The sequence below is a fragment of the Gemella cuniculi DSM 15828 genome (assembly GCF_000425665.1).
In the GTDB taxonomy this organism is placed as follows: Bacteria; Bacillota; Bacilli; order Staphylococcales; family Gemellaceae; genus Gemella; species Gemella cuniculi.
The window spans coordinates 11,864-69,534 of the sequence record NZ_KE384434.1; the positions used below are offsets into that span (position 1 = coordinate 11,864).

Annotated in this window: 53 protein-coding genes, 2 tRNA genes and 2 pseudogenes (1 of these 57 cut by a window edge); 3 read left to right on the top strand and 54 right to left on the bottom strand. The window is 31.4% G+C overall.

The window, feature by feature from the left end; translation table 11 throughout:
• Positions 1 to 1,755, bottom strand: a 1,755-nt coding sequence (locus tag H612_RS0108020) for a Cna B-type domain-containing protein (RefSeq protein ID WP_027130971.1), incomplete at its 3' end; no start/stop codon positions are given.
• A 1,484-nt stretch (positions 1,756 to 3,239) separates the two neighbouring features.
• Here H612_RS0108020 and H612_RS09805 point away from each other — a divergent pair.
• Positions 3,240 to 3,594: pseudogene (locus H612_RS09805) on the top strand (relaxase/mobilization nuclease domain-containing protein); the annotation flags it as partial.
• 13 nt (positions 3,595 to 3,607) lie between these two features.
• On the opposite strand, the gene H612_RS0108030 reads toward H612_RS09805, so the two are convergent.
• The 21 genes from H612_RS0108030 to H612_RS0108145 all read right to left on the bottom strand — a co-directional run bounded on the left by H612_RS0108030 (position 3,608) and on the right by H612_RS0108145 (position 22,180).
• Entirely contained in the window at positions 3,608 to 4,432 is an 825-nt protein-coding gene (locus H612_RS0108030) for a hypothetical protein (RefSeq protein ID WP_027130972.1), read from the bottom strand.
• A 5-nt stretch (positions 4,433 to 4,437) separates the two neighbouring features.
• Positions 4,438 to 5,901, bottom strand: coding sequence for a nucleotidyltransferase (locus tag H612_RS0108035; RefSeq protein ID WP_027130973.1), 1,464 nt, complete (start codon positions 5,899 to 5,901; stop codon positions 4,438 to 4,440).
• Between the two features lie 17 nt (positions 5,902 to 5,918).
• A complete protein-coding gene (locus tag H612_RS0108040) occupies positions 5,919 to 6,626 on the bottom strand; it encodes an SMODS-associated NUDIX domain-containing protein (protein ID WP_027130974.1) in 708 nt (235 codons plus the stop codon).
• Positions 6,627 to 6,654: 28 nt separating this feature from the next.
• Entirely contained in the window at positions 6,655 to 8,889 is a 2,235-nt protein-coding gene (locus H612_RS0108045) for a S8 family peptidase (protein WP_027130975.1), read from the bottom strand.
• Positions 8,882 to 9,949: an ATP-binding protein gene (locus tag H612_RS0108050; protein WP_027130976.1), complete on the bottom strand. Its 1,068-nt coding sequence runs from the start codon at positions 9,947 to 9,949 to the stop codon at positions 8,882 to 8,884. Before H612_RS0108050 ends, H612_RS0108045 begins: the two co-directional genes overlap by 8 nt.
• 589 nt (positions 9,950 to 10,538) lie before the next feature.
• Positions 10,539 to 10,685: a hypothetical protein gene (locus tag H612_RS10540; RefSeq protein WP_425402106.1), complete on the bottom strand. Its 147-nt coding sequence runs from the start codon at positions 10,683 to 10,685 to the stop codon at positions 10,539 to 10,541.
• Positions 10,686 to 10,768: 83 nt separating this feature from the next.
• Positions 10,769 to 12,460, bottom strand: coding sequence for a recombinase family protein (locus tag H612_RS0108070; RefSeq protein WP_027130977.1), 1,692 nt, complete (start codon positions 12,458 to 12,460; stop codon positions 10,769 to 10,771).
• A gap of 89 nt (positions 12,461 to 12,549) precedes the next feature.
• Positions 12,550 to 12,714, bottom strand: a complete 165-nt coding sequence (locus tag H612_RS10120; RefSeq protein ID WP_027130978.1) for a hypothetical protein — start codon at positions 12,712 to 12,714, stop codon at positions 12,550 to 12,552.
• A 745-nt stretch (positions 12,715 to 13,459) separates the two neighbouring features.
• Complete coding sequence (locus H612_RS0108080; RefSeq protein WP_156882808.1) at positions 13,460 to 13,888, bottom strand: hypothetical protein; 429 nt, start codon at positions 13,886 to 13,888, stop codon at positions 13,460 to 13,462.
• A 35-nt stretch (positions 13,889 to 13,923) separates the two neighbouring features.
• The gene (locus tag H612_RS0108085; RefSeq protein ID WP_027130980.1) at positions 13,924 to 14,820 is read right to left on the bottom strand and encodes an ABC-2 transporter permease; all 897 of its coding nucleotides are present in this window, start codon (positions 14,818 to 14,820) and stop codon (positions 13,924 to 13,926) included.
• Positions 14,814 to 15,506: an ABC transporter ATP-binding protein gene (locus H612_RS09385; protein ID WP_051210201.1), complete on the bottom strand. Its 693-nt coding sequence runs from the start codon at positions 15,504 to 15,506 to the stop codon at positions 14,814 to 14,816. Before H612_RS09385 ends, H612_RS0108085 begins: the two co-directional genes overlap by 7 nt.
• 17 nt (positions 15,507 to 15,523) lie before the next feature.
• Positions 15,524 to 15,676 (bottom strand): hypothetical protein, encoded by a 153-nt coding sequence (locus H612_RS10005; protein WP_156882809.1) that lies wholly within the window; start codon positions 15,674 to 15,676, stop codon positions 15,524 to 15,526.
• A gap of 40 nt (positions 15,677 to 15,716) precedes the next feature.
• Complete coding sequence (locus H612_RS0108100) at positions 15,717 to 16,367, bottom strand: ATP-binding cassette domain-containing protein (RefSeq protein WP_027130981.1); 651 nt, start codon at positions 16,365 to 16,367, stop codon at positions 15,717 to 15,719.
• Positions 16,364 to 16,867, bottom strand: coding sequence for a stage II sporulation protein M (locus H612_RS0108105; protein WP_027130982.1), 504 nt, complete (start codon positions 16,865 to 16,867; stop codon positions 16,364 to 16,366). The genes H612_RS0108100 and H612_RS0108105 overlap by 4 nt, the downstream gene beginning before the upstream one ends.
• Positions 16,868 to 16,900: 33 nt before the next feature.
• Entirely contained in the window at positions 16,901 to 17,935 is a 1,035-nt protein-coding gene (locus H612_RS0108110; RefSeq protein ID WP_169515560.1) for a hypothetical protein, read from the bottom strand.
• 287 nt (positions 17,936 to 18,222) lie between these two features.
• Positions 18,223 to 18,696: a hypothetical protein gene (locus H612_RS0108115; RefSeq protein ID WP_027130984.1), complete on the bottom strand. Its 474-nt coding sequence runs from the start codon at positions 18,694 to 18,696 to the stop codon at positions 18,223 to 18,225.
• An 86-nt stretch (positions 18,697 to 18,782) separates the two neighbouring features.
• Complete coding sequence (locus H612_RS0108120) at positions 18,783 to 19,067, bottom strand: hypothetical protein (RefSeq protein ID WP_027130985.1); 285 nt, start codon at positions 19,065 to 19,067, stop codon at positions 18,783 to 18,785.
• A gap of 760 nt (positions 19,068 to 19,827) precedes the next feature.
• Positions 19,828 to 20,088, bottom strand: a complete 261-nt coding sequence (locus tag H612_RS10200) for a transposase (protein WP_211223607.1) — start codon at positions 20,086 to 20,088, stop codon at positions 19,828 to 19,830.
• A gap of 535 nt (positions 20,089 to 20,623) precedes the next feature.
• Positions 20,624 to 20,893, bottom strand: coding sequence for an IS110 family transposase (locus H612_RS10205; protein ID WP_211223608.1), 270 nt, complete (start codon positions 20,891 to 20,893; stop codon positions 20,624 to 20,626).
• 330 nt (positions 20,894 to 21,223) lie between these two features.
• Positions 21,224 to 21,637 (bottom strand): sigma-70 family RNA polymerase sigma factor, encoded by a 414-nt coding sequence (locus tag H612_RS0108135; RefSeq protein ID WP_035500529.1) that lies wholly within the window; start codon positions 21,635 to 21,637, stop codon positions 21,224 to 21,226.
• Between the two features lie 261 nt (positions 21,638 to 21,898).
• Positions 21,899 to 22,180, bottom strand: a complete 282-nt coding sequence (locus tag H612_RS0108145) for an ArsR/SmtB family transcription factor (RefSeq protein ID WP_027130988.1) — start codon at positions 22,178 to 22,180, stop codon at positions 21,899 to 21,901.
• A 336-nt stretch (positions 22,181 to 22,516) separates the two neighbouring features.
• Here H612_RS0108145 and H612_RS0108150 point away from each other — a divergent pair, with 336 nt between their 5' ends.
• On the top strand, positions 22,517 to 22,867 hold the full coding sequence (locus H612_RS0108150) for a plasmid mobilization protein (RefSeq protein ID WP_027130989.1): 351 nt from the start codon (positions 22,517 to 22,519) through the stop codon (positions 22,865 to 22,867).
• A gap of 5 nt (positions 22,868 to 22,872) precedes the next feature.
• Positions 22,873 to 24,204 carry a relaxase/mobilization nuclease domain-containing protein gene (locus H612_RS0108155; protein WP_027130990.1) on the top strand — a complete coding sequence of 444 codons (1,332 nt, stop codon included), beginning with the start codon at positions 22,873 to 22,875 and terminating at the stop codon, positions 24,202 to 24,204.
• 17 nt (positions 24,205 to 24,221) lie between these two features.
• On the opposite strand, the gene H612_RS10015 is transcribed toward H612_RS0108155, so the two are convergent.
• The 32 genes and pseudogenes from H612_RS10015 to H612_RS0108310 form a co-directional block, all read right to left on the bottom strand.
• A complete protein-coding gene (locus H612_RS10015) occupies positions 24,222 to 24,398 on the bottom strand; it encodes a hypothetical protein (RefSeq protein ID WP_211223609.1) in 177 nt (58 codons plus the stop codon).
• 26 nt (positions 24,399 to 24,424) lie between these two features.
• Entirely contained in the window at positions 24,425 to 25,039 is a 615-nt protein-coding gene (locus H612_RS10545) for a hypothetical protein (protein ID WP_027130991.1), read from the bottom strand.
• 392 nt (positions 25,040 to 25,431) lie between these two features.
• Complete coding sequence (locus H612_RS10550; RefSeq protein WP_027130992.1) at positions 25,432 to 26,952, bottom strand: hypothetical protein; 1,521 nt, start codon at positions 26,950 to 26,952, stop codon at positions 25,432 to 25,434.
• Positions 26,953 to 27,033: 81 nt separating this feature from the next.
• Positions 27,034 to 28,065 carry a PDDEXK nuclease domain-containing protein gene (locus H612_RS0108175; protein ID WP_027130993.1) on the bottom strand — a complete coding sequence of 344 codons (1,032 nt, stop codon included), beginning with the start codon at positions 28,063 to 28,065 and terminating at the stop codon, positions 27,034 to 27,036.
• 33 nt (positions 28,066 to 28,098) lie between these two features.
• Positions 28,099 to 28,284, bottom strand: coding sequence for an AbrB/MazE/SpoVT family DNA-binding domain-containing protein (locus H612_RS0108180; RefSeq protein WP_027130994.1), 186 nt, complete (start codon positions 28,282 to 28,284; stop codon positions 28,099 to 28,101).
• 83 nt (positions 28,285 to 28,367) lie between these two features.
• Complete coding sequence (locus tag H612_RS0108185; RefSeq protein ID WP_027130995.1) at positions 28,368 to 30,080, bottom strand: DNA topoisomerase 3; 1,713 nt, start codon at positions 30,078 to 30,080, stop codon at positions 28,368 to 28,370.
• 95 nt (positions 30,081 to 30,175) lie between these two features.
• Positions 30,176 to 31,732 (bottom strand): CD1107 family mobile element protein, encoded by a 1,557-nt coding sequence (locus H612_RS0108190; RefSeq protein ID WP_027130996.1) that lies wholly within the window; start codon positions 31,730 to 31,732, stop codon positions 30,176 to 30,178.
• On the bottom strand, positions 31,707 to 31,946 hold the full coding sequence (locus H612_RS0108195) for a conjugal transfer protein (RefSeq protein ID WP_027130997.1): 240 nt from the start codon (positions 31,944 to 31,946) through the stop codon (positions 31,707 to 31,709). Before H612_RS0108195 ends, H612_RS0108190 begins: the two co-directional genes overlap by 26 nt.
• Positions 31,947 to 31,958: 12 nt before the next feature.
• Positions 31,959 to 34,082 (bottom strand): CHAP domain-containing protein, encoded by a 2,124-nt coding sequence (locus H612_RS0108200; protein ID WP_027130998.1) that lies wholly within the window; start codon positions 34,080 to 34,082, stop codon positions 31,959 to 31,961.
• A 3-nt stretch (positions 34,083 to 34,085) separates the two neighbouring features.
• Complete coding sequence (locus H612_RS10555) at positions 34,086 to 34,337, bottom strand: hypothetical protein (RefSeq protein ID WP_004820010.1); 252 nt, start codon at positions 34,335 to 34,337, stop codon at positions 34,086 to 34,088.
• A 101-nt stretch (positions 34,338 to 34,438) separates the two neighbouring features.
• Entirely contained in the window at positions 34,439 to 36,514 is a 2,076-nt protein-coding gene (locus H612_RS09400) for a VirB4-like conjugal transfer ATPase, CD1110 family (protein ID WP_425402107.1), read from the bottom strand.
• The gene (locus H612_RS0108210; protein ID WP_027130999.1) at positions 36,426 to 36,815 is read right to left on the bottom strand and encodes a PrgI family protein; all 390 of its coding nucleotides are present in this window, start codon (positions 36,813 to 36,815) and stop codon (positions 36,426 to 36,428) included. The genes H612_RS09400 and H612_RS0108210 overlap by 89 nt, the downstream gene beginning before the upstream one ends.
• 3 nt (positions 36,816 to 36,818) lie before the next feature.
• The gene (locus H612_RS0108215; protein ID WP_027131000.1) at positions 36,819 to 37,082 is read right to left on the bottom strand and encodes a hypothetical protein; all 264 of its coding nucleotides are present in this window, start codon (positions 37,080 to 37,082) and stop codon (positions 36,819 to 36,821) included.
• Positions 37,083 to 37,099: 17 nt separating this feature from the next.
• Entirely contained in the window at positions 37,100 to 37,963 is an 864-nt protein-coding gene (locus H612_RS0108220; RefSeq protein WP_027131001.1) for a VirB6/TrbL-like conjugal transfer protein, CD1112 family, read from the bottom strand.
• A gap of 19 nt (positions 37,964 to 37,982) precedes the next feature.
• Positions 37,983 to 38,198 (bottom strand): Maff2 family mobile element protein, encoded by a 216-nt coding sequence (locus H612_RS0108225; protein WP_027131002.1) that lies wholly within the window; start codon positions 38,196 to 38,198, stop codon positions 37,983 to 37,985.
• A gap of 3 nt (positions 38,199 to 38,201) precedes the next feature.
• Positions 38,202 to 38,513: a single-stranded DNA-binding protein gene (locus H612_RS0108230; RefSeq protein ID WP_027131003.1), complete on the bottom strand. Its 312-nt coding sequence runs from the start codon at positions 38,511 to 38,513 to the stop codon at positions 38,202 to 38,204.
• Positions 38,514 to 38,688: 175 nt separating this feature from the next.
• A complete protein-coding gene (locus H612_RS0108235; protein ID WP_027131004.1) occupies positions 38,689 to 40,473 on the bottom strand; it encodes a VirD4-like conjugal transfer protein, CD1115 family in 1,785 nt (594 codons plus the stop codon).
• Positions 40,463 to 41,194: a BRO family protein gene (locus tag H612_RS0108240; RefSeq protein WP_027131005.1), complete on the bottom strand. Its 732-nt coding sequence runs from the start codon at positions 41,192 to 41,194 to the stop codon at positions 40,463 to 40,465. The genes H612_RS0108235 and H612_RS0108240 overlap by 11 nt, the downstream gene beginning before the upstream one ends.
• Positions 41,191 to 41,675: pseudogene (locus H612_RS09405) on the bottom strand (PcfB family protein). Before H612_RS09405 ends, H612_RS0108240 begins: the two are co-directional and overlap by 4 nt.
• The gene (locus H612_RS0108250) at positions 41,675 to 42,694 is read right to left on the bottom strand and encodes a DUF6017 domain-containing protein (protein ID WP_425402108.1); all 1,020 of its coding nucleotides are present in this window, start codon (positions 42,692 to 42,694) and stop codon (positions 41,675 to 41,677) included. Before H612_RS0108250 ends, H612_RS09405 begins: the two are co-directional and overlap by 1 nt.
• Positions 42,695 to 42,778: 84 nt before the next feature.
• Positions 42,779 to 43,060: a CD1845 family protein gene (locus H612_RS0108255; protein ID WP_027131007.1), complete on the bottom strand. Its 282-nt coding sequence runs from the start codon at positions 43,058 to 43,060 to the stop codon at positions 42,779 to 42,781.
• A gap of 19 nt (positions 43,061 to 43,079) precedes the next feature.
• Positions 43,080 to 44,693, bottom strand: a complete 1,614-nt coding sequence (gene rlmD / locus H612_RS0108260) for a 23S rRNA (uracil(1939)-C(5))-methyltransferase RlmD (RefSeq protein ID WP_027131008.1) — start codon at positions 44,691 to 44,693, stop codon at positions 43,080 to 43,082.
• A gap of 122 nt (positions 44,694 to 44,815) precedes the next feature.
• A complete protein-coding gene (locus tag H612_RS0108265) occupies positions 44,816 to 45,262 on the bottom strand; it encodes an ACT domain-containing protein (protein WP_035500532.1) in 447 nt (148 codons plus the stop codon).
• A 10-nt stretch (positions 45,263 to 45,272) separates the two neighbouring features.
• Positions 45,273 to 46,577 carry a GTPase ObgE gene (gene obgE / locus H612_RS0108270; protein ID WP_027131010.1) on the bottom strand — a complete coding sequence of 435 codons (1,305 nt, stop codon included), beginning with the start codon at positions 46,575 to 46,577 and terminating at the stop codon, positions 45,273 to 45,275.
• A gap of 355 nt (positions 46,578 to 46,932) precedes the next feature.
• A tRNA-Asn gene (locus H612_RS0108275) sits at positions 46,933 to 47,005 on the bottom strand.
• 24 nt (positions 47,006 to 47,029) lie between these two features.
• Positions 47,030 to 47,103: transfer RNA gene (locus tag H612_RS0108280), tRNA-Gly, on the bottom strand.
• 394 nt (positions 47,104 to 47,497) lie between these two features.
• The gene (locus H612_RS0108285) at positions 47,498 to 53,569 is read right to left on the bottom strand and encodes a ZmpA/ZmpB/ZmpC family metallo-endopeptidase (protein WP_027131011.1); all 6,072 of its coding nucleotides are present in this window, start codon (positions 53,567 to 53,569) and stop codon (positions 47,498 to 47,500) included.
• 186 nt (positions 53,570 to 53,755) lie between these two features.
• Positions 53,756 to 54,202 carry a threonine/serine exporter family protein gene (locus tag H612_RS0108290; RefSeq protein ID WP_027131012.1) on the bottom strand — a complete coding sequence of 149 codons (447 nt, stop codon included), beginning with the start codon at positions 54,200 to 54,202 and terminating at the stop codon, positions 53,756 to 53,758.
• 135 nt (positions 54,203 to 54,337) lie between these two features.
• The gene (locus tag H612_RS0108295; protein ID WP_027131013.1) at positions 54,338 to 55,108 is read right to left on the bottom strand and encodes a threonine/serine exporter family protein; all 771 of its coding nucleotides are present in this window, start codon (positions 55,106 to 55,108) and stop codon (positions 54,338 to 54,340) included.
• Between the two features lie 96 nt (positions 55,109 to 55,204).
• Positions 55,205 to 55,888 carry a tRNA (adenine(22)-N(1))-methyltransferase gene (locus H612_RS0108300; RefSeq protein WP_027131014.1) on the bottom strand — a complete coding sequence of 228 codons (684 nt, stop codon included), beginning with the start codon at positions 55,886 to 55,888 and terminating at the stop codon, positions 55,205 to 55,207.
• A 170-nt stretch (positions 55,889 to 56,058) separates the two neighbouring features.
• Entirely contained in the window at positions 56,059 to 57,270 is a 1,212-nt protein-coding gene (locus H612_RS0108305; RefSeq protein ID WP_027131015.1) for a DNA polymerase IV, read from the bottom strand.
• Positions 57,271 to 57,381: 111 nt separating this feature from the next.
• Positions 57,382 to 57,671, bottom strand: partial view of a ribonuclease J gene (locus H612_RS0108310; protein ID WP_211223610.1) — the 3' portion only. 1,546 nt of this gene lie beyond the right edge of the window; only the last 290 of its 1,836 coding nucleotides appear in the window; its start codon lies beyond the right edge, outside the window — the gene reads right to left on this strand; its stop codon occupies positions 57,382 to 57,384.

Here is a 57,671-nt window from a genome sequence, read left to right on the forward strand (position 1 = left end):
ATCTCTTGTTGGTGGTATCATTGGTGTCCACGGTGTCTTTTCTTTATTTGTTATTGTAAAGCCATCTTTCATGTTCCCATCATAACTTACTTCATACGACCTCTGATTAATTTTAATACTACCACTTTGATTAACAGCACTCTTGTTTGAATCTAATTCTTTTACTTCATAATTATATAGTTTTCCACTATCATCCGAAATATCCAAGTTTTTCCATATGTGTTTCGTCTTATTAGAAGATAACTCAACTTCTGGTCCAACCTTTTCTCCATCTCTATACAGTTGAACTTTAATATTTTCTGGAGATGTTATTATTTGTCCATTAGCATCTTTCCAGATTTTTTCCACTTCAATATTTATAGTTTTCTTATTGTTTTCAATTGTTAATTCTGTTCCTTCTGAATCACTTTCTTTTACTTCAAAGGTTTTTGTTATTGGTTGATTTACGTCGAATGCAATCCATTCTGGAGCTTTGCTTTCTTTTAAAACATATTTAACAGCTCTTAACCCCTTAATATTTGCAATTCCTTCATCATTTGTAGTTAAAACAATTGATTTCCCTTTATTTACATATCCACTTTCTTCTCTTACTTCTATATCTTGTTTATCTTCTCTTTCCAAAATAAATTCAACACCTTTTATTGGTATATCTTTATTTTGAAGTTTTTTTATAATTTTTAATTCTCCAGGTTTAGTTCCTGTTGCCCAACCACCAGAACGCATGATTTCAACAGAATCTTTTGTTTCTTTTGGGTCAATTTCCCAATCAACTCCAGTTACATTAGTTTTAGACTCATTGCTCACATACTTGATGGATTTATTGTTCATAGTTTCTTCTGTTACTTTTGCAGTAAGTCTTATCGTTAATTCTTTTCCATCTAAAGGTCTTACCCACTGATTATCTAAAAATATATATGAAGGTACATTGATTTTTAATTTCTTGCCGTTAAATTCAATACCTATTTTCATTTGTTTAGCTTGCTCTAAGTTAACCCATTTACCATAGACTTCAACTCTATACTGATTTTTATTATTTTCATCTGTATCCCATTCCATGGTATTGTCTAAAGTATCTTCAACTGAAAATGTAGTATCAGTTTCTGTTCTTTTATGTGCTGCATTGAATGTAAAGACCCAATCAAGTCTATTACCATCTTGATGATATCGACTCCACACTCCTTTTTTACTGTAAATATTATCAGTTGCAGTTCCAGATTCCTTATTTATAAATTTAACCCTTTTAGTCCCACCACTGTAACTTATGTCTATACTTCCTTCACCTGGTGTATTTAGATCTTTTGCCCAATATCCAGTAACGTAAAAATCAAAACCACCTTCAATATCATCTAAACTGGCAGCTAATTTGTTAAATTTCATTATTGCTTTATTATCAGAAAATGTAACCTCTCCAAGAATATTTCCAGAACTATTTCTTAATTCTATCGGTGTCCTTGGTAAATCTATTTTTGTATTCCCTAGAGCAAAGTTAATTTCTTCTGTCTGTCCTTCTACTACCTTTGTCCCAGAACCACCAAATTTTACACTTACTGTAAAACTTTGCCCCTGCATGATTTCAGTTTTATTAACCGTAAGTTCTCTAATAATATTACTCTGTGCATAAACTTTATTAGGAAATGCTCCTAACACAGAAGTAAGAAACATCAATAGAGCCAACACTATTGATGAAAATTTCTTTATATCATATTTTTTTATTCCAAAATATTTATGCTTTCTAATATAACTTGTTTGTTCCAAAACTTGTTTTCCTCTCTTTTTTCTATAAAATTTCCTTACATAATTTTTAGAAAAGTATAAAAAATATGTAATTTAGTTTTAGTATTTCCCTAGTTTCTACAATATTAATTTTTATCAATGTGTAATTAATAAAAATTTTCATATCTTTTATCATATACACTCCCATTAATCACCTCCTCTTCTAAAATTTTGTACCATACCCTCCAACTAAATTTATTACATTACAGCTATTATAAATATAAATATTAATATGAATCATATTAAACACAATAAAAATTAAACTGGCACACAAAAATATCTTTTCATAATGTTAACTTTAGATTTTGTATAAATTTAAAATAATAATTACTATCTATAAAATATTACTTCTATAAGCATTACCTTAATAGTTCAATCTTTTCTTCATAATACAATAGCAATAAATTTTTATTTTTGGAAGGTTCACCCTCTTTTAATAAAAGTTACAAAAATAATTAATACATAATTGTATTCACTATTTTCTGTTATAATTCTTTGTATTAATCCCACCCGACTAGAAAACTTTATCATCCCAATATGAAACAACTTTGAAATAATTATTGTTTTATAAAATAAAAAAACTAACCTAAAATATTATAATGTAAAACAAATTATATAGTTTATTATATCTTTTACGTCTAATAAACATTAGAATTACTTATATTCCTAAAATTACTAATTCCCTTATACATTCATCTGAATTTATTAATCCTGTTTTTGTTAATTTATTTTTAGGTTGTTTGAGTTTAGCATTATCTATTTTCCTCCCATGTAGGACTACTCGATATTTTCTTACTTTTCTTATCCTTATGGAACCAAGAAAGGATTATTACCTCATGATCTTTATATGTCTTTCCGGTACTTTTAAGATATGTTGATAACCTCTCAATGCAGTTATCAAGCTCTCCTGGAATTTTTATTTGTAATTCTCCTATATCTTTTTGTCCTTTAAAAAGACATTTTGAAATGTTCCAAGTTTATTTCCCTTACTTCTGAGGTCAAGATCTTTTACTTCTGAAATTAAATTTTTTGACTTTTAGAGACATTTTCTTTTAACTTATAAATACTCTCAATTCCTACTAAATCACTTTAAAGTATCTTAAAGCATCCATGACAGCTTCTTATTTTTTAAGTATACACTATGGAATAACTTGCTTATTTTTTTAGATTTATTATAAATACTCTCCTAATTTTATTCCATATTTTCTTTTTATCTAGGCTGTATATAGCGTTGAAACTTTCAAGTCAAATTTATTTAGTTAGCAGACTCTTTGATTTGTTCATAAATTTCCTTACTCTCAGCACATGTAATATCAATCTCATCAATCGGAAACTTTACACTTATATGCCCTTTGAATCAAGTTTACAAAGCAACACGATTGCCTCAACATGGCTTCCCGCAGCAAGAACAACCCCTTATCCATAACAATAATTTGGTCTGCTTCTCTAATCGTGTTTAGATATGGCAAAATTTACAGGATAAAATCAAGACTATTGACAAAGAAATACAAGAGCTTTCTACAACTATGAAGCAAATTCATACCGTTAAAAAATACCAAGGAATATAAGGCTAATCCGTCTGACAAGGCATTCTACTCCGAGTATAAATCATAAATTACGCTATATAAAACTGCCCTTTCAGAGCTTAAAAAATTCTATTCCAAGCTCCCAAATTCAAAGGATATTTTATCTGAGCTTGATAAATTACAAGAAAAAAAGAATACCCTAATGCAAGAGTATTCTTCCTCAAAATCTACTATGGACGAACTTTATAAGATACAAAATTATGAAATTTATATGGATGAGGAGATGGAGAGATAATTTTCTAAAGTTTTTACTGTCTCAATAAAAATTCAATAACAGCATCTAATGTCAATAAATATGACAAAATCGAAAACAATATTACTGAAAATACAAGGAAATAAACCGATTCAAATTGTTTCGTTTTAGCAATAAATTTGCGAATCGATTGTACTGCCTTTTTGTTTTTTCTATCAATATAAACACTTACTACACGCAATAATAATATATAAGATAGCATTTGTTGAATTACTCCTATAGATACACCTAAAATTTTATATACTGATATAAAAAATTTTATTGCATCCGCTATTGACGGACTCATTGTTACCGACATTTCCTTAATATTAAATCCATAATATAATGTTAGTGTGGAAACAATTGTTGAAACAATAATAAATTTAACAGTAACTTTTTGAACCTCCTTGCTAAAAGATATGATAAATAGAAATGTAATCGATAATATTAAAGGTATAAGCCCAAACCACTTTAAGAACAAAGATATATACTCGACATATTCTTTAAAAAAATTAACAATTATAGAAGCAATAACTGTTCCTATAATAATTATCTCCCAAATATCATTATTACTCGAATTGCTATCCCCTGCAAATTTCTTTTTTATTTTTGCAATATAAGGATAATCAGGGGATTCTATAAAAGAAGTTTTAGTAGATATTTCTATATTTGTAGTAAATATCTTTACTATGATATTTCTAACTTTAGAGTTTAAAAATTTAACTTTGTCAACAAGCATTCTTAGAATTAAAATTACAAACCCTAATATCAGTGTTTTAATAATATCCTCTGGTATTGCCTTAAGTAAACCTATTAACCATTGTATAATTTTATCAGCCATAATCATCACTTTCCTAATTGCTTGGCATTGAAAATACCATCAATTATATTAACTTCAAAAGGTTTACTTTTCCCATAACAAATATCATTTTTTACTAAATACGCCTCAACATAATGTCTCCCTGTATAGCAAGTTTCCTCTGTTCTTATTCTTTTTCCTTGTTCAAGCTCAGAATTATAAAAGTCTCCTCTTAAGCAATTTGCATTTATTGCTTCATAACCAGTATTGGTTATTTGCCAGTATATATCATATCCTTTTATATTGAGTGCCTTAACTTCAAATCTAAGTTTTCCTTTTTTATTCAAAGCTTCACCGCTTTTTATTCGCTTAAATCTGAAACTACGCCAACTATAATATGCTTTTATCTCTACATCAGTCTTAGCAATACTCGACAATTTCCATTTAGGTTTTTGATGATGACTTAAAGAATTTAATGAAATTCCAATTTCGTTACTATTTTTGTGCAAACTTCTTTGTATATAAAACAAACTCTCATTTAAAGGCAATGCTTCATTATCCACGCTAAAATCAACCTTAAGTTGATCATACCATTTCAAAAAATTTTCAAAATATTGTCTATTTCTATCCCATTTCAAAGATAATTTTTCTTTTCTATTAACCGGATTATAGATACAGGGATTTTCATTTTCATATTCAACTCCATTTAAAAGCTTTCTAATCACATTCAATAGTAATGTTTCAAAATCATTACTAACAGTTGTATATTCAGGATAAATTTTTGCAGCCAAGGTTGTGATTATAATAGAAGACGGTTTATATTCCATATCATCCGCAAACATAACTTCTGCATGTCTCTTTAACAATTGTACAATTCTTTGTAATGGAGTTTTTATTTTATAATCTGGAATTTCTTCTATCTTTGCATGAAATTGTTCTGCATATGATTCTTTTATTGTTTTAAAATCACTTTGTTTTTTAAACCACTTAGAGTATCCTTTAGGGTTACTAACTTCCCAGTCAAATGTTATATCATCATAGTTATCACTTCTTTTATCTGAAATTGCAACATTTCCATCTTCCATATCATTCCAAGGAACTGCAGGTAAGATATCTATATGAAAATTTGATTCATCTAAATAATTTAATGTCCAACACCTATTACTTTCTTTTGGAACCTTTTCCATGCTATGTTTTATTGAATAATTTTTTACTACTTTCCCAAGTTCATCTTTTAATTCTCTTTGTGTCTGGTGATTCCTTCTTTTTTTAGTCATATTACAAACAATATCTATATCATACGCTCCATCTTCAGTAAGAGGTTTAATTGCTGTTCCCAGCTTAATAGATCCTTGTAGATAAATATCCGGACTATATTTTGCTAAATCAGTCTCTTTTATATAAGTTGCAATTGCTTTATATCTGTTTGATGCTTTTTCGTAATTTGACTCAGAAATATCAATTTCATCAATAAGCTCTTTTATCTCTTTAGACATATAAAACGCTCTCATTCTATCTCCTACCTTTCTTAAATAATATATTGGGAATGTTCTCCTATTTTAAATGATTTTCCACTTATATCAACACATTCCTTTTCAATATCTTCTCTATCCACAAGTTTAATTAAATCATTTTCTTTTTTTATATATTTACATAATATCTCTCTGTATTTATCCGCTAAATGAATCTCATAAATATCAAATAACAATATCTCATTCTTTTTAAAGTGCTTAGAATAAGTCATTTTAGGCTTTATTTGTTTTAAAAATTCTATACTCATATCACTTAGTACTTTGATAGGTAATATATTATTCTTTACAATTTCTTCATAAAATTCTCTATATACAGCTACTTCTCTATTTTCTCTACTTTTAAACCACTTTAATACTTTATTAATATTTTTCCCTTTAGTACAAAATCTTAAATCACCGTCCTCATAAAAACCTCTTTCATTTTCAAAGTTAATATTCAGTTTTCTTTCAATTACATTAAAAGAGCTATAAACTTTATACACTCCCCCTACAGGTTGCAACTGTTCTATTTTATTTCCTTTGATTAAAAGATATTTATTGTCTATTTTTATTTTATATAGATACGCAATGCTAAACCTAATATCTTTATTCCAATATATCAGCGATTTCACAAACAACCCTATTCTTCTATAATTAGCTACAAATATACCAATCAAAAAACAAATTCCACTACTAATCAAATTAATTCCTATATTTTCTATCATTCATTTCCCTGCACTTTCACTATTAGTCCTATTCAAACTCAATCTCTTCATTCACTTTTTGATGAATATCTACTCTATTAACAACATCAACTACATTTACTAACCAACCATTTAATGTACAACTTCTGATAAATTCATCAATTCTATTAACCCCATTCATTTCTTTGAGTGTTACAACAACACCAAACCTAACTCCTACGCCATCTTGAGGAGCTAATCGGTTATTTGTCTTCACTTCCATACCCCAATTCTTATTTCGATAAGAGCCTTTTGGTATCATTCTTTTTGTAGCACTCTCTGCTATATACTTTACATTATCCCATTTTCTAAACTGCTTTCTGGCTTCACCTTCCAGAAGATAATTTCTTTCTCCATCTAATGTGTCTTCTGTATTCTGTTTATCACCCTTAATATCCTTGATTTTTTTATCATCTCCTATTCGACCAAAATGCAAATTTAATTCCGTATTTGTATAGTCCACACCTTGCAATCTATCACACAATGGAAAATAACACATCGTAGCCTTTGCAATATAGGGATACTTATTATCCTTCAAAGGAACGGGAAAATGATAATTATAAGTATTCCACTTTTCACTTACATCTGATACTACAAATTTTATTTCATCATCTTTTGTTTGAATAATATCATTTATATGAATGGGTACAACTCCATGACCATATAAAGCAACTTCCTCAGGAGTTGGTTTTTCATCCCAACCTCTTGCAGCATCAATAATCATGGCTTTTGCAACTTCTCTATTGAACCCTAAAATATCAATTAAATAAGCTAATTTTCTTGCAATCCAAGGTGCAGCATATGAAGTTCCAGCAACACTTGCAGCACCTAAAGGTTCACAGACTGTAATGTATTCTTCTTCACTACCGCCGTAATAACTTACATCAGGTTTTGCAAAAAAAGATAATACTAATCCTTTACGAGCATATTTAGTGGATAGACCATTCTTACTAACTGAATTTACAACTATGCTATTAACGGAATCTGCAGGAGATCCTATTTTAACTATATCTGCACTCGGCTTATTTGTTCCAGCCACAACAAATATCACATTATTTTCAAACTGTATTTTATCTAATGTTGCAGCTTCAGCAGAAATAAAGTTATCATTAATTTCTTGGTTACTGCCAAGTGAAATATTCCATACTTTTATATCTGAATTATTTGCTACAATGCTCTTTATTCTTTTTATTATTGAAAAAGAAGAAAATTCAGCACCTACAGCAACTCCAAAATGTCTAACTTTAAACCTTCCACAACCATCATCTAACCAAGGATTTAATTTTGCACCATCAACAATAATTGAAGATACCGCTGTTCCATGATTATAATCCTTCGGACTTTTTGGTATATCTTTTGATACCATATCATGATATTCAACCCAGTCACTAAAATAAACACTTTCATCAAATAAAGTATCTATCACCCCAATTGTCGGTTCAATAGTTGGAGATGGTATAGTTACCATTTTTGTCTGATACTCATTGATAAAGTCATCCGGTGATAAACTTGATAAATCAACAGTTGCCATTGAAACAAGATAAGGTGCTTTTTCAAAAAGTACTTCTACCTGATTTTCATCTAAGTAAACCGTTTGATTATCTAAAATTCTGCTACTTAAAATATCTATCCCTAATCTTTCAAATAATAATTTTGTATCTTTTCTTACGTCATACAGAGTTATAATACTCTGCTTTACATCCATTGTAGGTAACTCTACCTCAAAAGAATCAATATACGATACATCTGCAATCACCTGTTTGAATGTAGACATACTTACAGAAAGGTCTTTAAAAACTGCTGGATTAACAATATTTTTATCTTCAAATATGTTCTTATTAATCTTCCCTGCAAATTTTTGAGATAATATATTTGAAGTATCTGTAATCAACTCTATGCTTTTAGTTAACTCATATTCATCAAGAAAATATGTGATGATGTGTTTATTTTTATCTCTATTAAATTTTGCCCCAACAATTGCATCATTAGAATCCGCCCCTTTAAAAAGACCAGAAATTCTATTGCTTTTTGCAACAATTTTATTGTAATAAACACTAACTAAAATCCCTTCGAATGGCTTTGTTTCTTTATCCCAAAATTCTTTAATCTGGATTAGCTGAGATTTTAATCTTAATAAATGCTCTGTACTAACTTCTATTTTCCCGTTCATAGCTATACCACCACGCATACCACTTTTACTGGCTTGCACAAAGCGTTTCCCTTTTAATTCTAGGACATTATTCACTATCTACTTCCTCCTTCTTTAACTTTCTTGATACAGCACTTTTAGACTCCCCTTTTAATTTTTCTATTTCTCTTACAGTGAAGCCTTCATCATGAAGCTGGTTTATATCCTTTTGATCCAGATTCCCTATCAAGCTATTGTATAATCTTTTCAAATAATCATACTCAGAACCAACATCACTAAATGCAAGTGATGTTTTTATAATGTTTTTCAATTCTCCAGGATAAGGTATTTTTTTTGCTGTTTTCAATATCTTTTTAAATAATCTTGTGTCCTTTGATATTCCTTTAAAATTCTTGATAAACGAAGAAAAATAATATTCAGCAACTTCTATTAAATCCTCATCACTATACCTATTGAAATTAATAACAGCATCAAATCTCCTAATTAGTGCTTTATCAAAATTAGAATATAAGTTAGTAGTTGCAATAAGCACTATTTCTTTATTAAGATCTGTTAATCTATCTAATTCTCTTAAAATTGTAGATGTTACTCTCCCCATCTCTCTAATATCATTAGAATTAATTCTATCCAGAGCGATAACATCAATTTCATCAAATAAAACTACTATCTTATTCGCATTTGGAATCATATTTATTTCTTTAAAGACTTTTATAATGTTTTTATTGGTCTGCCCCAACTTGCTATCTATCAAATTTTCGAAGTCAACTCTAAAAAGAGATCTATCTAACAATCTTGCAACATTTTTGGCTGCTTCTGTTTTTCCACTTCCTGGTAATCCTTCGAACAAAAATTTATTAATCCCAACATTATGGTTTACGGCATTAATAATACCTTTTATATCTTCTGTTATTTCAAGTGGTAAATTTAACGCCTCTAAATTTCTTGTTTCTACTTGTTTTAAAAATTCACTTTCAAAATCGCTACTCTGTGGGGAGTATAAATTTGATTCAGATATTAAACCCATAATATATTCAGATAATTGGTAATCACCAATGCTATCAAAATATCTTGCTATTCCTATCGCCTCATTTCTAAAAGAATTTTCATTTCTTTCCACATGGTATTTTATTAAATTCAAAACATTTTGTTTTTTCATATTACCATACCTCCTATTTTCTTTATTATTATATCATGGTTTGGGACATATTTCTATACTTTTGGGACAAAAATTAAAATTTTAATTTCTGTATCAAAGGTTATATTAGTGTTCCTTCATGAATTAAAAAGAAGCCAGTGCAGCCCTAAAACCACACCGACTATACATTTATCTCTCAGCTTCTTTTCTTGCTTCTTTCTTTTCTTTAGGCTTTTCCTTATCTTCTTTTTGAAAGTCCTTAATTTGCCCTAAAATGGACTTTTTATCTTTGTCTTGATCTTTCATTTGCTCCTTTGCCTTAACAGTTTTGAAGAAAGTATCCTGATGTTAGTACGTTCCTTGTCGTTATCATCAACGAAAGTTCTAATCTGTCCTAAGAGCTTAACAAAATATTCCTGCTTAAAGTCTTTGGAAATATCACTTTTTTCTCCTTATGATATAACTTATTCCCATCATCATCTTTAGATACAACAGAGAAATTTGTCACATCCATTTTATTTTCTCTTTCAACTACATCGACCTTTCCTACGATATTTCCGACAATATTTACAAGATTATCTTTTTCTGCCTGAACATCTTTTATCTGTCCCTATTCTCTTAAATCTTCCAAGTCGACACAGACCAAATCACCAAAGAAAGATAGCTCAATCTCATTTTTCATATTTCTTAGAGCTTCATTTTCTCCCTTGTTTTCATAATCAAAACTCTCCGTTTTAATTGGTATATCTTCAATCATGTCTTATCCTCTAAGTTAAGCTCATATTGGATGCTGTGTCTTTCGTCAGGTGTATATCAATCTCATCAATCAAAACTTTACACTTATATGCCCTTTGAATCAAGTTTGGAAAGCAACACAATTGCCTCAACTTGCTCATCATTGTCCAAACCTATATTTAAATCTTCATCAATGATAGGAAGCTTAAAAACAATGGATTTTAGCCATTGTCCATTCGGTTGCTTTTCTTCGTAAATTTGAATTTCAGAAATCAAGGCTGTAATTAACTGTCTACGCTCTACATCATTCATTACCTTGTAGAGTTTATCAAAATAAATCAGAACCTTATATATATTATCTCCTGTAAGCTTTTCGGCTTCAATAGTTTGTTTCTTTGCTTTCGCATCAATTAACAATGATTCTAATTCTTCAATTTTGTCATACATACGATAAAGCCTATCATCTAAATCTTGTTTTCTTCGTCTATAATGCTTATCATCAACATCTAAATTATCTATTTCTTCAATAAGCTTAAATTTTGTGGAATGGCTTTTTCGCAATTCTTTTTGATAATTATCTATTTCCTTTTCTATTTCAGATGTATCCACCTTCATGTTGATCTTTTCTTGCATCATAGAGGCAAACTTAGGATTGCTTACTATCTTTATAATTACCTCAGCAACTGCATCATCTAACAATTCTTCTCTGATTTGTTTATTGTAAGTGCATTTATGACCTCTATTCATCAATCTATGTTTACAACCATAATAGTAAAAGTCTTTGTATTTGCTTCCATCTTTTTTATATTTAACACACTTGTTGCCAAACATTCCTGCACCACAAACAGGACATTTTACTATTCCTGTAAGTAAATGTGTTCGAACATCTTTTCCTTTATTGGTATGTTCGTATTTTTTTGCTTGTGATTTTAATTTAACTTGAGCTGCTTGCCATAATTCATCTGAAACAATAGGAGCATGTATTCCTTCTGCCACTAAATAATCGTCTTGTTCCACCTGACGATATTCATTTCTCGTTCCATGTACTTTTTCTAAAGTTCTTCTTCCAAAGGCAATTTTTCCATTATATACAGGATTTTTAAGAATCTTCCTTATCAATCCCGCGTCAAATAATGGATTTTTCCCATTTTGCCTTGGAATTTTTCTTATTCCATGATTTTCTAGATATTTTGACAACCCATTTGCACCAATAGTTGTATTCACATATTGATCAAAAATAGTCCTTATTGCGACTGCTTCTTCCTCATTGATTAGCAACTTACCATCGACAAGTTTATATCCATACGGAGCAAAACCTCCATTCCATTTTCCTTCTCTTGCCTTTTGAATGCGACCTTCCATTGTTTGAACACGAATGTTTTCTCGTTCAATTTCAGCAACAGCAGACAAAACAGAAATCATCAATTTACCTGCCTCTTTAGACGAATCAATTCCATCTTCAACACAAATAAGATTTACACCAAAATCTTGCATTATTTGCAAAGTCGAAAGTACATCAGCAGCATTTCTTGCAAATCTCGATAATTTAAATACAAGAACGAAAGATACCCCATCCTTTCCAGATTTTATATCTTCCATCATACGAGTAAACTGGACTCTACCTTCTATAGATTTTCCGGATTTACCTGCATCTTCATATTCACCAACAATCTCATAATCATTATAGAGAGCAAACGCCTTCATTCTTGATTTTTGTGCCTCTAAAGAATAACCGTCTATCTGTATTGATGTAGATACTCTTGTATAGAGATATACTTTTATTTTTTCTTTTGACATAGCATTAACCTCAATATCCTTTTCTATATCTTTATATTTTTACCAATTATGGTTTGGACATATATTTCAAGTATATTATAGCACTTTTATTACTTTTTCTCAATCTGTATTTTTGCCATGCCAAAACTATTTTTATTTTCCATATTATTCTTTACTGGTATTGGATCAGGCAGATCATCTAATTCTAAAACACCAGCATACTTTGTAATCAGATTTGCAATCAAATCAGCCAATCCATTCCAGTCACTATCCACAGACATCACTCCTTTCCTAACAAATTATTCATAACCAATATATACTTTCTTCCATTACTAAGTTTTATGACATTGGTAGGTGTCTTGGCTGACAACATAGGAATCTCACCTCCGCCCCTTATTAAGACGAGCCGGCTTAAACTGTTGAAGTATCATTATCACTGCTTATTTCAACGAACAGATTGCCACCTCTGTTTTTTATGTATTCTTATTTACCGCTCACTTTCTTGTGTCCTTGGCTAATCCAGTATTCATAAAACCGAAATTACTTTCAGCAGAAAGGTCATGGCGTAAGTCATAATTCTCCATAAGCAGATAAAGTCCTACCTTGGTCTATTCAGCTGTCAAAGAACAATTAGCTTTACGCTATATAGGATGTGTATTAACTGTAAAATAGATTTTTCTTTTGCCTCAAAAAGCAAAAAGGATAAATCCCCCCTACACTTTTAGAGTGAAAATTTATCCTTGTTGGTAACCAGATTTATTAATTTTTTGAAAAAATCCTAGCATATACTATTTTTATGCCTGTTTTTTCTTTTTATTTTTTCTAACTGATTTCTTCACATTATCTATTCCTTCACTTTGATATTTTTATTTTCATAAAAAAGTTAAGCTCATTTTTGGAACTTAAACTTTCTTTAATTTCTACTTAATCCTTACTCTCTTTTTGTAAGTCAATCTAATACTCTACGTAATTCTTTAATTTACTTCTAGATCTTTATAGATTTTTATTTGATACCACAACTTAAAATTCTTTAAATAATTTAATATATTCCATTATGTCTGGAAATTTTTCATTTTCTATATAATCTTCAATGACATATTCATGAGCATAAGCACCTTTGATTATTTTAAAGCGTACTACATCTGTTAATTTATCTAAAATGTTTCCTGTAAATTTAAAATACTCTTTAGGAATACTGCTATGTTCTAATTCATTGCTATTCTTAATAAATATTCCTTCATTTGTGATTGATATTATAAATCGACATGATAAGTTTGGATTAAATGTAATCAACTCAGAATCATAACCATTTGCAATAAATCCACCTATGCTTTCTTTTTTATATTCCATAATTTTTCTGCCTTTCCATAGTATTCTTTGCACAGTATCATTATACTGTAAATAATCTTTTTTGTACAATTTTTTATTTATTGAAAATATATCTCTCAATTTAACTATATTTTAATATTTATATACCACATCATCTACACTATCTTGTAACGTCTATTCAAAAACACAAACATCCCACCTGTCAATATAATAATACTATATGATAACATTATTATACTGTAAATTAATTTATTACTTTGTATTATATCAAGTCTTTTTGAAATATAGTAAAACGGCAACAGTCTATTAAAATTAGGTATTATTTTCTCTAAAAGTATATTTATCAATCCAGCAAAAAATAGGATACTTATTACAGAAAATATTGCAACTTTTTTGCCATCAAACAAGATAATCAAAAAATTAGTCATACTCATATAAAATAATCCAACTAAATACAAGGTTAACACCCTTTCTATTACCATATCTAACTGAGATATTATTTGTGTATTTTCTTCTTTAAAAGCAACTATATTATTTGGTTGAGTTAATCCAAATTCAAACAGCCCAAATATAAAAGTAATACAAAATAATACTAATATTGATATGGTAATTTCTATAATACAGTAAATATACTTGCTTAATATAATTTGTTTTATATCTTTGGAACTCATTAACAAATTTTTCCATGTTGCGTATTCATATTCTATGTAAAAAACTCTACTAGCTATAATAATTAGAATCAATATAATGATGTTAAAGTAATTATCTATGTAGGATAAGTAGGACCAAATATTACCAACATTGTATGGTATGTTATTTTCCAAACTATAATCTATGGCTCTTATTTCCTTTTCATAAATCTCATTATTTCCATATTTATTAATCATGTCTAAATATATATCTTTAGTGGAAATTGCTTCTTTTCTCCATTCTGTATTGTCATTACTTTTAAAATTTAAATTTAATGAAACAAAATTAATTAAGATAAATGATAGTATACAAATAGTCCACCTTTTCAAACTAAAAACTTTAATAAACTCGCTTCTTAACATTTTTTCACTCCAAAAATTTTAATATACTCTTTTTCAATATCCTTGCTATACTTATTTTTACTAATATCAATCTTTTGAACTATCTCTCCATCCTTGATAAAAACCAACTCATCACAAATTTTAATCATTTCATCCAGTAGGTGACTCGATAAAATAACTGTATTTTCCGAATTACCAACAAATTGATTAACGATATTTCTAAATTCTATCATTCCATTGTAATCCAATCCATTAGTTGGTTCATCTAAAATTAATAAATTAGGATTACTAAGCAATGCAAAAGCTAATCCCAGTCTTTGTTTCATACCAAACGAATATGACGAAACTTTCTTATTTTTTACATGTTTTAAACCAACGTCATCAAGCAATAGTGATATTCTTTCACCATCTGCCACGTCATTCATATTGGCTAAAATTAACATGTTTTTATACCCACTGAGATGTTCATACGAACAAGTCCTATCTATCATTACACCTTTTTTTATATCGTTTTTTATATCAACAACGCCTGAATCTGGTATAACTAATCCACATATTATCTTAAGAAGAGTTGTCTTCCCCGCACCATTTGGTCCAACAAGTCCAATAACTTTTCCACACTCTACATTAAAATTTACCTTTTTTAAAATTATTTTTTTACCAATTTTTTTATCAATATCAACTAAATGCATACTATTTTTATTCATAAATTAATCTCCTATCTTCAAAGAGATTCTGTAATAATTACTGCTAAAAATATAAATACTGTCGAAATAATTACACTCATCATCAATGACATTTTTATATAATTCTGTAGAAAAAACATCAAAGCTACCCCTCCAACTACTATAAGTCTACTTATTGCCTTTTTTTTCATATATACCCCTTTTATCCATCTTCTATATCTATAATTTATATTAAGTATTATCCATAACATTTAATAGTGTAGTTCTTAGATTACAACTTGCATCATTACATAACTCATATAACCCATCCTTTTTTAGATACAAAATACTATCACTTAAATTCTCTGCTATATCTGGTATGTGCGTCGTTAATACTATTAGCCTATCCTTTTTGAAATCCTCAAATATATCTTTAATTTGTTCAATAGTAGAAATGTCAACGTCAACAAAAGGTTCATCCATTAATAAAATTGTCGGTTTTATTGCCAATACAAGTATAATAATTAATTTAAATTTCATACCCTTACTGTAATCAATAATTATTTTATCTTTTGCATCTTCAATCCGAAAGGCTCTAAATAGCTTATCTATTTCATTTCTATCAATTTTAAGTTTTTTCATTTTAATACTATATTCTATAAATTCTACCCCTGTCATGTACTGAAAAGGTATAATTGAATCAGAAATAAAAACCATTTCTTTACTACTCAAAATTACCTCACCATTATCATACGGAATTTGTTTAGCAATAATTTTAAGTAATGTGGTTTTCCCTATGCCATTTTCCCCAAAAATACTGTAGACCTTCCCTTTTTCAAAATCATAACTCACATTTTGAAATATTATGTCTTCGTACCTCTTTGACAAATTCTTAATCTTCATATAATACCTCCAAAAGCTTGACTAATAAATACTTCAACAAATGCTGCAAAAATTATTAATATCCCAGAAAATATAGCGATACAATAAATTTGTCTATTTTTATAATTTGACTTTATTCTTATCCCTATTGATGTGAAAAGTAATAATCCATACACTTCAAAAAACGAATGTGGTAACAAAGTTAATAACGTAAATATTTTTCCGTTTTGTTGTAAACTGATAAGAAATATAATCGAAAAAGATAATGAATTATAACTATACAATAATAATGGTAAATACCGTGATAGCGTCCCAGAAAAAACAATAAGCAAACACACCCATAAATTATTAAATGCTATTTTTAAGAAACTATATATTTTATCTGACTCTGAAATAATTGTCTTATCATTCAAACTATTTTTACTCATGAATGAAAATAGAAACATTACAAATGGAAATACCCAAAATAAGAGATATAACCTTATTTGTTCTTTCTTGTTATCTCTAAAAAATTGAATCATGCCAGCCTTTGATACCTCACTTCAAATTATAATTTATTTCAATAGAACGTTTACCACTATCAACAATTCAATAATATAAAATATTCCATTAATCAATTCAACATTGCTTAATTTCTTTTCGTCTTCATTTATGATTTTAAATCCATATGAATATATTATAGTTCCTACAAACACATTAAAAAATAGAAACAAAACGTTAATAAATTCATATGTTAATATTTTTTTAATATCAAAGCAATTCAATATGATCGTTGATATAATTGTAATACTTAAAGGGAAAACTAAAATAATTTTACATATATATATGAATAATTTGTCGTTAGCTACTAAATAATAATAGTTCAAAAAGTCAGAGTTCAACATAAATCTATTGTTATATATAGAAAACATAAAGCAAATAATAATAGTTATTAACAAATTTTTCCCAATTTCACTACCATCAATAAAATTAATTATACATAATATCCAAATAAAAATTGACAACTTATTCTTTACTTCTCTTTCATAAAATTCTTTAACAATATCTTTAAAAATTCTTTTTTTATCTATTCTTTGACTCTCTTTATTAGAATGATTATAAATTAAAATATGACTTATAATAAATAAAAAAATCAAACTGATAAAAATATACCATTCTAATTTTATCCATTGATTTATTATTTTCAATAAATAATCAATGCTGATATTAGAAAAGTCAATTTTTAAAATTTTAAGAAGCAAAGTACACAGCAATCCCATAAATAAAGAGAGTTTCACATTTCCATTATTCTTTTTATCAATACTTTTTCGTATCCGTCGTCTGTATCCTGTTATTAAGCTAAAGCAATATATAAACCAAGCGCCAAAAGTAACATACACATAATATAATATATTTTCTTGTATAAAAAATATATTTAATAAATTATAATAAACTATTGATACGATATATATTCCTGTATTTATTCCTAAGATTATTACAATTAAATCTCTGTTATTCTGAGCCCTTTCTTCAACATTAAACAATCCGCAATTTAAAAATTTAATTAACTCATATTTTTGTTCAAAAATCTCAATATATGCCTCAGACATAAATGCAGATAAACACAAAAAAACAGAAAAAATCAAAAACACATATCCTATTTTTAAATGACCATTTATAATCAAATTTGTACTTAAAACAAAAACTATAAGTAAGATACTGTATATCAAAAATTTTTTTATATAAAATATAAAAAAATTATAAAATGGAAATATTTGACTATACTTCAATTTTTTCTTTCTATATTCCAGTAAATCGATAACCTTTAAATTAAGAAACACACTTCTTTCACTAATCATAAACTCACCAAGCCTACATATTAACTATTAATTTCTCATTATAATATATATAATATAGTTGATTGTAAAATAAACATAATACCTGTGAATATATATAGTTTTCTTTTATTATACATATATGTCCTGTAATAATGCATAAACATGAAAACATCTACTATTATTACTCCCAAAATCGAAGATATTTTTGTATCAATTAATCTAAAAAAATTCCTATTTGCGATACTAACTACAGTATTTATAATATTCGCAAACACAAGAAAAAAATACATTTCTGATAAATTATCATATTTAGTATCCACGATAAACCTAAATACAAAAACGAAAAAATATACTGAAATAAATAACACTATCATTACAGAAAGTGTATGTATTACAAACATAATTCCATATTGTGTTCCAATATCTAGCTTATCATCAATTTTAGTATTATTTAATATTGCTACAAAACTCAGAGCTATATATATAACACCCATCAATATCATGATTGTTTTATTAAAATTTATTTTTTTCATCTTGCTCCCTGCTTAAACATCTCTTTTTTTGCGACAAAATAGCCTGATATAACTAAAATACCTGGGGCAACCCCAGGTATTTTAATCTATGCAGCAGCTGCCCATGATGAACCCAAAGCTTTTCCAAGTCCAATTCCTAAAAGAAAGTCCACTGCCAACCACAGAAGTGCACCTGGTCCTGTAAACGCTGCAATCGCTGCTTTTATTGACCTTCCTGCCTTATATGCCTTGTATGCTGCAGCTATAATTCTTGCTGCAGTGCTTGCACTTACTCCTAATATAGATCCCAACATAACTGATCCAGAAACAGTAATCAAAGTTGCAAATACTACTAACCTACCAGCAAATCCTAACATTCTTTTTTTATCCATAATATCCACTCCTTTATTCACTTAATTAAATAATTAAAGCTAATTTTCGCTTTAATAAAAACAACTTTTATCTTACGTGACAACTTAAAAATCAATTCATAAGCATATAAAATACTATTTATCAAATAATCATTTTAGGATGAATAAGTTGTCCTATGACCGATCTCCGTTTTTATGACGGCTCATATTTGAGTAATAATTCATTTCCATTCAACTCCTCATATATTTTAATTAGGCTCCACCCTAATTAATTTATAGAAACACTCAATAAAAACATTACTTTTTGTATTGCAAAAATAGTTTTCTATAAAAAATATGTATCTACGATTCTTAAATTTACATTATGTTACCACATCACGTCTTGAAACTATCTTCAGTTATATAATCGTTTTCTCTTCTTAACAGAATTGTAATGAATTTTCAAAAAAAATACAAGAGACATATGTCATATTTAGTCATTTTTATATGTTTTAGGTCATAAATTATATTTTTCACAATATGTTTTAATTTATCATACATTTAATGGTTAATATTATCGCTTATTACTATATTAAAATAAACTTATATCAGAGATCTTCTACACCATAAAATATGATTTGGATGTCAAAAGTAATAAATAAGGTATTAATAGTATTCTTAACATCAATGATATCTTTTCAATAAAAGTCTACTAATAAAAAGTCAAGTACTTTTTAGGAAGATGTAAATATAGTGGAGTTTACCTTCTGCTTTCTTCTTCATTATGAAAAGATAAACACAGTCATCTAAAGGAGCTTTTTGCATCAAGGTCTGCATGGATTTGAAAAAGAGTTTTTCTAAGTCTTAGAGCACCTCGTTTTGAAGAACGATTACTGTCAATCTTCATCTTACATGACTGATTAACACCCGGATCAAACCCTGCAAAAGCGGTCAAAGCGGAGCGATAATCAAAACGAGAAATATCTCCGATCTCAGCGATAAGTTTAGGATCGAATGTATGCCCTACACCATACATTTTCATAACGATTTCGTACTCCGGCAAAGTAGAAGCTAATTCGTCCATTTTAAGATGCATAGTTTCAATCTGTGTGGAAACAAGATTTACTTGTTGAATGCCAGCGAGAATCATTTCTTTTTAAATATTGTCTTTAGGAGCAACAGTAATGAGCTCTTTAGAAGCTTCAAAGAGAATCTCGGGCTTATCAGATTGAAAAATATAGCCATGCCTTTTGCAGAAATTTTTGTAACACTCAGTGAAAGCTTTAAGCCCGATTGACCTTACGCAGTCTGCATGCCAAAAGGAATAGGCATAATCAAAGCCGTCTTTGTGGACAAGACCATCAAGAAGAGCATTTTCACTGGGATAAGTTAAATCAAGCAGTGAAATGAGGTTGTTCTTAAGAGAAATCTCCTACCACATTAGAAACTGAAATTGCGTATTTAGCGTTTTCAGTTGTGTGCGAGTATTGCCCATAGCTGAATATTGACGTAGAAGATGCCATTTGTCAAGAGCATAACCTACAATCTTCTTTGCATCGGCAGGGTCGGACTTGACTTTTCTGAGCGAATTATTGCCATCATAATCCTTTGATTAAGTGTGGTTTTACGTTATAAACAAAGAGGCCTGCATTAGAAAGCACTTTAAGAATTGACTCACGGTAATGTCCGGCACACTCCCTAACAATGCGAGTATCCCCATCAAGTTTCTCAATATATGAAGATAGAGAAGAGAGCTCTTTTAGAGTATGTTTCACATCAAAGGGTTTGCGTACAATCTCGCCCACAGGGCGAAAAACCGCAACAGTACTCTTACCCTTACTAACATCAATACCTACTGAGGTTAACATATTTGTACCTCCTTAGGAACAAATTTGCAATGGTACCAATCTTTCTCGTTGCTTATTTAATCTCCCGGGTATCAAACAAACACGCAAGTAGAAAGCGATTCAACCTTCAACCTACATAAATCAAACAGCTGTAAATGAGTGACCGGTTGACAGGCTTTCATACGAACATAAAAGTCCAAGGAGCAAACTGCCTAGACCATGCCACTACATTTTAACAGCTTTAGCAATGAGATGAGCAGTTTCCAACCGGAGGTTGGGGTACTAGCCACTACATTTTATACATTAGGAGAAGAAAACAAATTTTAAATCGCTTACTCCTTTGCTCAATATTTATATAAATTCTTTTAAAAGTTCCTTTAGCTTTTCTAATATCTTGTTTCTTCTCTTGATAAGAGCTGGATGTGAGATACTTTTGGCTTTTGCTACTGAACGAAGAGTCTCTTCATTGTAATACAACCTATCAATGATTTCTCTTTCTTCATCATTCAATTTTGAAAGAGCATTTCTTACTGCGTCAATCATCATTTGAGTTTGGATTATTTTTTCTACATCCACATTTTCATCAATAATGTTATTTTCAAAATGTCCATCGCGATCAAATGACGAAAATAAAAGCAGATGTTTTTTTCTATCCACCTGCTTCAAATAGTTCTCATGATTTTTCTCTTGCCAGTAGACTTTATAAACCTCTTTACTCACTTTGACCTTTTTACCATTTACGAACAAGAAATATTCTTTTTGCATTTTATTTTTCCTCCATTTATTTTTTATTTTCTTGTGTAAAAAGAAAAAGGAGGACTTCGGCATCTAAACATACCGAGTCCTCCATAACGGAAAAAATTAATTACTTTATAACAAATATTAAGTTGTAAATAAAAAATTAAGCATAAAGAAGCTTTAAATGTCCATGCAAAAAATAATATGCATCTTTATCAAAAAGAAATATTAATTGTTCTGTCCTCCTCATACATAATTCCTCCCAACATCATAAATCCCTTACTATTTTTAAATTGTTTCTTCTTGAACTATATTATTAAAACTGGTTAACCATTTAGCTATTTCTAAAAAAGTCTCCCCTTTAACACTATAAAAAATATAGTTTTTGTACTTTCTCTCTTTTATGAGATTAGTTTTTTTTAATACCATCAGATGATATGAAACTTTTGAATTGGATAAACCAAGTTTGTCTACTATTTCCCCTGCTGATATTTCCTTTTTTTGAAGTAAAAATAATATCTCTATCCTTTTTTCATCCGACAACGCTTTAAATTCTTTATAATAATTCATAATTATAATCCTCTTCTAACCTATTTCAATTATTTTCAAAATAATTATACCATTTGAAATGGCATATCATCAATAGCTATTTCAATTTATTTTGAAATTCTTTCCTAGGACTGCTGACATTACATATTTTATTTGATATAATAAAATCATAAATTAACAAATATGCTTAATGCTTGCTATTTAAACCATTCTTTTGTAGCAAGCACAGTAAGTGTACGGACACTTACGGAAAAATTGATGAAGCAACCCTTCGGGAACTGCTTCTTTTTTTATCAATTTTTAGCTTGTTAGGGAGAACCCTAAGACCCCGAAAATCATACAAAGGAGGAAATATCTATGGTAAACAGAATACGAAATGAACGACTTGAAATTAAATTGACCAAAGAAGAAAAGACTCTTTTTGAGGAAAAAAGGAAACTTGCAAAGTGCAGAAATATGAGCCACTTTATCCGCAAATGCGTTTTAGAAAAGGAGATTTATCAGGTGGATTTAGAGCCTTTCCGAGATTTACAAGGATTGCTTTCCAGTGCAACAAATAACATCAATCAGATTGCAAAGCGAGTAAATTCGACAGGTGTAATCTACAAAGAGGACATCGGTGATATAAAAAATGAGATTGAACATTTTTCAAAAGAGCTATGGCAAATACATTCATTGCTACTTAACAGGACTTCCGGAGGTGATTAGTTTTTATGGCTATTACAAAAATACATCCAATAAAATCTACTCTTAATCTTGCTATCGACTACATTGTAAATGGAGATAAAACAGACAAGCAGCTTTTAATCAGTACTCATAAATGCCACGAATCAACTGCCCACACGCAATTTTTAAGGACACGAAATGACGCAGAAACAAAAGGAACCGTTCTTGCAAGACATCTCATTCAATCCTTTTTACCGGGAGAAACAAGTCCTGAAATGGCTCACCAAATCGGTATGGAGCTGTGTAAAAAGATACTCAAAGACGAATACGAATTTGTCTTGTCTACCCACATAGATAAGGGGCATATCCACAATCACATTATCTTTAATAATGTAAATATGGTAACAGGCAGGTGTTACCAGTCTAACAAGAAAAACTACCTCCAAATCCGTTATCAGAGTGATAAATTGTGCAAAGAAAATAACCTATCTGTCATTGACGAATTTTACGAAAGCTATAAGAAAAAATATAAGACTAACGGTAAATCTTGGTATGAAAACGAACAGGCAAAACATGGCACTTCTTGGAAAAACAGGCTTCAATTTGACATTGACAGAATGATAAAACAGTCAAAGGACTGGGACGAATTTTTAAAGAAAATGGCGGATCTCGGCTACCAAATCAAGTATGGCAAACACATTGCTTTTAAGCCAAAAGATAAGGCGAGATTTACAAGGGCTAAAACAATCGGAGAAGATTATACCGAAGAAAGATTAAAAGAACGAATTGCAGAAAGAGAGTTTATCAAGATTCATACCGTCAAAAAACACATCGGCAATGTTATTGACATGAATACCAATGTGAAAGTAAAAGAAAGTAAAGGTTATGAATATTGGGCAACCAAACATAACCTTAATATAATGGCTGAGTCTGTTATTTACATCAGAGAACACGGTATTAAATCCGTCAGGCAGCTTGATGAGTACATCCAAAAAGTAGCCGATGAAAGGCAAAATTTACAGGATAAAATCAAGGTTATTGATAAGGAAATGCTGTTGCTTTCTGCCACTATGGAACAAGTTCATACCGTTAAAAAATACAGGGCATACTACAAGGAATATAAGGCAAATCCGTCTGATAAGTCATTTTTTGAAGAGTACAAAGCTCAGATTACCCTATATGAAAATGCCCTTTCAGAACTCAAAAAATCCTATTCCAAGCTCCCAGATTCAAAGGATATTTTATCTAAACTTGATAAATTACAAGAAAAAAAGAATACCCTCATGCAAGAGTATTCTTCGTCAAAATCTACTATGGACGAACTTTACAAGATACGAAAAAATTATGGAATTTACATGGGTAAGGAGATGGAGCGATAGCCATCTCCTTATTGTTTTTAATGTCTTTCTAGTGCAGCTCCATTTAGCCAGCTCTTTAGAGAAGCATATCTACTACTATCGCCTTGATCTATAACCCAAAACTCATAAGTACTCTTTCCACTTATTTTTTCATATTCTATGTATGGATAAAGACCTAAATATTCAAGACCTTTAAAAGTACTAGATTCTTCCATTACTGGCAGTATACATGATTTTCCATTTAACGTTCCTCAAGGTTAAAATATCCCCATTCAGGCTCAAATCCTAACACAAGTCCAAAGGCATCACCGCTTTCCCTGTCATACTCCGTCATATACCAAGTCCAATTTGAACGGAAAGGTATGAAGTATGCTGCATGAACCTGCTTGTCCGCTAAAACTACATCTTCCTGTGCATAAAGCTCAGGAACTCTTTCAAGCATTTCATCGGTCATTAAATTCTCAGGATCATCTTTAGAATAATATTGTAGCTCTTTTGTTTCTTCTATCTCTGCCTTACTTTCTATTTCTTCAAGATATAGATTTTTAGAAAGTAGCTCATCAACATGCTTTGCAACACTTGACCAAGTAAGAAATACATCTCTGCAATCTCTCTTCTGTAATTTAAGTCCCTTTGCATCGTGCCATTCATCACTTCCCATTGCACCTGACACAGCATGAGAGTGTCCTCCAATTCCATATTCATCTTTTAGGAAATTGGCTTTTTCCTGCAAAGTATGGTTTTCTTTGAAATATTTTGTAATTCGCTCTTTTCCTCTATCAACTCCGCTTCCTCTTGAAATGCTTTCAAGGACTTCATCTTCTGTGATAAAGGACTTTACTTTTGGAAGCTCCATAAGATTGGTGCTATATTCCTTTCTTGGTAGTTCAAGTTCCTGTAATCTCTGATAAAGGCTATCTACCTTGTGATAATGAAACCTTAATACATTTCTGTTTTCTTTGTATCCTTCTAAAAACCTGCTGTATTCTTTGATTGTTTCTTTCAGATATTCAGGATTTTTTAATGCTTCAGATAATCTTTTCGTTTCTTCCGGAAAGCCTCCGCCTCTTTCAAAAGAGCTGAAATATCCTTGCTCTGTTCCTTCTTCGCTTAAATCATGCGTTAGATACCATAAGGATTCTGAAATTCTATCTCTTTCATAGTCCTGTGCTTCTAAAAGCTCTACATTTGTAGCAAACTCACCACTGTCAAGAAGTTCATTTATCCTACTTGCTGCATCACTCCAACTTAAAATTTGCTATCCTCTCTTGCCGATGTTCCATAAGCTAAATGAATACCTTTATCCGAATACCAGGAAGATACTTCTCTTTCATCAATGTAAAAGCCGTTTCCGCCTCTAAAGGTATCTTTGAGGTATTCTCCCAATTCTCCATTACTTTTTCCTTTAGAAAACTCTGCAATAACAGGAAGTCTACTTCCATCGTGATTTCCTCCGTTAATAAGGACGGTATCTATATCATTCTCAGTTAACGGAATAGTAAGACTTATCTGTCCATAAGAATTTTCAGGCAAAGAAAAAGAAGCCTTATCAGCTTCTCTTGTCTCTTTATCCGTATTGTCTTTTAAATCTCCACTACTTCCTTGATAGTCATTTCTTTGAGAGCTGAAATCATTGCCCCATACTGCGGATTGTTCTCGTCCTCTATCTTCCAAGCTGCCATCAGCTTCGGTTTCTCTGCTCTCATAAACTCTATTGCCTGTTTCTGAATATCCATCAGGTGTTTTGTCAACTTCTTCTCCTTGTATAGATCTAAAAGCATCTCGAAGTGGCTCTGCTCCTCGCTCTGTGAAAGGTAATTCAGCCTCATCACTGCGTAGGTCGGATTCGGATATTCCCTTATAAAGTCTGTCTGTTTCTCCAAGTTGTTTAGCGTATTCTCCCTGATTTTCTCTATTATCTCGTCCGTACTCTCCATTTCGGAGAACTCTCCCGCTTTCATTTCTTTCCTGATTATCTCGTCGAAATACATTTTCTTCTACCTCCTCTAGTTCTTCTTTAATCTTATTATATCCCGCTTCTTTTTCTCTTAAAACTTCTTTTTGAAGCTCAAGCTCTTTGCTTTTTTGAATGGTTTCATCAATAATCTTTCCACTAATATCCGATACGGTTTCACCTAAGCTCATAATGGAAATGCTATCAAGCATTGCAAAGTTTTCCTTTAGAAGCTCATTATCCATAGGATAATCTAACTTAAATCTTGAAGCTACCGCATAGCTCACTGAATCCCTCACAAACTTAGTAAAGGATATTCTATCATCATCAGCTATTCTAAGCTCATTCATAAGACTATCTATCTTTTCATCACCGTAAAGCCTGCTTAAAGAAAATATATTTTCTAAGGTGCTTTCACTTTCTTCATAGCCTTCACTTTTTATCATTTCCTCTAAGACATCTTGATGGGCTTCTTTATCAAATCTCCAAAGATTTACCTCGTTGACATCCCTGTTTTTTGAAACCGTCTGACCTATATCAAAGATATAGTCAACCTTCTTGTATGTGCCGTAGTCCTCTAAAATTGGAATCCCTTTCTGACCTCGCATAACCGTTCGGTTAAAGCGTTCCCTCCAGTAGCCGAACTTGGCACAAGCTGTCGCTTTAGGATTTTTATCATAGATACTTAACTGACTTCTAAAGTCGTATCTTTGATTGTTTCCGACAACTTTTAGGAGCTTCAGATATTCTGCTTCGTTATGCAAAACATCTTGTTTTATTAGCTCCAAAATGTTATGAAAATCATTGATTCGCATATTTCCTCCTTCTTTTTTTCAAATAAAAAAGGCAGTTAGATTTTACTCTAATCACCTTTTACACATTATATTTATTAAATTTTATTCGTTTGTTTCTTCCACAATATCTATATATTCTTTTAATTTTCGTTGCAACAAATTCTTATCTATCAATTTTAATCTATATTCAGACACCATTGTAGGTGAAAGGCTCCTACTTAACGCAAATTCTACTACCTCATCATCTTTTGAAGCACAAAGGATTACTCCTACACTTGGATTTTCAGTTTGTTTCTTCACTTCTCTGTCCAACGCTTCCAAATACAGGTTCATTTTACCAACATATTCTGGCTTAAACTCTCCAATTTTGAGTTCAAAAGCAACCAAACAAGATAATCCTCTATGATAGAATAACAAATCTATATAGTAATCATGATTTCCAACCTGCACCCTGTACTCATTCCCTATAAAGGAAAAATCTTTCCCAATTTCTAAAATAAAATTCTTCAGATTCTCAAGAATTGACTTCTGAAAGTCTCTTTCATTCCCTATTTTCGGAGCATCAAGAAATTCCAATACATAGCTATCCATAAATAGATTATGTGTTTCTTGTTTTGCTCTTTGTATAGCAGGTGAGTTTCCCTCATTTGAGAGCATATAGCGTTCATAGTAGCCACTATCCATCTGTCTTTCCAATTCACGCTTTGAATATCTTTCTTTTACTGCCAATTCAATATAAAATCTTCTCTCTTCTTGACTTTTAGAAGCTGACATTATTTTCAAGTGATTAGTCCAGCTCAATTGTGTCACCAGTGGTGACACTTTTTCATCATCTTTGTATAGCTCATAGAATTGCTTCATTCTGTAAAGACCTCTGCGATTAAATCCCTTTAATTCAGGATAGTTAGTCGCAAAAAATTCTGCTACATTATCAACAAATCCGGAGCCATAAGCTGCCTCTTTAGTTTTGTAGCTAATATATTTCCCCACCTCTTGATACATTAAGATCAGCTCTTCATTAACTTTTCTATATGCACGCTCTTTTGCGTTTTCTACAATCATAACAATCTCTTCAAATGGATTGTTGTTTTTCTCTGTGTTTATATTTTGCAAAGAAGTATTTTCCTTATCCATAAGTTCCTCCTATCGATATCTGACATCTATAATTTATTTCCTGCCCTGTATAGTATTCTCTATAAAAGTCTTTGAATTTACAATTTGTATTTTCCCTTCAGCTACAACAAAAGTAACATAGTCCCCATTTTCTAAATTCAAAAGTTCTCTAATCCTCTTTGGAACGGTAACCTGCCCCTTGGACATAACTTTTGCAGTATCCATAAATATATCTTTCATACTTGATTCCTTTCGCCCTACTTTTCCTACAAGAAATTATAACACTTTTAGAGGATTTTTTCCACTCTGACATTAGTGCATGCTTATTTGCGATATGCCAAAACCGCTTCTTTTATCTCATTTTCAATCGCATCTAAAAATTCTTTCTTAGAAGATTTACCCTGAGCAATATCCGATAATTCCATTTCCCACTTTGCTGTCGTTTCTGCCGACTTAAAGGTATCTGATACAATCGTTACAAGGCTAATTCCTTTATGTGTTGCTACAAGATTTTTCTTATCTCTTTCTACAAATCCCTTAAAGATTAGATTTTCAATAATTCCTGCCCTTGTTGCCGGAGTTCCAAGACCTTTTCTTTCCACGCATGCACCTTTTTCTAAGGCATCATTTCCTGCAATCTCCATAGACTTAAGAAGAGTATCTTCAGTAAAGTGTTTCGGAGGCTTAGTAAATTTCTCTTTAATCTTTTTATTTTCAATTCTTAAAACATCGCCAACGCTTACATCAGGAAGCTCCATGTCCTCATCTTTTTTCGCCTTGTATTCTTTAAGGTATTTTGTAAAGCCTTCGTCTACAATAACCTTTCCTGAGCTTGCAAATTCAAATCCATCAAATGAAGATACAATTTTCGTTGTGTTTTCCACTAAAGGATAGCCCACACTTGCGTGGAATTGATTGGATATAAGGAAATAGACTTTTTCTTCGCTTAGAGGAAGCTTAGAAACATCTTCTTTTAAGGAACTGATTGTCGGAATAATCGCATGATGATCCGTAACCTTTTTAGAGTTAAATACCTTCTTTATACGCCCTGTATCAAAGTCATTTTTTCCTAAAATATTATTGATGCTACTTGTAATCATATCTTCGGTAAGGCATCTGCTGTCTGTTCTCGGATAAGTAATCAGTTTCTTTTCGTAAAGACTTTGAGCATAATCAAGTGTCTGCTTGACTGAGTATCCGAAATACTTATTGCACTCTCTTTGAAGTGTTGTCAGGTCAAACGGCAAGTCAGGTTTTGTAATCTTTTCTTTTTGAATGACATCAGTTATTTCAATCGTTTCTCCGATTAAATTAAGTAGTTGTTCAGCAGCAACTTCATCGTCAATTCTGTCTGTTGAAAGTGTAAATCCATTTGTAGATAGCTCTACTGTATAATATTTTTCTTTCTTGAAGTTTGTTATTTCATCATCTCTTTTTACAATCATGGCAAGAATAGGTGTTTGAACTCTGCCAACTGAATAATTTTGCTTATACAGGCAAGAATAGAGCCTGCTGATATTCATTCCGACAAGCCAATCAGCGATTGCTCTTGCCTGTGCCGATTCAAAGAGATTATCGTAATCTTTTCCGTCTTTTAGGTTGTCGAAACCCTCTTTAATGGCACTATCTTCCATAGATGAAATCCATAGACGCTGCATTTTCTTTTTACATTTAGCTTCGTTATATACCAGTCTAAAAATGCTTTCTCCTTCTCTTCCTGCATCGCAAGCATTGATAACCGTATCAATCTCTTTATCGTTCATCAGCTTTTTAAGGATAGCAAACTGTTTCTTTGTTGATTTTGCCACTTCATACTTATATTCTTCCGGAATAATCGGTAAATCACCCATATTCCACTTTGTATATTTTTCATCATAAGCGTCAGGATTTGCCATCTGAATTAAGTGTCCAATGCACCATGATACTTTGTAGCTGTTTCCTTCATAATATCCGTCTTTTTTATTTTTCGCTCCGATAACCTTGGCGATAGATATAGCTACGCTCGGTTTTTCTGCTATCACAAGTTTATATTCCATATATATTTTTCCCTCCTGCTTTCAATAAAAAAGAGCGAAAGATGTTACTCTCCCGCCCTGTGGCTTGCCCCAAAATCATATGTTTTTAGGTGCATTTATTCTTCATCATAGGCTTCTGTTTCTTCTGCTTTTCCTATTTCTTCCTCACTTCCTGCTTTAGAAAAGAAATCATCTTCTTCCTCTAATGATTCAAGCTCTTTATCTTCTTTCCTTTTCACAATCTTAAAATAGTATCCTGCTCCCAATGCTCCGCCTATAACAAGAAACAGAATAATGTATGTTCCTAAATTACTTTTTTCTTCTTTTTTCTCAGTTTTCGCCCCTTCTTTAAAAGTCTCTTCTTTAATTATTTTCTGAGGTTGTTCTTTCTTTTCCACCATATTTAAAAGATCATCTTCAGAAACCTCTGTTAGAAGCATTACATTCTCACCCTCCTCATTATGGTTAATAATTAAATGAAAAGTCTTACCGTTTTTAGTCTGAAAAGTAATGAACTGCCTTGCATCAGCTGAATACTTATCTTTTTCTTTACTATTCTTATCATTGTTATGATGAATTGGATAGTCCTTATTTGCATTATCCTTATTTTCCGTAACAGTTCCTCTTGCTTTTGAAGGAGTGGAAGCTACCCCCTTATTGGTATTTACAGTCTTACTTGCAGCGTCCATAGATGAGTCCTGACTGTTATTATTAGCAGGAGCTTTCGGTGTCAACTTATTGGGATAACGGACTTCCTTTTCTTTTTCCTTTGCTTCCGTTTTGCTTGTATCCTTTGTTGTTTTCCCTGAACTTACTGTATCAGATGAACCTTTACCGGTACTGCTTACAGAAGTCTGTGGTATTTGAGATGGAATATCTGAGCTTGTCTTAATTCCTGAAATAGGACTAATCGCTGTAACTGACTGTGATGTTACAGGAGCTTTATTGATTTCAGTCGCTTTTTTCTCAAGCTCTTTAACCTTTTCCGTCAGTTTATCCATTTCCTTTTTCATATCTTCTGATAAGTTCTTATTTTCCTTCTCTTTTTTTGCTTTCTCTTTAAGACTTTCAACTTCATTTTCAAGGTCTTTGATTTTTTCTTTCTGCTTATCGCTTAATTTATCTTTATTCTTGATTTCGCCATTCAATTTATCAAGTTTATCCTGAAGCTCCTTAGCCTCTTTTTCCATTTTGGAAATATCGTCTTTAGAAAGCTCCGTCTGTGTGCCTTTTTCTTCAGTCTTTTGAGTTTCTGTCTGCGTGGCTTCGTCCTGCTTCGGCTTTTCTTCTTCCGTCTGCGTCTCCTTATCCTTAACTTCTATCTTTGCTACCTTACGGATAATTTCATCATTTCCATCACCCTTAACTTCATAAAATAGAAATTCATCAATGAACTTCATATCATCAGGGAGCATTGGAAGATTGCCACTATCAAGAAGCTGTCCTTTTTCAGCCTTAATCTTTTCCTCCTTAAATACCTTTTCATCTTCAAAGATGTATTTTACATTCACTTCTACTTCCGTTTGGACAGCCTTATCACTTGTCGGAATATCCATTGTTCTTTGCTCCTGAGCATACACAACTGTCCAAAGAGCAAAGAGACAGCTTAAGCTTACAAGTAGTGCAAGTGCTGCCGACCAAAACTTCTTATTCTTTTTCAAACTGGTTTTCATTTGTCTTCTCCTTTTTCATTTCAGCTTTTTGTTTACTTACCTTTGCCATCAAATCACCAATTGTGATGTTGTTCTTTCTGCAAATTGCTACGATTTCCTCATTTTCGAGTTCTTCCTTACGAATAAATAAAGGCTCCAATTCTTCATCAATCAGAGCCTTTTTATCCTTTAACTTCCTTATTCTGTTTTTAATTGCTGTTAGTTCTCGTTTCACATTGTTACCTCCTTATCTATTTACATTTAGCGGAAAACCGAAACCTACCGGATGATGCTGACAAAAAGTTGCTATCCAATCATCTAAGGTAGTTACTCTTATGCGACCGATATTATCAATCACTTTTCCGTCTCCGATATAGATACCTACGTGACCATAGGTACGCCCTGCTTCGCCACCACTGCTACTACTTTCAACCGCTACAAGCATTCCCACTTTTAGCTTTGACCTGTCTGATGTAAAGGTATAGTTTCGATACATATCATTGGCGTTTCCTCCTATATATCCAAGTCCCGCATTTTGATAAACCTGTGATACCCACATGGCACACCAGCCTGCACCCGGAGATGGCGTAATGTATGCAGCATTTACGATCTTCTTTTGTACTTCCGTAGATGCCTCATACTCTTTCCCGCCACCTACACCGCCATTTGAACTAATAAGGTCAGTATTACCAAAAGCTTCTCCCATATTTCCTTGTGCAAGGAATAAGGCTTCATAGTGCTTTAAGTTATCGGAATAGTCTGCAAAGACTTCCCTTATAATGCTGTCCATTTCCCTTTTATAAAGCGTTACAACGAGCTTTTTATACTCGTATGGTTCTTCGTGGCTTTCAGTATATTCATTTCCATCTTCGTCAGTATAGGTTTCCGTAACCGTCCTGTATCTGATTTCAATTTCTTCCCTATACTCAAGGTCATACATGGACTTGAATAATTCTTTTAATATGGAGTTTACTTCTGATACATTCTTTACCTCTCCGCACCTTGATGTAATGTAGGATAAAAGTTCATGGACATTATGACCGATGTACTCTGTGTTATTTAAGATGTATTCATCATATCCAGGATAGTTCTTTTCAACATGATTAACCTCATTTTGAAGCTCACTCTCCATATCAGAAAACTTCTGATTGATTTCACTTAGAACATTTGGCTTTGATAAATAGCTTGTTGTAAGGACAGAGCTTGTGGAGTTCATAAACCCTGTCATACCTGTTCCTGCAAAGTTAATCACAAAAGTTCCTAAGATAATAATACCTACGAAGATAAGCATAAATCCTTTGGCTTTTCGGATAATCATATCCTTTGAGCTTTTCAACGTTCCGATAAGTCCCTCTTTAATCCGATCTCTAAGCCTTGACTTATTCTCACGATGAATTGCAGCCTTCACCTGCTTTTTCTTTTGAAACCTTTTATAAACATTTGCTCTTTTATACTCATCTGTCTTTTTTAGCTCCTCTTTAGCATCACGAAATTCAAGTTTTGATTTACGATTTCTGATTTTATAGTCCTTTTTCGTAAGGTCATAACCTTTCTTCGCTTTTTTCCTATCGGAGTAATTCTTTATGCCATGAATGAGTTTTGAGCTTGTATCTGCTGTTTTTTCGCCTGCCTCTACGCCTTGATTTTCATCACTTCCATGAGATAAGTAATCTCTTACGGTTTCACTTCCTTTAGCAAGTCCTGAAAGGGCAGATACCTTTACCATATCTTTTTTTAGTTTTTTCTTTTGGTCTTTTGATAGGCTGCTATGAACTTTTTCGCTGACAACATCTTTTCCCGCCTTTTTATCTTCAGTCTTATTGTCCTTTGGTACATCGTCCTTTTTCCTTGTATAAAGGCTTTCAGAATAGTTCTTCCTCTTGTACTTATTCTTTTGAGCCTTATGATTTTTAGAGGAATTTTCTAACGATTTTTCTTTATGCGAAAGGTTATCCTCTACATCGTAGGTTGACTCAAAATAGTCGCTGTCTCTGAAGTCATTATCGTATCTGTCTATAATCCCATCATTATCAAGGTCTTTTCCTAAAGGATCATAGATTTTACCGTTCTTTACCTCAGTATCATAGTCAACTTTACCTGTTTCATTTATACTCACCTTATCTGAAGCTTTATACCTTGCATTTCTTTTGGAAGTCTCTCCAACCGGTTCACTGTCAGAAATCATTTTGCTTGTTTTCTCATACACCTTATCTTGAAATCTGTCTTTGTCATGGACAATTTTCCCTCTGTAATCATCGTTATGCTTTAGCTTACTTTCTTCATGTATGGAGCTTGCTTCAGCTTTTAGCATCTCTCTTTCAAGACTTGCCTTATGCCTTTCTCTAAAATCCTTTTTCAGCTTCCTATCCATAAGCTACCTCACTTCTTCAGGCTTGGTAGTCATCTTCTGATAAAGAATCGTATCTTTCGGAAACTTATCAAGGAAAGGCACAATGGTATTTCCAAAGAAAAGTAGTCCCTCACCCTCGTTGGAATTAGTAACATATCTGAGCTGTGGAAGTGAGATTTTAAGTTTTCTTGCAAGTATCTCTCTATCTCCTGAAGCCTGATTAAGCATTAAGACAAAGTCCGTATTATCAAAGATATTTTCAATTTCCTTACTCATAAGTAGATCTTTGACATTTTGCGTGATACCTGTCGGGATACCTCCCCATTTTCTAAAACGCTTCCAAATTTCTACCGAATATGAAGCTGTCTGCTCATCTTTTAAAAGTAAATGAAACTCGTCAATATAGTATCTTGTAGCCTTGTTTCCTCTGTTTTGCGATACCTTGTTCCATACCTGATCCTGAATAACAAGCATTCCATTTTCTTTAACTGACTTCCAAGCTCTTTAATATCAAAGCAAAGCAGCTTCTTATTTAAGTCCACATTTGACCTGTGATTAAATACATTAAGAGAACCCGATACATAGATTTCCATCTCTGTTGCCAGCTTCTTACCGACCTTTTCTTCCTGCCCTTTTAACATATCGTATAGATCCCCCAGTATCGGCATATTCTCAGGCGTGGGATTTTCAAAATACTTTTCATAGATTTTAGGAAGGCACCTATCTATAACGGATTTTTCTTCTGCCGTAAGTCCGCTGCCGCCAACTACAAGCTCAAGCATACTCATGATGAAGTTTGCCTTGTCTTTAAGCGGTGCATCCCCATCACCATAGTTCATGTTAATATCAAGGGGATTTAAGTAGTCTTTTGACTTACTGCTGACTTTAATGACTTCTCCCTTAAACTGCCTTACAAGGTTTCCATACTCGCCCTCCGGATCGCAGATAATCACATCATCATCTGTTACAAGAATCGCATTTGCCATTTCACGCTTTGCAGAAAATGATTTACCGCTACCCGGTGTTCCGAGAATTAGCCCGTTCGGATTTTTTAGTTTCTTTCTGTCTGCCATAATAAGGTTATGACTTAAAGCATTTAGTCCATAGTAAAGACTGTTACTTGAATTGATGAAAAGCTCCTCTGTGGTAAAGGGTATAAAGACTGCTGTTGATGAACTTGTCAGTCCTCTATCTATTTCAATCTTATTTACCCCAAGAGGCAGCACGCTCACTAAGCCTTGCTCCTGCGTATGATCAAGTCTTTTTATCTTACAGTTATGCTTATTTGCAATGGAGCTTATCTGGGAGGTAGTGTTATCGAGCTTTTGCAGCGTCCTTGCAAAGTTCATAAAGATAATCGTTACAACAAACATCCTCTCATCTCTTGTCTGCAAGTCTTTTAAGAGGCTTTTTACATCTTCCCCATAGGTAATTAAATCCGATGGAAGAATATCCATGTCATAGCCTGACCTTACCGCCTTTTTGTTTTCTTCAATTCGCATCTTATCAATATCAGTATTTTTTCGTTTTACCATCTTGATGGCTTCCGATTGGTCGATTGCCTTGATATGAAAGGAAATATTGATATTGTCATCAATATCCAAAAACTCGGCAAGCATACGATCTGAAAGCTCACTGGCAAGAATTTGAAAATGGCTGACTGATCCGATAAATTTTCCAAACTTAAAGTATCTTGACGGTGTAAAATTGAACTCAGCCGGCACGATGTATGTCTTGGTACTCTCTCTTTTCTTTAAGTCCTTATATGAAAATTCAAAGGTCTTATTAGGATTTAATATATCGTGAAGTATCTTTAGCCTTTCTTCTCCGTTAAGGCTTTCCGCTCTTACGCCCATGCTTTTAAGACTCGACAATATATCTATCTCCAGTCTTTCAAGTTTTGAAATAGCCTGTTCTAAATTATCCGCTTCCACTGTAAATGTTACATACTTTGATTTTTTCAGTCCGTTATTTCCTTTTACAATCTGACTTTTAAGCATCTCCCTAAACTCAAGGCGTATATCGTCAAAGCCGTCTTTTTTATCCGGTATCTGAATTGCCGATTTCATTTCTTCGTTTCTTCCGAGCTGATTGATGTAGGAAAACTGAATCGCTATGCTTGGATCAAAGGAATTTAGAAAGTTCGCAAACTGATTAAAAATCAAATCTCTATCTTCATCTAAAGCAAGCTGATAGTTAATGTCCTGAAAGGCTATGCTTTTACTGAAGTGCTTTTCATCAAGCTGGCATATCCCGCTTTTTAAAAGTCTAAGATATGGAATGGTATCTTCTACCGTATAGCGTTTTTGCTCTTTCCTAAAGATAAGATCAAGTAATCCTCCCTTATCTTTTAAGGGCTTCGTCTTACTTTTCTTTAAGTCCTGCTTTTGACTTCTTAATGCCTTTTTGTTTTCTTCTAACTTTAGCTGCTGAATTTTTCTTTTCTTGTTCAAGGTAAACCTCCTTTCTCACTCTCTTTTGTGGCTGATAAAACTTATGAAGATAGATATGCTTAAAATATTTCTCAAATGCCAGTCCGTCCTTTTCAAAGAGAGTGATGAAAAATATAGGAAGTGTTGACACAATAAGAAATATGACAGCTATATCATTCGGCACAATTTTTCGCATAAATAAATAGACCGGTATTCCAACAAGTCCTGCAATGGTAAATCCTATGAGCTGCCTTTTCGTTAAGTTAAAAGCTACTTTTGTCTTTACCTTCTTTAAGTCTTTTGGGATTGGTACATACGCCATAGCTTACCTCCCATCCTCTTTTTCCTTTGACAGCTCCTCAAAGTGTTCATATATAGATCCAATTTCATCCTGAATAATTGCAAGCTGTTCATCTGTGCTTTTATTGTATCTTTCCTGCATTAAGCAAAAATCATTATGGCATCGACCGATGTCCTGTGTTCTTTCTTCCAAGTCATTCACCTTGTTTAAAAGTCTGATTCTGTCAATCACTGCTATAATCCCTGCTCCAATTCCTGCTCCTGTAAATACTGTTTTTCTTCTGTTCATACTATCCTTCCTTTCTTTTAGTGTGCATTTAATACGCTTTTGGCCAGTGTTCCGCTCTTTAGCATCATTAACCCCAGCAAAACCGCATATCCAAGTATCGTCATGGTACTTGTGTGTATATCTGTTATCTGTATTGTCTTAACTAATACTGCGTATATTCCAAGACAAACCATTAAAAAGAGTCCTTGTAGTCCAAGTGCAAACAGTCCCTTGATGTAATTCGTACCGATTTGTCCCCATTCTTTGTTTCCCATTGTGGCAAACGGAATAGCTGAAACCGATGAGTAAACATAAATCTCAAACATTCTTCCGTAAACCACAAGCATGATTACAACGGAGATTACCTGTATAACAACCTTGATGAGGGAAGTTTCAAAGAGAATCACGACAAGCTCCCCCAGTCCTTTATCTTTTAGAGAATCAACCATTGCCACTATCTGATCTCCGGAAACGGTGGCAGAGGTGTTTATCACCCCTGCCGCCTTATTTACCATGTGTTGTGCCACATCAAATACCGCCATTGAAAACTCAAAGGCATGAGATACTAACCATACAGCAATCCACATCTTGATGATGTACTTGAAAAATTCAAAGGTGTCTGTATCGTGCATATTGTTCTTCTGCATTACCACGTTGATAAGCTCGATACAAAGAACTGCTGTGATAATTAGCCCTGCTATGGGAATGATTACGGAATCGTTAATGCTTTTGATAAAGGCAAATACATCTCCGTTCCACCCCATAGGAGTTTTTCCTACATCTGTTGCAACTGCACCAACTTTATCGTTGATATCAAGAAACATGGACTCTAAGTTTGCTTGGATACCACCCAGTAGAAGCTCCTTAAAGAATTCTTCTATCTTGTCGAATATTCCAAACATCTAAGCTCTCCTTTTCTTCTTACTTGAGTAAATTAGCAAGAAGTGGAATAAGCTTAAGTCCGATAAGGACAATGCCTCCGCCCGCCATTAGCTGCTTAATACCTTGAGACTTTGCACCAGGGTTGTCATTACCATATCCTTCCATCAGGTTGATAACGCCCCATGCTCCAAGTCCTGCTCCTACTGCCATAACCAAAATTTTTAATACATTTACCGCCTGTGTAAAAAATTCCATAATTTATTCCTCCTCACTTTCTTCTTTCTTTTCAATCTTGTTATATGACTTCACTACAAAGTTTTTGTAAGTCTTTCCCTCTTTTTCACGCTTCTTAAAGTAACCGAATATATGAATCAAATCACCTTTTTCAAAGTCCTTTGCTTTCTCTACTTTTTCTCCATAGGCTGCACAGTTAATGTACTCCTTGCCTTTTCCGTACTTTTTTACAAGCGTAAAGTTTGCAACTTCCACTTCCTCGCCCTCTTTTTCAAAACTTGAAAAAATCGGCTCTGCCAATAAGTTAGCGTTGATGTTAATCATTTCCTGCTTCATTTAAAATTTCTCCTTTTTCCATCTTCATCTTCAATAAAAAAGCGACCGGAATTATTACTTTTCCAATCGCTGATGCTCTTACTATTTATTTTTTTCTTTAAGTGGGACTTCTTATCCTTATCATTTTGCCTCCTGATTTTGATATGAAAAAAGCAGTAAATCTATTTTTTTAGACTTACTGCATTCTTGTAACAACCGTATCCCTATTCAGTTTTGCTTTTCCTTTTCGCTTCATGTAGCTTTCTATGTCAAATAAATTCTTCTTGTCATAATCTTCAAGAAGCTTATAGTTCTTATGCTTTGTAATATCGAATTTATCCGATAGAAAAGGTCTAACGCCTCTAAGTTGAAAAATACATTTACTGCCATCCATAACCGTTATCTCATCTTGGCTCATCAGCTCCTTGCCTGTCTTTTGATAGTTAAACCCGAAAGACTTTTGATTGCTTCTTGTTTCTGATGTGTTATACAGGTCTATGGTTTCTTTACCAAGCGTTTCGGATAGCTCCTTAAGTGTGGTCTTTTCCTTTCCGCCAAGAAATAGGGTACTATCACAGTTGCCTACAATGGTATCGGCATTATCCTTATATATCGCTTTTAGCTGAGATTGTGCCTGAAGGATTATACTCGCTGATATTTCTCTGGAACGGATTGTAGCAATGAGCTTTTCAAACTTTGGAATTAAGCCGATATTTGCAAACTCATCAAGTAGGCATCTTACATGAACAGGTAATCTTCCTCCATACACATCGTCAGCCTTATCACATAGCAGGTTAAATAACTGTGAGTACATAATAGATACCACAAAGTTAAAAGTATCATCTGTATCAGAGATAATAACAAATAAGGCTGTCTTTCTATCTCCGAGGGTATCAAGCTCAAGTTCATCTTCTTTCATAAGCTCCCGTAGTTCCTGAATATCAAAGGGAGCAAGCCTTGCACCACAAGATATAAGAATAGATTTCGCTGTTTTGCCGGCAGCCAATTTGTACTTTTTATATTGCTTGACTGCAAAGTGTGTAGGTTCTTTCTTTTCCAATGCTTCAAATAACCTATCAATGGGATTCATATAGGTTTCATCATCTTCTCTAACTTCTGAAGCATCTATCATATCAAGTAGAGTTGCAAAGTTCTTTTCTTCTCTTGGAGCTTCATAGAAAATGTAGCCTATAAGGGCTGTGTAGTAGAGTTTTTCGGCTTTCACCCAAAAATCCTCACCTGCTTTTTCTCCCTCTCCCTTGGTGTTTGCGATGATTGTCTGTACCAATTTGAGTATATCTTTTTCACTTCTAAGGTAAGCGAATGGATTGTACTTCATGCTCTTTTTGAAGTTGATGGTATTTAGAATTTTTATCTCATATCCGTTATCTTCAAGCATCTTACCGCACTCAAGGACTATCGTTCCTTTCGGATCGGTTACGCAATAGCTGCTGTGCATTTGCATGAGGTTAGGTTTTACATAAAACCTTGTTTTTCCACTTCCTGATCCACCTATGACAAGAACATTTTTGTTACGAGCATATTTAGGATTAGCCGGTCTGCCATTCATGGTTAATCGTTCTGTTTGAGTAAGCAATATATTGTTTTGAAACTTTTCGTCCATATATGGCTCTATATCTTTTCTCGTTCCCCATCTTGCTGATCCATACTCTTTCCCCTGTCGGAACTTTTTTGCGTTTTTCCCTTTGGTATAGACAATGAATTTAATTAAAGCCGCTACTCCTACTCCTATTAGAATGTCAGCCACATGAATACTTGGAAGAAAGCTCATCGTGTTAATCTCCAATATCCCTTGAAAGATTTTGTCTATTATATCGCCACCCACATAGCTTCTTACATGATGAGAAAAGATATTGCCCACATATAAAAATGCAAGATAGGGAATGTTCTGTTTTAGAAACTTTGCCTTATTTTGCACTTTGAATAAGCCTTTGATGTCTTTTAGTATCTTATCCATCATAAGCATCATCACCCCCTATCAAAAGTAAAAGAAAATGCCTGCCTTTAGGTGTTACAAAGGTTTGAATACCTACTGCATCATTATCGTTTCTACACCATTCCTTAATTTCAAAATATCCCTTGTTGTTCTTGGCGTAAGGAAGGAGCCTGTTTTTCTTATCCCTGTAAATAAGCTCCTTATCTATTAGAAACTGAATGAACACTTTCTGCGGAATATGAAGCTCCTTTGCTGTATTTCTGAAATTAGTAAGCAAGTTATTATCCATCAGTTCATCGAAATACTCGGCTTTCGGTTCTAAATCCCCAATCACCTTCTCCTTTTCTGCAATGAGATTATTGGCAAGAAGCACCGCATTAGCAAGTATCTCTTCTTTTGATAAATTCTCTTGATTTTTGATATATCCGCCGTTTTTGCGAATGCTCGGAAGCACATCTTTTGTAACCCAACGCTTAAACTCTTTCGCCTGTGGCAGCTTGGAAGAGAGGATAAGAGAATATACTCCTGACTCATTGATTAAGGTTACTTCCCTCATTTGACCTGCGTACCCGATTTGGGAACGCAGCTTATCTTCTTCATCTACATGAACCATAACCACTTTTCTATAATTGCTGTAACCAAGCAATTCTGCGATTTCATTTCCAATAAAGAAAAACTCACCGTCTTTTTCAATTACAGTGAGTTTCCCGAATTTCATATTTTCAAATGTTCTTAAATTACTCATAAGCTCTGCTCCTTTTGCTTATTCTTAACTTTGTCTTTAGTGATAGTGTCTTTTGCCATCTCCTTGAATTTCTCAATATTCTTATGGATAGATTCTTTCCTTTCCGTTTTCTTTTCTGATTCTGAAAGAGCGTACTTAAAGGCTTTGTCCATGACTTTCATATCTTTAGCCTGAAAGAATACCGAGTGTTTACCTGTCTCCTTATCTTTCATTACCGAAAACTTAACACCGTATCTGTTCAGCTCTTTTTTAGTTCCTTAAGCTCTGCTTCTTCAACCGGAATTTCTTCAAGCTGTCCTTTTTTTACCATATTTTTTAGCTTTACTTCATTGCCTTCAGCTTTAACTAATTTTCCTAAACTTCCATATTGCTTTGATTGTTGATGTAATTTATTGATATGATTTAGTATCTCTTGATATGTTGCCTTTAAGACATTAACTTCAATATTAACTACTCTATTAGAAATTTCTTCATTTATCATCAGTAACCTCCTTCCCTCATATCATAACTAACAAGGGCTGTATAATAAGCATCCATATTACTTGGTGCATTATATGCTGCTGTTAAAATAAATGCTCTAACATTTCTTATTTTAGCTTCATTCTCTGATAAAGCATTTACAAGATACTCCATGTGTGATGAATCTAAACTTCTAAATCTCTCTTGAACTATATATGCGGGTAACTTTGTTTGATTGATAGTAACTGTATCATCTGCATTTAATATCATTACATCAGCTAAAACTCTAATAATTTCATCATATGTTCGTGCAATAATCTTATTTCCTAACTCCATATGTTCATTATATCCTGTACTTTCTCTAAGTTCTTCTAAACAGGATTGATATGATTTTATTTTTTTATTACCTCCCTCCAATCCGCCCATCATATACAAATCTTTATGTTCATGGATGGGTAGGTGGGAGGAACTCTCTGAAGAAATCTTTGATGAATTATTTGTAGTAATCTCTGGTAATGGTTCATGCAAGCTGCCATAATGCATTGGTAGATTTTCATCAAATGCATCGGTGCTATATGCGTCATTGCATTGGTGCATTTTGCACTCTTCCATTAGTGCATTTTGCCCTAATGCATTGTGCATAGTATTTCGACTTTCTTTCTCTAAAATTTTTCTTTCATGCTCCAGCTTTTTCTTGTTCAGCTCAAGATATAATTCTTCTAATTTTTCATCATTTATCGTGTACCATTTTGTTTTATCTCTTGGATCTTTATTATAGTTTCCTATCAAAAGATACCCCGCCTTTTCGAGCTTAGCAAAAGTTCTTTTTACTGTATCAACACTCATATAGTCGAAGTCTTTTTCTTGCCATGCTCTTATAGAATTGTATGTCCAATATTTCTCGTCATGATAGTTTTTACCGGACTTCTTATTTATCTCAATCCAATAGTTGATCTGTTGCAATACTAAGGCTTCATTTAACCCTAATGCTCTTGCCAATGTTTTATTTGCGATAATAGGTTGTTCATCAAATAAATACATATTCACATCATCTTCCTCCTTTCTTTTTTGATTTTTGGCATGAAAAAAGGTGATAGTATTTTATCTATCACCTCATTAGTTTCTTTATATTTCTTTCAATCTATCTCTTGCAAATTCAATATATGCTGTAGCCCATAATGCTATTTTAGGTAGTCCATAAGGACTTATCAAAAATGCTATTATCAGTACCTGAATAAAGGTCATTATGTCTTTTTGTATAAGTGCTGCAATCGAACCTAATGCCACTAAGAATGATAATATTCCTAAAATCATTCCGCTAACACTGATTATGAATTTTAGAAAAGAAATTAGTATTGATAGAAGTAATATTATTGGAAACAAAATTATCTTTAATATCCACCTCATATAATACATCTCCTTTCTCTTAAATCATTTTGAAGTGTTTTAAAGCATCCATGATAGCTTCTTCTTTCTCAGGTGTACACTGTGGAATAACTTGTTTTTCCTTTTTTGACTTATTATAATGCTCCCTCAATTTAATTCCGCATTTCTTTTTTATCTGAGCAATATATAGTGTTGAAACTTTTAAACCAAATTTTTCTAATATATATGTCTTAATTTGAGCATATGTTGCCTTACTCTCCGCACTTGTCAAATCCAGCTCATCCAGCTCTATTTCAACATTTATATGCTTATCGACATTAAGTTTGGACAAAAGTGCTACCGTCTCAACATGATATGTCCCTGGAAACATATCTACTGGTTGAACTTCATTTAGTTTATAACCTAATGTTCGCATAACTTCCATATCACGTGCCAAAGTAGCTGGATTACAGCTTACGTAAACTATCTTATTTATATTCATCTCTGCCAAATCTCGCAAGAAACTTTCTTCACATCCTTTTCGTGGTGGATCAACTATTACTGCATCAATTTTCTCATTTTTTGTTATTAAACTTTTTATAACTTCTTCACTTTTTCCCAATAAAAACTCTACATTTTCCACATTATTTCTTTTCGCATTTTCTTTAGCGTCTTTTATTGCCGCTTCTACTATTTCTATACCATATACTTTTTTCACTCTTTGTGCTGCAAAAAGACTAATCGTTCCAATCCCGCAATATGCATCAATTATTATATCTTCTTTTCTTAGATCCGCTAGTTCTAATGCTTTATTATAAAGAACTTCCGTTTGAACAGGGTTCACTTGATAAAAAGAACGTAATGAGATTTTAAATTTTATCCCATCTAACGTATCCGTTATGTAATCTTCTCCGTAGAGTTTTTCAGTTTGATCTCCAAAAATTACATTAGTCTTTTTATTATTAATATTCAACATTATACTTACTATTCTATTATCAAGACATGATATTTTTTTGATGAATTCATCTATATTAGAAATCCTATCATTAACAATCAGTCCAACCATAATTTCTGTTTTAGTAGAGTTTGTTCTAAACATAATATGTCTTAGCGAACCTGTGTGTTTTTTTTCATCATAAATTGATAAATTTAGGTCTTCTATTACCTTACGAATATCATTCATCAGCTTATTGTGTTCATCATATTGTATAAAACACTTTTCTATATTTATCACATCATGAGAACGTGGTTTATAATATCCCAATCTTACTTCATTGTTATATTTTTGAACAGGTATTACTGATTTATTACGATAATGATAGCTATTTTTCATACCTAATGTATCCAATACTTTTACATTATCTTTTCCTAAAGTTTTATTCATAATATTTTGAACTTTTTTAGTTTTAAATCTAAGCTGTTCTTCATAATTCATATGAACAAGATTTGCTCCAGATGTTTTAGAAATTCCTTCTACTCTTTTGGTAGAAAACTCTAGTATATTCAAAACTTTTCCATACCCAAGATTTTTTTTCATCTTAATTATTTTAAATTCAATTATCTCATCCTCAATAACATCTTCAATAAATATTGGGAAGTTATCAATCTTAACAATTCCAAGTCCATCATGAGTATAATCAATGACACGTCCTATAAATATATCATTTTTTTCCATACAATAACCTTTCTTAATAAAATAAGAGGATAGTAATAGGAAATATTTTTCCTCCTACTATTCTCCTACTTTTATATTTTATATATTAAAATTTATTATTTCCAATTAAAGGAATTTTGAATTTACATACTAACTCCTATTACTTTCACAGAATTTATAAATTCAAGATTTTTTATTCTTGTATTCAACTTTTCTATATTTGTATGTTCTGAGTCTACTTCTAATGAAATAATAATTGTCGCTCGTGAATTTATTGGTACTGTTTGATGAATAGTCAATACACTACATTTTTCTTCATTAACAACTGCTAGTATTTTCCCAAGAATTCCTGGAATATCATCAACATCAATAGACAATGATAAAATTGATTGTGTTTTTACATCCTGAATCGGAAATATTGTATCTTTATACTTATAAAAAGCACTTCTACTTAAGTCAAATCTTTTTGATGCTTCTAAAATTGATAATTTTGGATCAGCCTCTAATGCCTTTTTCATAATTAAAGTTTTTTTCACGGCTTCAGGCAAAACATCTTCCCTAATTATATAATATACTTTTTCTTTATCCATAATTAATCTCCTACTCTACGAATTCAAATTCACCTTTAAGAATTTTAACTATATCTCCATTTTTACATCCACGTTCACGAAGTGCATCATCTACACCCATTGATCTCATTTGTTGAGCAAATCTTCTTATAGAAGCATCCCGATTAAAATCAGTCATCAAGAACGCACGCTCTATTCCTGGTCCACTAACCACATATGCTCCCGTATCGTCTCTTGTAATCTTGAACGTCTCATCTTTAGGTTTATGTTTATAAAGTACTCTATTCTCCATAGTTTCTTCTTCTGTATCAAGTTCGTATAATGTATTTGGATCTGTACTATCTAATATATCACCTACTTTATAAAGCAAATTATCAATGTTCGTTCTGGTAAAAGCAGAAATTTCTACTATCTCAACTTCTTCACCATCTTCTTTTAATTTATTTTTGAAGTGTTCAAGATTTTCCGATGCAACTGGAATATCCATTTTATTAGCTACAACTACTTGAGGACGTTCTAAAAGTCGCATATTATATTCTAATAATTCTTGATTAATAATCTTATAGTCTTCATAAGGATCACGTCCATCCGTTGCTGACATATCAATTATGTGAACAATAACTTTTGTTCTTTCGATATGACGTAAAAATTGATGCCCAAGACCTACACCTTGGCTAGCACCTTCTATTAATCCAGGAAGATCAGCCATAACAAAACTTCTATTATCTTTTGTTTCTACAACTCCAAGATTAGGTGCTAAAGTTGTGAAATGATAATCTGCAATTTTTGGTTTGGCTTTTGACGTTATTGACAATAATGTTGATTTTCCTACTGATGGGAATCCAACTAATCCCACATCTGCCATAAGTTTTAGTTCAAGAGTCAGATTTCTTTCTTCTCCTGGTTCACCATTTTCTGCGATTTCTGGTGCAGGATTTGATGGTGTCGCAAAACGGCAATTACCACGTCCTCCACGTCCTCCACGAGCAACTACAACCTCTTGATTATGCTCAACAAGATCAGCCAAAACTTCTCCAGTATCAGTATCTCTAATAACAGTTCCAGGTGGTACTTTTAAATATAAATCCTTTGATTTTCTTCCATGCATACCTTTGCTCATTCCATTTTCACCATTTGGCGCAACGAATTTCTTCTGATAACGATAGTCCATAAAAGTTCTTAAGCCCTCATCTACGATAAAGACAACATTAGCTCCTCGCCCACCATCGCCTCCAGCTGGTCCTCCTTTTGGGACGTACTTTTCTCTTCTGAATGCTACTAAACCATTTCCACCATCACCTGATCTGACGAAAATTTTTACCTCATCTAAAAACATGCTATTCTCCTATTATTCTATTTAAATTTAAACTTCTTATTTATTATGATTAAAAATAACTAATTTTCAACTAAACTAAGGGTGTCTCAAAATACCAAAATTCACTACTTATCAAATGCAGTAATCTATTGATTTTTTAATTCACTTCACACGAATCTTTTTAAAAATCTAAAAAACCATACACGGTATCTCTAAAAAATTAATTTCTATGAGATTACAACTTTTGAGTCACTTCCCTTTATCCTATAATATGTATATAACACTATGAATAATTATAACATAATTTTCTTTTTGATAATAATAATTTTATATTAAAAACAAAAAAATATACGGCTGCATACACAACCGTACTTTACTCCACAGGTAGGACTCGAACCTACGACCGATCGGTTAACAGCCGATTGCTCTACCAACTGAGCTACTGTGGATAAATCTTCTATATTAAAAAAAAATGGAGCGGGTGATGAGAATCGAACTCACAACATCAGTTTGGAAGACTGAGGTTTTACCACTAAACTACACCCGCATTTGTTTTATTTATCTCTTACGTTTTATATTATATTATAACTTTTATTCTTTGTCAATAATTTTTTTGAAAAAAATTATCGTAATTTCTGTAAAGTTACAGCAAAATATACAAAAGGAGAGGAAGTAACTCAAAAAATTGATTCTGTAAAATCATAATTTTTGAGCTACTCCCACACAAACCTATATCCTAGAACTTTAACAAATAGAGAGTCAAAAATCACATGAAATAGCTTCTCAAGAAAACCTCAGTTTTGCTAACTATAGCAAGATAACTTTTTCTAATCGATGTATAGAACAATCAGAATATATAACCTATACCTTGCTATTTTCTTGTTAAGTACTAACATACTATGTAAGATATTTTAAGTAAATTCCTTCTTTTTTAATTTATTCTATTGGTTTTTATAAACTGATTCTTTAAAATCATCTGTAACTTTATGATAGGCTTTTATTAATTCACGTTTTAATTCAGCTCTATAACGAAATAATCTTCTCGCTTTAACTTCTGTATTATCCATAGCCACTGCTCTATCAATAAGTTCTTTTAGTTTAGTGTAACTATCAACAGTTGTTGTAGTGTTATTCCAAGTAATAGTAACTGGTTTTAATTGTTCTTTTTTAGCAATACGCTTTTCGTACATTTTTTTCTTGAATTCTGTGTAGTTCACGTATTCTCCTTTAAATATTTTATTAAAAATATATTCGTCAGAAAGAACTTTACCTTCGATTTTTGCCTCTTTTTCTAATTTATCAGTTGCATATGGAATAAATCCATCTTTCCACCCTTTTTCTGCCAATAGTTCCCACGCTGTTTTTCTAAATTGTAAACCACCTACTGTTCCGGTATTATTTTGCAATGCAGAATAAATTGGTGATGTTAGAGAGATAAAGTAATAGTTAGAATCATCACGTACATATTCTTTAACTATGTAATTTGCTTTATCAACAGCAACTAAGTTATTTTCAACCAAATCACCGATAGATTCTAATTTCATAGTATTCCATTCACTACTGTTGATTTCACTAATTTTATCACGTGCATTAGTAACATCATTAATTGAATTATCATATACCAAACTAACTTTGTTAAAGAAGTTACGTTGATCTGATTTAGATAATTTTAGTATACTTTCCGCTTCAATAGCATCAAGTGTATATGTTACATCAAACACCCCACGTATATAATCGCCTAAATCTTGTGCAGATTTAAATCTTTCATTAGTTTGATTGTGTGTTGCTAGCTCTCCTTCGAAATTTTGAATAGTATTAAGTGCATAGTAGTAGTCATTCTTATTCGTAGAAGATTCTAATAACCCTAAAGCAAATGATTCCCCACTATGACCTGGACGACGTTTATATCCATCAAACAACGCTATTTGATCCATCGCATGAGTAAATTCATGACTTAATGTTGCAGCTCCTCCACTGCTTAATAGTTCTTCTTCCACATACTGCATTAATGTATAGTAACTCATATCTGTACGATATGAACTTTTTGCAGAAGCTCCTTTATTAGCCCAACCATACCAACTACCTGTTGCACCGAAGAAATCCTCTATCGCTAGATATTGTTTATCATATTGTGATAACCAACCCTCTTGATTTTTTCCAAATTGGAAACCATCAAACAAACTAATTTCAGAATGAACCAATTTTGATTTAACACTATCATCAACAATTCCATACCACATATCAACAAAACTTGCCCAACGATTAGCATAGTTTTGAACCAATTTTTCTACTTTTGCTATTTCTTCTTTGTATTTAGTTGGATTATTAGTTTTTAATTTTTTATCTTCTAAATAACGATCTTTAATACCAAAAGATACAAAACTCATATTCGTTGTTATAAACATACTATCGTCACGTAGGTTTAATAATGGTAATAAATATTTGTTGAAGTGCTTTTGATTACTTAACCAGTAATACAAACTAACATCTTCATTTGGTAGTTGTTTTGATTTTACTTCATAAACACTCGCTTTTATAGAATTCTTGTACCATTCATTTGTCTGTTTGTTTGGTAAAAATAATTTACGATTTTTTTCTGAGAAACTAATTACATTACTAGTCTCTGACATTTTTGCCAATTCTTTTTCATATGCATCAATATTATTATTAACCTTCAATACCTCATAGCCAAGGTTTGCAATACTTTCTAACCAACTTACTACATCTTGTTTTTGGCCATAGAAATTTGGGTTATACAGCATTATATTTTTTAAAGATAACTCTCCATATTTAATATCATATAAACGTGATAAATAGGATAATCCTGTTATAATTTGTAATTTTTTAGAAATGAATTTTTCGATAATAGATTTATTTATAGCTTCACTATTTCCAAGTACAATATCATTTGTTATTAAATCATTTAAATAATTATTAATATTAGCTTTAACTTCTTCAAAGCTACTTTGCCAATACAAATCTTCCATTTTTTTATCCGATGGTTTATTCACCGCTTTATGCATTTCATTAGAGTCAAAACTTATAACTTTATAACTTTGTAAAACTTGATTTACTATATCGTTATGTGGAGTAATAAATTGTTCTGGAGTGTATAGCAAACCCTCTCCTAAATCATATTCAAATACATTGGTATCTTGATAAGAACCTAGTAGTTTTACATTTATTTTTTCTCCAGTTCCATCTTTGTAATGTACAAAAATTTGATCCACTTCATCAGTATTTTTATCTGTTACATTCACAACATTACCTTTTGATAAACTTACTATAGAAATAATTTCCTTAGTTGCTAAATTACTACTATTAGAAATTTTATTCCCATATTTTACTATTGTCTCTTGATCATAAAACGGTAACAGTTTAGAAGTATTTTCATAAGCAATCTTTCTACCAACTTGTGCATTTTGTAAAGTTGTGTAATCTATAATTTCATATTTTGTAGTAATTTCTTTATTTGTTGAAGTGCTATTAGTAGATTTTATTTGCCACTCTGTTATTAATTTTTCTACTTCTGAATTTGTAATAACTTTAGCATCTGTTAGTTTTGCATTATTAGCAACTTTTTCAGAAATATTTATATTTTTTGCAGGTGTTGCAAAAGGACTATTTATACCAAAACTTTGAGAATTATTACCACTAAACTCATTTATTCCATCGCTTACCACTCCTGCATTAGCACCTACTATCGCTCCAACACTTGCCCCTGTTGCCAATCCAGATATATTTATAGTTCCTTTAGCCACAGCTTTATTTACTGTTGAGTTCATACCTAATTGTCCAACTATTCCACCAACATATTTACTAGCAAATGAAGAAGAACCTTTTACTGAATATTGGATATCTGTTGATACTTTTGTTAAAGTACCACCATTTATTACCGAAATAACTCCCCCACTTACCATATTTTCATAAAGTTGTTTTTTATCTAAAGAAAGGTTCCCTTCTACACTTATATTTTCTAATTTTGAATTATTTCCTTCGACCGTCAACACCAGCCCTGCTAATTCTGATGTAGCAGTTATATCACCTTTAACATGAACATTATTTATATTTGAATTCGTTGCTTTTAATGCCAATCCAGCAGCTTTTGCCGTATTAATGTTTACATTAAGATTAATATTTTTTATTGTTGAATTTTGTAAAGTATTAAATAAAGGCTTATTCAAGTTGCTAATAGTAAATACTTTACTATCATCTGCACTTTCTAAAACTCCTGTAAAATTTGCAATATAAGATTGTTCACTATCCCCTAAAGTGTTCGCAACCAAATTTGAACCAATTTCAAAAGTTCCTGCTGGATTTTTTTTAACTGCATCAATTAATTTGTCAAATTGTGTATATGCATTAGGATATGTTTGAACTTTATCTAATATAATATGTATTCCTTCTGCAAAAGTATTATTTTCCACATGAACCAATTGTGGGCTAATAACTTTTATATCAAAGTTACTATTATTCTCTGTTATTTCCGATACTGGTAATAGAACATCTTTATGATTTTTTCGCTTAAATTTTACATAATAATTACTTAAATCTATTGGCTTAGATACTAAACCTGTCACAAGCTCTGTCTTTCCATTTTCAACTTTATATACCTCTGTTGAGATGACATCTGCTAATTGAATCTTTTTCAAAGTTAAAGTTACTTGACGAGTATCTTTTATATCTTCTGTATTATTTTTTCTTCCATCAGTATATGTTTGTTCAGTAACAAGAGTGTAAGTCACATCTCTATCAAGATTATCCAGTTTTACCGTCGTAGAATTTTTTGGATTAAATTCTACTGCCTTAACTAACTTGTCTCCACTGTATACTTTTATTTTCGAAGACTGGAATGAATTATTATCATCAACTAAATTATACACTAAACTAATTGCTTTACCTAAATCGTCTGGCGTTACAGATTCTACTGTCAATATTGGTTTTCTTAATGGAACAAATACTTCTAATCCATCTTTTGCAGTTTGCAAAATTTTTAACACTTTATCTACTTGTTCTTGTGTAGCATCTGGATTTTGTAATATATCTTTTGCTTCTTTTAATTTTTCATTTAATATTTTGTAGCTTTCTGCTGTATAATTATCTTCATTTAATTCTTCTGCTTCTGTTGACAAAACTTGTAATTTTTCTTTATTTATTTTTTGTTCTTCTTTAGTTCCGACTCTTATTATTTCTTCAATAGGATCTTTTATCAGTTTTTCTTCTATAGCTGGATTTTCTTGTCGAATACCTTTTATGGTCTTATAGATTTTAGTAATTTCTTTTTCCCCATCTACACCTTGTTGTTTTATTTCTTCTTTTCCTTTTTGAAGAGTGTCATCATTTTCTTTTCTTGTCGTATACTTTATGACTTGCATTTCTTTTTCTTCTTCAGTAGCTTCTATTGGTTTTGTACCTTTTTTAATTATTTTATCTTTAGGTTCTCTTATTACCTTTTCTTCTACCGAGATTATCTCTTCTGTTTTTTTACCTTTTACAGTTTTATAAGTTGTTGTAATTTCTTTTTCTCCAACGCTACCTTCTTGGATTTCATTATCCCCTACATATTTTGTAGCATCCTCTTCTTCTTTTGTAGAAACTGGAATTTCTTCTTTTCTAGTTTCAACTCTTACTCCTTCCACTGGTTTTGTTCCTACCAAAATTACCTCTGTTATTGGATCAATATTTTCTACTATTTCTTCTGTATATTGTATTTTTCCATCACTAATAAATTGTCGTTCTTTTATAACTTTTCTTCCTTTTATTCCAGTTTTTTCAACTTTGGTTTCTCCTACATAAAGAGTAGCCGTTTTTTTAGTTTTTGTTTCAAATGGAATTTCTATTTCCTTTTTATCAATATCCTTTACTTCTATAGTTGGATTCAACTCTTGTTTCAACTGATTACCATCTTTTGACTGTACGGTAAATACTGGTTTCGTCCCTATTAAAATAACCTTATCAGTTGCTAATGTATTTTCTACAACCACCGTTTCTTTATATACTACTTCACTACCATTTAGAAATTGTCGTTCTTTTGTGACTTTTCTTCCATCTATACCTTCTTTAATTACTCTAATTTGACCTTGGGGAATGGTTGGATCATCTTTTTCTATTGTTTTAAATGGAATTTCTGTTACTACTTCCGTTTCTTTTACTTCTATACTTGGATTGTTTTCTTGTTGTGCTTGTTTTTCATCTTCAGTTTGTGTAGTAAATACCAATTTCTCAGATTCAGATTTTTCTGTTTCTTCATCTTTTTCTAATTCATCTAATTTATTTGATTCAGCTGGTTTAGTTATATCCGTCTTTTCTGCTTCAGTTTGTTTTATTTCCTTATCCACTTCTTCTTTTGTTGTTTCAGTTATTTTTTGTAATTTTGTTGATTTTTCCGTTTCTACTTGTTTTATTGTATCATCTATTTTTTCTAATTCAGTTGTTTTAATTTCTTCTCTATTTTTTGTAAAATAATGTCCCGTAAATGTATAGCCGTTTATTTGTCTTGGTATCGGAATTTTTCCTCCCACACTTACCTTAATATTCTCAAAAAATCTCTCAAAATTATTATTTGCTAAAACTGTTGTTCCTAATAATCCACTTGTTCCTATTGCAAATGCTATCACTGTTAAAACTTTATTTTTTCTTTTGGAAACAAATAACGCTAATACCATTAATGTAGCACCTACTACAACAACTCCTTTTGCTGGAGTATTACCTGTATTCGGTAATACTGAAGTTTTATTTCCTTCTTGTGCCTTATATACATAATAGTACGCTTCTACGTCTTCGTCTACTACCTGATTTTCTTCAAAAGTTTTTAATGTTGCTTTTTCAGCATCCGTTAAATCACTTTCTACTACATAATGTACCTCTACATTTTTTTGTATTGTCTTAACATCTTCCGCTTTAACTTCTTTTTCACTTCCTACTATAAAACTAGCACCTATCATTACAGAAGCTATTCCTATAGTAAATTTTCTTATCGAAAATTTTTCTTTCCTTTTAAATAACTCTTTCATCATTTTCTCTCACTTTACTATAAAATTACTAAATTTTCATAAACTATTTTAGTCATTTATTATTTCTCACTATCACCAACTTTTTATTTTATTAAAAATAGTTTATAAATTAAAATATATTCTCAAAATATTTTACCACAAAAAAAAGATTAGCTCCATAAATTTACAATTTATAGAACTAAACACTTATTTTTTTCTTTGAATTTTTACCCTCTTTATTGAATCAGAAAAAACAGATGCAAGCAAAATTCCCATCGCTATTGCTCCTGCTTGCAAAATTGTTTCTAAACCAACTTTTAAAGCTATATTATAATTTTTTGTAACTAGATTTTGCATTGTATTATACATACCGTATCCTGGTACTAATGGAATTATCCCTGTATAAATAAAAATTGTCGCTGGCATTTTTAAAATTTTTGAAGCATTTGTTGAAAGTAATCCTACACTAAGTGCACCTAAAAAACTTCCTACAACTACATCAGTGAGAATATTTGTCAAAACATAAACCAACCATCCAACTGCACCTATCATCGAACAACTTAATATAGATTTTTTAGGAGCATTAAAAAATATTGCAAATGCAAATGTTACAATAAAACCTGCCATAAATTGTATATAAATATTATATTCCATTTTGCCTCCTCGTATAATAACGTTGTAGTGAAAACTACATTTTTTATTTCTACTCCATCTTCTTTATGGAATAATAGTTATCTAGATAAAGAGCGTAATCTTTGAAGTATAATCTGCCTCATTAAGTTACGCTTCTTAAACTATCTTTAAGCCTAATACTACACCCAGTGCTATTGCTGTTGAAACAAAAACTGCGGCTTGAACACCTATTATTCCTGATAAATAATCACCTGCCATAAAATCTCGAACAGAATTTGTTATCTGTACACCTGGAACAAGAGGCATTAAACTAACAATAATAATACTCACAGGATTTTGAATAATAAAAAATTTTGCTAATGTCATTACTAATACCGTTGCTATAAAAGCCCCCAAAAAGTTACTCAAAAAATATATTATTTTGTATTTATTTGCAATAATGAGAAATGTAGCTTGAACAGCCATTACTATAAATGCATAAATACTATCTCTAAATGTTCCTCCAAACATTATTGCAAAAAACGGTGCTGACATAACCAATGAAGGAATGGCCACCCAATTTGAATATCTTTCTTTGTTTTTTATTTCTTTTAATCGTTTAAAAGCATACTCCAAAGAACATCCACCCATTACCATTTTTCTAGATAAATCATTTATAAGAGAAATTTTTTCTAAATTTTTTTCTCCTAACACGACTCTACGCATAGTTGTATAATTTGTATCATCATAAATAAATGAAACAATAACAAAATTATATGTAACTAAACTATTTGCTGCTTTTATATTATCAAAAGATTTATAAATTCTATTTATTGTATCTTCAACCCTATAAACTTCTGCACCATATGCTAGCATACTTCTTGCCATTTTCACACTAAAATTCAAAAGTTTTTTTGCATCTTGATCATTCTGTAAAGTCTGTAACATTTTTCCCCTCCTAACACTTTATATTAAATCATTTATTTATATTTTTATATAATAAACTTCTACTATACATATCTTTTTGATAAGAAATTTTATTTTTTATTGCGAAATTATATCTTCGATTTTTTTATACTGTAATTTTAATTTTTCTACTTTATCACTCTGTATCTCATTTGCTTTTTCTAATTGAGATAAAATATATTTTATCTTACCTTGCTCTAGTTTTTGTTTTTTTATAAATAATTCTGATTTTTTATTAAGAAGAAATTTTCCGAAATTTTTTTCGTCTTCCGTCAATTTCATTTCACCAGAACATGCAACTATTATTTCATAAATATGTCCATCTTCCTCAATTATTTCTTCTTCAATTATTTTATAACCTAACTCTTGTAATTTTCTTCTTACAAAGTTTTCTCCTACATTAGGTTGTAATATTAAATTAGGTTTGTTTAAAAGTTTATCTTTTCCTTTTTCTAATATTTCTGCAATTAATTTACCTCCCATGCCACAAATAGTAATAACTTCTATATTATCCTCTAATTCAATAGCATCTAAACCTGCAGCCTTACGACATTCTATTATATTACTCAAAGATTCCTCTTTCACATTTTTTATAGAAACCTTATGTGGTCCTTCAACTATTTCCCCAGCCACAGCAAAATCTATTTTATTTTTTTTTGCTAAATAAATTGGTAAATATGCATGATCACTTCCAATATCAGCAAGCCTTCTATCTTTCACAAAACTTGCTACCAACTTTAATCTTCTGTTTATAGCTAACATTATTTCTCCTTTTAGATCTATATTAAAAAACATCTTTGTTAAACTAATTTGAATTAAAACTATATATTATACTTTTATACTATGAAATTTTTACCTTACTCTCTTTATTATATCTTAAATTATAAAATTAAAAATTTAGCAACTTCTATAACTCTTCAATAAAAAATATTTTAATCCAAAAAATCTTTACTAAAACTAGTTGTAATTATTGTTTTCTTCGTTTTTGAATCGAAATTATCAAAATCTGTTATAATTTTATCCCCAAATTCTGCTTTTAATTTTTTAGATAACTTTCTTAATTTTTCTTCTTGCCTATAATCCTTTTTATCAAAAATGTCTAACTGAACCTTTAGTTCTTTTTCCTTTTTTATATCATTTAGTGATACACCAAGTAATCTTACACCTTGAGTAAAATCATAATTATCCAAAACAAGTTCCCATGCATTATTAAAGATTTCATTAGAATTATTTATATATTCCGTTATTTTTTTTGAACGAGTAATTGTCTTAAAATCATTAAATTTTATCATAATAGAAATATTATTTCCAACATAATCTCGTGTTTTAGCACGTTCACTAACTTTCTCACTTAACTTTTTAATTTCTTTAAAAATATCATCTTCATCTAACAAATCTTTGGCGAAAGTTTTTGAATTCCCTATTGATTTTCTATCTATAGTATACTTTAATTCTCTATTGTCTTCTCCGTTAGCACGATTTTTAAGCCTTAATCCTTGAATCCCCAAAACACTGTGTAATATCACTTCATTAGCTTTTGCAATATCACCTATAGTTTCAATTCCAAGTTTTTTTAATTTTTTTGTTGCTGCTTTTCCACAACCATGCATTTCTCCAACATCCATTTTCCAAAGAATTTCTTGATAGTTTTTTTTATTTATTATAGAAAAGCCTAAAGGTTTTTTTAAGTCTGAGCCCATTTTTGCAAAAAATTTATTAAAAGATACACCCACACTCGACGGCATTCCTAGTTGTTTGTATATGCGTTTTTGAATAGTTGCGATAACTTTTATTGGCTCATCTAAATCACTTAAATCAATATAGGCTTCATCAATAGAAACTATTTCTATTTTTTGTGTGTACTCTCTTACCAAATCAAAAATTCTTTTAGATTCTTTTTGATATTTTTCAAAATCAGGGTGCAATACTTTTAAATTTGGGCAAAGTTTCCTAGCATCTCCTACTCTCATCGTAGTCTTTATACCATAATTTCTTGCCTCATAATTTGAGGTTACTATTATTCCATGTCTAGTTTTTACTTCGCCAGCAATAGCAAGTGGCTTTCCCTTTAATTCTGGGTTATACTTTTCTTCTACGCTAGCATAAAAACAATTCATATCAATATGAGCAATAACTTTAGACATTTTCTCACCTCAATTTCTTACTTAAATACTAAGAGCAGGAAAACAATAAATCTTAAAATTTCAGTTTATCTTCCCGCTCCTGTTAGACCCATAATGTAAAATCTTTATCGATTAAACCAATGAAAAATTTACTATTATTATAGGTTTTCTTTTTGTATTATCATATAATAAACTTGATAACATACTTCTTATCTCCGATTTTATGGCTGAACATTCTCTTATGTTTTTAATAGGGTTACTTTCAATATACTCTATTACTTTTTCTTCTGCTTCTTTTATAAGCTCCATACTTTTTTTCACATAGACAAACCCTTTTGTTTGAATACATGGTCTACCTACCAAAGTCTTTTCCTTTTTACTTATCGCATATGAAGCAACAAAAATTCCATCATTTGATAATA

Bases quoted from the DNA above. Each gene is read 5' to 3' on its own strand.
- H612_RS0108030 (WP_027130972.1), bottom strand. From the start codon at position 4,432: ATGGCTGATAAAATTATACAATGGTTAATAGGTTTACTTAAGGCAATA.
- H612_RS0108035 (WP_027130973.1), bottom strand. From the start codon at position 5,901: ATGAGAGCGTTTTATATGTCTAAAGAGATAAAAGAGCTTATTGATGAA.
- H612_RS0108040 (WP_027130974.1), bottom strand. From the start codon at position 6,626: ATGATAGAAAATATAGGAATTAATTTGATTAGTAGTGGAATTTGTTTT.
- H612_RS0108050 (WP_027130976.1), bottom strand. From the start codon at position 9,949: ATGAAAAAACAAAATGTTTTGAATTTAATAAAATACCATGTGGAAAGA.
- H612_RS10540 (WP_425402106.1), bottom strand. From the start codon at position 10,685: ATGATTGAAGATATACCAATTAAAACGGAGAGTTTTGATTATGAAAAC.
- H612_RS0108070 (WP_027130977.1), bottom strand. From the start codon at position 12,460: ATGTCAAAAGAAAAAATAAAAGTATATCTCTATACAAGAGTATCTACA.
- H612_RS0108085 (WP_027130980.1), bottom strand. From the start codon at position 14,820: ATGTTAAGAAGCGAGTTTATTAAAGTTTTTAGTTTGAAAAGGTGGACT.
- H612_RS09385 (WP_051210201.1), bottom strand. From the start codon at position 15,506: ATGAATAAAAATAGTATGCATTTAGTTGATATTGATAAAAAAATTGGT.
- H612_RS10005 (WP_156882809.1), bottom strand. From the start codon at position 15,676: ATGAAAAAAAAGGCAATAAGTAGACTTATAGTAGTTGGAGGGGTAGCT.
- H612_RS0108100 (WP_027130981.1), bottom strand. From the start codon at position 16,367: ATGAAGATTAAGAATTTGTCAAAGAGGTACGAAGACATAATATTTCAA.
- H612_RS0108105 (WP_027130982.1), bottom strand. From the start codon at position 16,867: ATGATTCAATTTTTTAGAGATAACAAGAAAGAACAAATAAGGTTATAT.
- H612_RS0108110 (WP_169515560.1), bottom strand. From the start codon at position 17,935: ATGTCTGAGGCATATATTGAGATTTTTGAACAAAAATATGAGTTAATT.
- H612_RS0108115 (WP_027130984.1), bottom strand. From the start codon at position 18,696: ATGAAAAAAATAAATTTTAATAAAACAATCATGATATTGATGGGTGTT.
- H612_RS0108120 (WP_027130985.1), bottom strand. From the start codon at position 19,067: ATGGATAAAAAAAGAATGTTAGGATTTGCTGGTAGGTTAGTAGTATTT.
- H612_RS10205 (WP_211223608.1), bottom strand. From the start codon at position 20,893: ATGTTAACCTCAGTAGGTATTGATGTTAGTAAGGGTAAGAGTACTGTT.
- H612_RS0108135 (WP_035500529.1), bottom strand. From the start codon at position 21,637: ATGCAAAAAGAATATTTCTTGTTCGTAAATGGTAAAAAGGTCAAAGTG.
- H612_RS0108145 (WP_027130988.1), bottom strand. From the start codon at position 22,180: ATGAATTATTATAAAGAATTTAAAGCGTTGTCGGATGAAAAAAGGATA.
- H612_RS0108150 (WP_027130989.1), top strand. From the start codon at position 22,517: ATGGTAAACAGAATACGAAATGAACGACTTGAAATTAAATTGACCAAA.
- H612_RS0108155 (WP_027130990.1), top strand. From the start codon at position 22,873: ATGGCTATTACAAAAATACATCCAATAAAATCTACTCTTAATCTTGCT.
- H612_RS10015 (WP_211223609.1), bottom strand. From the start codon at position 24,398: ATGGAAGAATCTAGTACTTTTAAAGGTCTTGAATATTTAGGTCTTTAT.
- H612_RS10545 (WP_027130991.1), bottom strand. From the start codon at position 25,039: ATGGAGCTTCCAAAAGTAAAGTCCTTTATCACAGAAGATGAAGTCCTT.
- H612_RS10550 (WP_027130992.1), bottom strand. From the start codon at position 26,952: ATGCGAATCAATGATTTTCATAACATTTTGGAGCTAATAAAACAAGAT.
- H612_RS0108175 (WP_027130993.1), bottom strand. From the start codon at position 28,065: ATGGATAAGGAAAATACTTCTTTGCAAAATATAAACACAGAGAAAAAC.
- H612_RS0108180 (WP_027130994.1), bottom strand. From the start codon at position 28,284: ATGAAAGATATATTTATGGATACTGCAAAAGTTATGTCCAAGGGGCAG.
- H612_RS0108185 (WP_027130995.1), bottom strand. From the start codon at position 30,080: ATGGAATATAAACTTGTGATAGCAGAAAAACCGAGCGTAGCTATATCT.
- H612_RS0108190 (WP_027130996.1), bottom strand. From the start codon at position 31,732: ATGAAAACCAGTTTGAAAAAGAATAAGAAGTTTTGGTCGGCAGCACTT.
- H612_RS0108200 (WP_027130998.1), bottom strand. From the start codon at position 34,082: ATGGATAGGAAGCTGAAAAAGGATTTTAGAGAAAGGCATAAGGCAAGT.
- H612_RS10555 (WP_004820010.1), bottom strand. From the start codon at position 34,337: ATGAGTAAGGAAATTGAAAATATCTTTGATAATACGGACTTTGTCTTA.
- H612_RS0108210 (WP_027130999.1), bottom strand. From the start codon at position 36,815: ATGGCGTATGTACCAATCCCAAAAGACTTAAAGAAGGTAAAGACAAAA.
- H612_RS0108215 (WP_027131000.1), bottom strand. From the start codon at position 37,082: ATGAACAGAAGAAAAACAGTATTTACAGGAGCAGGAATTGGAGCAGGG.
- H612_RS0108220 (WP_027131001.1), bottom strand. From the start codon at position 37,963: ATGTTTGGAATATTCGACAAGATAGAAGAATTCTTTAAGGAGCTTCTA.
- H612_RS0108225 (WP_027131002.1), bottom strand. From the start codon at position 38,198: ATGGAATTTTTTACACAGGCGGTAAATGTATTAAAAATTTTGGTTATG.
- H612_RS0108230 (WP_027131003.1), bottom strand. From the start codon at position 38,513: ATGAAGCAGGAAATGATTAACATCAACGCTAACTTATTGGCAGAGCCG.
- H612_RS0108235 (WP_027131004.1), bottom strand. From the start codon at position 40,473: ATGATGGATAAGATACTAAAAGACATCAAAGGCTTATTCAAAGTGCAA.
- H612_RS0108240 (WP_027131005.1), bottom strand. From the start codon at position 41,194: ATGAGTAATTTAAGAACATTTGAAAATATGAAATTCGGGAAACTCACT.
- H612_RS0108250 (WP_425402108.1), bottom strand. From the start codon at position 42,694: ATGTATTTATTTGATGAACAACCTATTATCGCAAATAAAACATTGGCA.
- H612_RS0108255 (WP_027131007.1), bottom strand. From the start codon at position 43,060: ATGAGGTGGATATTAAAGATAATTTTGTTTCCAATAATATTACTTCTA.
- rlmD (WP_027131008.1), bottom strand. From the start codon at position 44,693: ATGGAAAAAAATGATATATTTATAGGACGTGTCATTGATTATACTCAT.
- H612_RS0108265 (WP_035500532.1), bottom strand. From the start codon at position 45,262: ATGGATAAAGAAAAAGTATATTATATAATTAGGGAAGATGTTTTGCCT.
- obgE (WP_027131010.1), bottom strand. From the start codon at position 46,577: ATGTTTTTAGATGAGGTAAAAATTTTCGTCAGATCAGGTGATGGTGGA.
- H612_RS0108285 (WP_027131011.1), bottom strand. From the start codon at position 53,569: ATGAAAGAGTTATTTAAAAGGAAAGAAAAATTTTCGATAAGAAAATTT.
- H612_RS0108290 (WP_027131012.1), bottom strand. From the start codon at position 54,202: ATGGAATATAATATTTATATACAATTTATGGCAGGTTTTATTGTAACA.
- H612_RS0108295 (WP_027131013.1), bottom strand. From the start codon at position 55,108: ATGTTACAGACTTTACAGAATGATCAAGATGCAAAAAAACTTTTGAAT.
- H612_RS0108300 (WP_027131014.1), bottom strand. From the start codon at position 55,888: ATGTTAGCTATAAACAGAAGATTAAAGTTGGTAGCAAGTTTTGTGAAA.
- H612_RS0108305 (WP_027131015.1), bottom strand. From the start codon at position 57,270: ATGTCTAAAGTTATTGCTCATATTGATATGAATTGTTTTTATGCTAGC.